The sequence below is a fragment of the Undibacterium sp. GW821-FHT11B02 genome, assembly GCF_058808955.1.
Genome location: NZ_JBXASD010000006.1, coordinates 288,358 through 344,839, shown reverse-complemented (window position 1 = coordinate 344,839; position 56,482 = coordinate 288,358). Strand labels below are relative to the sequence as shown.

The window sequence follows — 56,482 nt, the reverse complement described above, 5'->3', positions numbered from 1 at the left end:
GGCTCCCGATAACCTTGATCAGCCCCATAGACATCCTTGAGCTTTTCGGCGACGAGCCGACTGTCATACAGGTGGGCATAGAGCGTGTGGCTCCAAACACGCTTCTTGGGCAATATCTGTTTGCTAACGACACTTTCAGGTACCCATGGAGGAACAGGACGCTGGATTGGCGTGTCGTGAATGAACGCACCATATGGATTGCTGCGTTTCTCTAGCTTGGGCGCCGATTGGGGTTGAAGCAATTCGACTGAATGCCAATACCGAACGATGTTCTCTTGCCCCATCAAGATCCCTTCCTTTTTATAGTCAATTTTGTTTTTCCTACTTTTTTTAAAGGCCAACTTTCAGTTCGTCCGTTTGAATTGGCATGGGTCTTTGCCCTTAGCAACTAGCTAACAATAACGCTCAATCCCTAAATGATGGCATGCCATTGCGATTCCCGGGGTGCTGTGTTTCGCCATTACTTGCTGGGCTGGGTTGTGCAAATGCGTTCCGCCCTCGAAACTGTTGGTTCAACACAACAATGTCATGAAGACGATTCTTTGACACATCGAGCGGTCTCGCCATGGAGCTTCCACACCACGCATCAACCCGTTTGCCGTCTGGTGCAGGAGGCATTCCCGCCAGTCGTTCCGGGCCAAACCTTACCAGCATCAAGGCGCATGCCGGCGCTGCCTGTTTGCGGGGATGCCGAGTTGACCATCGTTCCATTCGGGCCAGTTCGCCCCCTGCGTCCTTGGCTTGTCGTGAATCCTGGCGAGGGCACGGCTTGCGCCTCGGGCTTCATGGCTGCAACCGTCCAACCCAAACAATTTCCCCGGCGCTGTGCGCCTTCCTCGCGCAGCAAATTCTTTGGGCCTCCCGGTCCTCCACGCTGTTGCGGCCGCTGCGCGGTGCGGCCAGCCCGTCCCTCGCCGGGTGGATCACCGACAAGGACGCGATGGGCGCGAACTTGCAACCCCGAAAGGAAATTCATCATGGCTAACATCGGCACCTTCACCGCAGACAAAGACGGCTTCACCGGCACGCTGCGGACCCTGACGCTCAATGTCAAGGTCAAGTTCATCCAGAGCGACAAGACCAGCGAGAACGCTCCCGAATACCGCATCCAGGCCGCCAACGGGCTGGAAGTCGGCGCAGCGTGGAAAAAAATCAGCCAGGCCGAGCGGCCCTACCTGTCGGTGAGTCTGGACGATCCTTCGTTCCCGGCTACCGTCTACGCCCGCCTGATCGAAGGCGAAGACGGCACGCACAACCTGATCTGGTCGCGCAGCAAGGGCGACTGATCCCCGCCCAATGCCCCGTCCGCCGTGGCGGGGCATTCCCTGACGGCCAGTGCTACGACTCGGACGCCGCGAGCCGGCTTTCCGTCTCCGCCATCAAATCGGCCGCACTGCAACCCAACGCCCGCGCGATCTTGAAGATGATCGCCAGCGTGGGCATATGCTCGCCGCGCTCGATCTTGCCCATGTGCGAGCGCTCGATGCCGGCCAGGTTGGCCAGCGTCTCCTGGGCAACCCCTTGCTCCGTTCTCAGCGCGCGCACCGCCGCGCCGAAGGCTTGCGCCGGTTCGGCCTCGAAAGTGGTGGCGCCGGCCGGACGGCCACGCTGGATTGATCGCTTCTGCATGTACAGAAGGGTCAATTAACAGCACAATTAAAACCACGTTATCTTTAACTCATTGGCCATTTAGGGCTACCATATTGAGCGACGGTGGCTCGCTTTTATTGTGTTTTTACGCTTCCGCGTAAAACCGGGTTCGTGCTTCTGGGCTTTCGTGGATTCGTTGACTTCCGTCTGTACGCTTTTACGATCTTCCGTACATCCTGAATGGCGTATCCGAGGCTTTCCGTGCATCCAGCAATACGGTTTTGCGCATCGTCGGCTTTGTGGGCATTCTGGCCGCTCCGAGCTTCACCGCACGGCGGACAAGTGCGCGAGACTGGCGCACGCCGCTTGCCGTCACCCCCCGGCCCGCACCGGCCGTGTTGGGGGTTGACGGCTACGCTTGGCACGTGCGCCCCAGTCGCCTCGCTCCGCCGTGGAGCGAACCCTTTAAAGGAAGCGACCATGAACCACCCCCTCATCACCGACGAACAACGCGCCCAACTGCTCGCCAATGGCCGAGCCCGTGCCGAAGGCCGGGACATTGACCCGACACCCATCGTCAAGCTGTTCACCCCGGACGCGCACGCGACCTGGCTGCTCACCGAACTTGACCCCGAGGACGGCGATACGGCCTTCGGCCTGTGCGATGTCGGTATCGGCATGCCCGAGCTGGGCACTGTGCGGATTTCCGATCTGGCATCTATCGTCGGGCCACTGAAGCTGCCGGTTGCGAGCGACCTGTATTTCGTCGCGAAGCGCAGCTTGTCCGACTATGCGCGACTGGCTCGCATCAACGGTTCGATCATCGACTGATCGAACGATGGCCCACTGCTGCGGGCCATCCAGACACAGCCGCTTGCAGCGTACTGTGTCTATTTGGGTCTCAGTTCAGACCCAGTGTGCATCAATGCGCACTCCGCACCGGGGTGGTGCAATGGCAACCTAAATAGTCACGATGCATTGCGCACCTTGCTGCATCGTGTTTCGATGCTGCGCACCAATTCCGGTCGCGCAGTCGTCGCACTCGGATACATTTTGCAACATTTTGGAGTCAATTGGTCTTGACGCAGCCAAATTATCGAATTTCTTTGACGTTTTGGCGATGACTCTTTAGCGCCGAAAAATCGGCGCCCGTGGCGACTTTTCCTGCTATCCGACAGGAGGTTGCGCCATGGCAAAATCGAGTTCAGATCATTGGCATCCGGGTGCCGCGTATCTCTACGTCCTACATCTGGACGGACCGGCCTTGGCCTGGGAATACCTGCGGCGCGACCCCGACTATCGACGCGACTGGCTGCACCGTCGCCCCCATCCAGACGCGGCGCAGCGCTGGGGCCTGCGCCTGCTGGAAGATCCTGGTCAGGATGCACGAGACGCACACCCGGCCTGGTTCCCCGACCACGATACCGTGGTGCAGCTCTATCCCGATGCCGACCCGCCGCCCGACGCGGTGGCATTCGACTTCTGGCGCATCCTAGGCTACAAGCAACTGCTCCATGACGGCCGACGCCTGGTGCTGGTTGCCCGGCAGCCGGGCTGCTGTCTGCGTTTGGCACTCGCGCCAACGCTGGAGGATGGCATGGCCTACGTCCACGCCATCCGCGCCTGCCAGGCACCTTGCGCCAGCTATCGCGCGCTGGCCGGTGAACTTGAGAAGCTGCAGGAGGCCAGCGCCCCCGCGCCTGCGGGAGTGGTCAAACCGCGTCCATCCCCGTCGTCGCTGCTGGAACTGCACACCCTGCAGGCGCTCGACGGCACGCTCGCGGGCGCGTCCTTGCGCACGGTGGCCGACGTGCTGTTCGGCTCCGACGCCGTAGCCGCCGGCTGGCACGCCGACGGCGATCTGCGCGCCCGCGTGCGACGCCTGGTGCAGCGCGGCAAAAAGCTGATGCGAGGCGGCTATCGCCGCCTGGCACAGCTTCCGCCGCTTGAAGAGGGACGTTCGACACCTGATGCAGAACGTCCCTGAGCAGAACGCCGCGCTTTCTTGAGACTGCCTCCATCCGGTCGCGCTATTGCGGCCGGCGACCCTAAACGATGGAGGTTCACACCATGAGACCAGCTCCCTTGCGGCCCGCTGCCGCACCCGCTGCCACGCAGCAACCCGTGCAACCTGCACGCTACCTGACCAACGACGAGGCCGCCGCGTTTCTGCGGCTGTCGCCGCGCACGCTGGAAAAGCAACGCGTGATCGGCGGCGGGCCGCGCTTCCGCAAGTTCGGCCGGCGCGTCATGTACGCAGTGGCCGACCTCGAAACCTGGGCCGATGCCCGCAGCTTCGAAGCCACCTCCGATCCTGAATACGCCGAGCACCACTCTGGCGACAGCCGTGATGGTCAACATGGGCGCCGCTGAAGTTAGGCAGGCCAGGCGCGTCGGTGGCCCTCGCCATGTCCAGCCCATCACTGCTGAAGGTACGGGCGCAGACTATGCAGCAGCACGAGCAGCTCGACCTGTTCCGTGCGTTGCCGGGCGATATGGCGCCGCGCGACGCCCAGGACCTGATGGCCTATCCGTTCTTCTCGCTGGCCAAGTCGCGGCGTGTCACGCCGATCGACTTTCGTTCCGGTGGTGTGACCGTGCGGGTGGAGGGAACACAAGAGCACGGCATCGCCACGATTTGGGATGCCGACATTCTGATCTGGGCGGCCAGCCAGATCGTGGAAGCGCGGGATGCGGGCATCCGCAGTTCCCGCCGGATGCAGGCCACACCTTACGAGATCCTGCGCTTTATCGGGCGCGGCACGTCGCTGCACGACTACCAGCGTCTGAAGGCGGCGCTGGACCGCTTGCAGTCCACCAGCGTGGCGACTTCGATCCGGGAAACGACAGGCCGCCGCCTGCACCGCTTCTCCTGGATCAACGAATGGAAGGAGCGGGCCGACAGCAAAGGGGTTCCGCTGGGTCTCGAATTGATCCTGCCGGACTGGTTCTATGCCGGCGTGCTGGACGAAGCCCTGGTACTGACTATCGACCCGACGTATTTCAAGCTTACGGGCGGTATCGAACGCTGGCTGTACCGGCTGGTGCGCAAACACGGCGGCAAGCAGCCTGGCGGCTGGCAGTTCGATTTTCCGCACTTGCACCGCAAATCGGGCAGCTCGGCGCGCTTCTCGGACTTTGCCTACGACCTGCGCGCGCTGGTGGCACGCCAGTCTTTGCCGGGCTACACCTTGAGCATCGAGCAATTGCCGGGCGAGCCGGAAATCCTCGTCTTCCGTCCCGTGCCGCAGACGGCACGGGGATAACTACGGGAATGCCTGTGGATGGGCTCGTGCTATCAGGAGTAAGGGGTATCGTGCTATCGGGAGTACGACTCTCGTGCTATCAGGAGTACGAATCGGCCAGAAACCCAATAACGGCGCGGGTTCCAGCCTCTCCTAACTTACCTAACTTAAAACCTCTAACTTTTAGTAAAAGCGCGCCGGTTCGGTGGACAACTGCTGAAAACCAACAGCAACAGCAAAATCGAAGCCAAAACCAAAGACGTTTTGCAAGGCAAAAACAGGCAGGCTTTCCAAGCGGGAGGGCTGCATCATGATCATCGCCTTGCTCAACCAAAAAGGCGGGGTCGGCAAAACTACGCTAGCCACCCACATCGCCGGCGAGCTGGCGATGCAGGGGCAATCGGTCATCCTGCTGGATGCCGATCCGCAGGGATCATCGCTCGACTGGACGCAACGGCGCAGCCAGCAAGGTCTGCCCCGGTTATTCAGCGCTGTCGGCTTGGCAAGAGAAACCTTGCACCAGGAAGCGCCAGAACTCGCCAAGCGGGCCGATCACATCGTCATCGACGGCCCGCCCCGAATCGCCGCACTCGCGCGCTCCGCGCTGCTGGCGGCCGATTGCGTGCTCATCCCAGTGCAGCCCAGCCCTTACGACCTATGGGCCAGCGCCGAGATGGTGGCGCTGATCCGTGAGGCCCAGGTTTTCAGGCCTGCGCTGCGCGCGGCCTTTGTCATCAACCGGCGTGTCAGCACCACCGTGATTGGGCGCGAGGCGCGCAATTCGCTTGCTGATCAACCGCTGCCCGCGCTGCGTGCAGAGGTTCGTCAACGCATCGTCTTTGCCGACAGCGTGGCCGCTGGCCGGCTTGCACGCGAACTGGCCGAGGATGGCGCGGCCGCACGGGAAATCACCGCATTGGTGGACGAACTATTGCGGTGGTCGTCATGAGCAGCGGACGCGGCAAGCGCTTCACCATCGGTGCACGTCCCCCAGCGAATCCGCACGCGGAAGCATGGATTCGCCAGGGCGACGGCGGCGACATCAACAAGAGTGACCTCTACACCGCCCGATTGACTCTCGATGTAACACCCGCGCTGCGCGCTCGTATCAAGGTTTCGGCCTTCACCCAAAACACCACGGTGGCCGAACTACTGCGCGACTTACTGGAACGTGAGTTCCCGGAGAAGACACCATGAATATCAACATGCAGGTCCAACCAACAACAAGCGCGGCTACGCCGTCGCCATCGTCACGCACACTTGCCGGCCAGGTCGGCAACGTGCCGCTGACCCGCGTGGCGCTCGCTTACGTGGATAGGCGCATCAACCTCTATCTGCGCTTTGGCAACCCGGCGCGCACCATCCAGCTCGACCGCTGGCGGCGCAGCGCGGTGTTCCTGCCGGCATCCGTCTTTTGTCGCATCCGCTGGGAGTCCAACGACTACGGTACGACACGCTGGCAGCTGATGGTGATGCAGGCCTGCACGCCGCTGGACTCGGTGCAGCGCATCCCCGGCATACAACCCGGCGCGCGCCTCCTACTGCACGCCGAGGGCGAGCGGCAGGTGCAGGCTGTGCTGTCGTTGATCGACGCCATCGAGGCACTGGGCATCGCCTCCATCGACGTGTCACCCGCGTACTGGCGCACGCTGGGCAACCGTCTCTCCGCACACCTTTCGCTGCCTGAATACACCGCCGAGCGGCATGCTGCCTGGCTTGCCGGGAGGGAATTGCAATGACCGCGACAACGATCAAACCTCGCTCGCGCAAGCGCGCTCACCTCGTACTGGCCGTGCTGTCCGCTTGCGGCCTTGCTGCGCTGGCCTGGGCATCCTTCGTGACGCCTCCGGTGCACGTCGTCTACAACCCGTCCAATAGCGTGCCGGTCGGCTGGTATCGCATCCAGCCAATCAATCCGCCAGCGGACTCGCTGCACGTCGGCAGCATCGTGCTGGCCCGGCTTCCGGCAGAACCTGCCGCATTGGCTGCGCAGCGTGGTTACCTGCCGCCGCACGTTCCGCTGCTCAAACGTGTTGGCGCGGTTGCGCCTCAACACGTTTGCATCGTCAACGGTGTCGTGCGCATCGACGGCGTGCCGGTGGCCGTCGTGTTGCGGGCCGACAGGCTGGGCCGTCCGCTGCCGTTTTGGTCGCAGTGCCGGGCGCTTGCCAAGGATGAGCTGTTTCTGCTCAGTGTCACCAATCCGGCGTCCTTCGACAGCCGGTATTTCGGGCCGATTGCCGCATCTGCCGTGATCGGCACCGCACGGCAGATTTACCTGGAGAAGCAACCATGAGTTCAACCGACTTCATGCAGTCTGACCGGGTGGCTTTGTCGTCTCGTTTTTGCATTGACCTGCTATCGGAACTGTCGTTGCCGATACCATTACAACGCCATTGCGCACACAGCTTGAATGCATTCACGCCGCGCTTTGCCCTGCGTCCGCTATGGCATTCGATGGCCGGTTCTTCGCACTTTTATGCGCAAGTTTGCGTGCGCTCCAACGTGCAGATGGATTGCCCCGAGCGCGCCATGCTGCAGGCATGTCTGGCGCTCGTCGGCCGGCAGGCTGCGCAGTACGCAGCGCCGCCGGGGCACCGCAGACCCGTGCCGTTAGGCAGGGGGAAGGTGCAGGGCAAGATAAAAGGTCGCGGCACTCAGCCGCTTGAAAATCCTGTCTGCACGTGGGGGTGGCGCGGCACGCACCAAGAGACGGTAGCGTGCCGCAAGAGTGCGCAATGCCGCATCGGCATTGACGAAGGCGCGTGCTTGGCCCGCTTGGCTGCGCTGGCTTTAGATGGAGGCGCAGCATGAGCAAGCACTACGATGAGCGTTTCCGGGTACGGCCAGGCACGCCGAAGCAGCGCGATGACACCTTCATCAACAAGGTGCTGCGCCAGACCAACAAGGGCGGCGCCAAGCTCGGCAAGACAGTCGACAAAGCCGGTCATCGACCCGGTTCCCGGCTGGGGCGCGGCCACGTCGCGGCCCGTTTCGCCGGGGCCTCGCTTTCGTCAAACGCTCGTCGCGTGACAATCAAGGCGCGGCTCGTCAATCTGTCCAAGGCGGGGGTACGTTCGACCATTACGCACCTGCGTTACATCGAGCGCGAAGGCGTTGATCGCCAGGGCGGTCCGGGCCACGCCTACGGCCCGACAACCGATGTAGCGGATACTCCCGCTTTCGAGGGACGCGGACGCGGAGATCGGCACCAGTTCCGTTTCATCGTCTCGCCGGAAGATGCCGAACAGCTCGACGATCTACGCACCTATACTCGGCACCTGATGGCGCGCATGGAGGCCGACTTGGGCACGCGGCTGGACTGGGTGGCGGTGGACCACTGGAACACCGACAACCCACACACGCACGTCGTCCTGCGCGGGAAGGACGACACCGGCAAAGACCTCATCATCTCCCGCGACTACATCGCCGAGGGGATGCGCCACCGGGCGGCCGAACTTGCGACGGAATGGCTGGGGCCACGTACCGAGCTGGAGATCCAGCGGGCCATGCAGCGCGAAGTCAATCAGGAGCGTTGGACAGGCTTGGATCGCACCTTGCAGCGCGTGGCTGTGGACGGCCTGGTGCATCCGGAGACGCTGGCAGACCCCCGGCTGCAACGCCAGCGACAGATGCTGATCGGTCGTCTGCAGCGCTTGCAGCGCATGGGCCTGGCGAGTGAGCAGCAGCTCGGCACATGGGCCATCCATGCCGATGCCGAATCCACGCTGCGGGCCATGGGCGAGCGAGGCGACATCATCCGAACCATGCAGCGCGCCATGAACGGAAAGCAACGTGATCTGGCCGTGTTTCAGTTTGGCGAGAATGGCCGCACCATCGTAGGCCGCGTAGCTGCCAAGGGGCTGGCCGACGAGCTGCACGACAAGGGCTATCTGATCGTCGACGGCATGGACGGCAAGGCGCACTACGTCGCTCTGCCGCCGCGCTCGGAACTGGATCAGTACCCGACTGATGCCGTGGTGGAGGTGAAAGGCTCGGCCGACGTGCGCGTGGCCGACCGGAACATCGCTGCGCTGGCTGCCGACGGTATCTACCGCACGGACCACCATCGTGCCGTGGCCCAAGGCCAGGCCACGCCCGACCGTGACCCGCACGAGGTAGTGGCGGCGCATGTGCGTCGGCTCGAAGCCCTGCGCCGTGTCGGCATTGTGGAGCGCATGGCCGAAGGCGTCTGGCGCGTGCCCGAGGACCTGGCCGAGCAGGGCCGCCAGTACGACGCACAGCGTCTCGGCAGTGGCGTGACGGTCGAATTGAGGTCACACCTGCCTATCGAGCGGCAGGTCCGCGTAATCGGCGCAACCTGGCTGGATCAGCAGTTGATCGGCGGTGGCAAGGGTCTGGGAGATTTTGGCTTTGGGAGTGAGGTGAAAGACGCTCTGCGTGAGCGCGCCGACTTCCTAACCGAACAGGGACTGGCCGAGCAGCGCGGCCGGCGCGTGGTCCTGGCTCGCAATCTGTTGGCAACGCTAGGTGGCCGCGAGTTGGCAAAGGTTGGGCAGGACATTGCAGCGGAAACCGGCCTGGACCATCGGCCTGTGGCCGATGGTCAGCGCGTCGCCGGCATCTACCGGCGCAGCGTCATGCTCGCCAACGGGCGTTATGCGATGCTCGACAACGGCAAGAGCTTCAGTCTAGTGCCATGGAAGCCTGTGATCGAACAGCGCATCGGTCAGCAGATTGCCGCAACGGTGAGTGGTGGTGGAGTGTCATGGGAAGTTCCGCGGCAGCGTGGCATTTCCGTTGGTTAGCCAGTTCGCGCAGCTTCGCTGCCGTAACCAACCTCGATAGCAACATCTCCAACCGCTGACCTTGGCGCAATGGGCTGCTGTGCCAATCGGACACGCCAGCCTTGGAAATGGGCGATGAGTAGCCAGGGCACAAGCATTACCACGCCAAGCATCAAGGCCCCGACATCCATGACCGTTCAAATCCAGTGCGCAGGGGCTACGGTGTCCTGCCCGCCAATAGGCTACGCGCTGGTAGGGGGAGTACAAGCAAACTGAGCAGTGTTTGCCATGATAGGGCTCGGTGCGAAAAGACTTCTGGATTCGAAGTCCCCGGATCATCTCGTCGCTTTTTCCCCGGCCTTTTCTTGAAGCAACCCCAGCCTCGAACTCTTGGCAGCCCAAGCGCTAACGCCACTCTTGGCTTGTCTTCCCTTATGACTGACCGATTTCCTGAAGGTCACGCCACGTGAAATATGAGGTTCGTTTCGAGATCAGCCACCGATCACCCTCGCGAACGTACTCATCCTTGTAACTCACACCATTGGTGTTCCTGGTCTTCTTGCCATCCGCTGCACTGATTAGGACAACGAGGCAGTAGTGAACTGCCGTCGCGCGATCACCGTCCAGCTCGGCGGTATGCTGGCCATTGATGTGGTAGGAGGTCTCGAAGTTGGCCATGAAGCTTGAAAAGGTCTCCTCAATCTGCTTGCGTCCTTTGAGTGACGCAAAAAGTTGACCTTCGAAGTAAGTGTCGACGACGGCGTCCTCAGTGAAGAGCAGCGCCTGCGTAGCGTTGTCCTTTTGGTCTGCGAGGTTCGAAAATGCGTCGACGAGGGCTTTGAGAGCGACCTTGTCTTCAAGTGCCTGAATTCGCTGCTCCAGAGTGTTGCTATGCATGGATATTCCTGATGTGGTTCGGGGGGCAAGAGGATTCAATAATATCCAAAAGGCCGAGGTGGACGGCCGCAAATCATTGCAAGATCCTGGTCAAGATTTGCACGATCCTGCATCTTCAGCCCGAATCTGCGACTTCACTTCACGAGGAGCGGCGATCATCGGAGGGCATTCAAAATCGCACGACCTGCAACGGCACTTCCTTGTACGCCAACAGCGGATACCACGCCGGTATGGCTGCCAAGAATGGAGCTTGTCAAAGAGGCGATGCGACGATCCCATCGTCACCTCATCGTCTGTGGACACGCTGGCATCGAACAAGCTGCGTCCAGCCCGTGCAGAAGCTGCGTTAGTGTCACCTCGGAGGCCGGATGCTGATCTCGGGTGCCTCATGGCGGCACAACGCGAGCAGCGTTGCAAGACGTGTGCGACCGATGTCGCACGCCAGCCCGTTGCGTAGCGTTCCGCAATGGCCTGATGCCGTTGCTCGCCCGGGCCTGCGCATGCGCGCTGGCCAACGCGACACGACACGACGGGTATCTTCCAAGAATGCCCGACCAGGCATGGTCAAGCGCACGCCGCGACCGGTTCGGTGAAGCAGCGTCACGCCCCTTCTGCCTCCAACTTGCGGATCGTCCGCGACAGCGGCGATTGTTCGATGTACGAGCTTCTTGTATCTTGGTGTCTCCCGGCGAACGGCTTCGGTGGTGGAATCACGGCGGGGCTTCATTGAGCGAACTAGGACCGGCGATGCTTAACTCGCGCAGAGGCCGCCGCCAGTTCCTTCGTGGTCAGTACGTAAGTCGGCGTCTCATGCAGCCGCTCAATCGCCAGATCGATAAATGAGCGCACCCGCCTCGGCTGCGCCGCGCGACTGCCGTAGTACAGGTGCACGTAGATATGGCTGCTCATGTGCTTGAGAAGCAACGGAACGAGACGGCCCGCCCGTATGTGTTCAGCAACCGACAGATTCGCAAGCTGGCCAATTACCTGTCCTGCCAGCGCGGCCTGCACTTCAAGCTCCGTGTCGTTGGTGGCGAATGTGGGCGATACGTGCCGGTGCACGATTTCGCCATCTACGGTGAGATACCACGGGAGTATCTGACCCGTAGCTGGATGACGAAAAGCACTGCAACGATGTGCCGCCAAGTCGTCCAAAGACTTCGGCGCACCGTAACGTTCCAAGTAGGACGGCGCGGCACAGATCATGAGCTGGACGGGGAAAAGCCGGCGCGCGATCACACCTTCATCCAGCGACTGACCGATCCTGAACCCGACGTCCACCCGCTCCGCGACCCAATTGCTCTTCCCGTCATCCAACTGCACATCGGGCTGCACGTCCGGATGGGACCTGCAGAACTCGTCGATGACCGGCATCAGGATTGGCGCGAACGAGGACTTCGGCCCCACGATCCGAAGCGGCCCTGCGATTTCGTCCTTCGACGCACGCGCTTGGCTCAGGGCGCGGTCGAGCGCAGCCAGCGCAGGCTGCGTGGTCTCCAGGAAGCGCTGACCTTCCTCCGTCAGGGACAGGCTCCGCGTCGTCCGGTGCAGCAGCCGAACGCCCAGATGGCGCTCCAGTTGCGCAAGCGCCTGGCTTGCCGCCTGCGGTGATACATCCTGGGCAATAGCCGCCCGTCGGATGCTGCCAAGCTCGACAGCCTTGGCAAACGTGGCGATGGCCCGCAACTCGTTGATCGGCATGAATATCTTCCATTTTTTTGGATTCACAGTATATCAAGCAAAAATTGATTGTGGAGCAAGTCTTTGTAACCTAGTGGATTGATAGACAACAGCCTACACTGATGTGAGTCGAAGAGGGCACAGCGTCGCCATTGCCCCCTTCTAGCGTCGGCTTGCGCACGAGCCTCCGTCACCGTTGGTACTGACACCTAACGCTCGCATTGAAGGAGATGAACATGAAATACCGCCAACTCGGCCTCAGCGGCCTGGAGGTTTCAGCACTCAGCTTCGGATGCATGGGCCTGAGCTACGGCTATGGTCCCGGCCTGGATCGCGCGGCAGGCGTGCAACTCATTCGCCAGGCGTTCGACCGGGGCGTGACCTTCTTCGACACCGCCGAGGCCTACGGCGCGCTCAACGAGGAAATGGTCGGTGAGGCGCTCGCGCCCATGCGTGACCGAGTGGTCATTGCCACCAAGTTTGGCTTCAAGGAAGGCAAGCCATCGCTGGGGACCGACAGCCGGCCGGAGCGCATCTGCGCCGTAGTGGATGCCTCGCTGCAGCATTTGCGTACCGACTACATCGATCTGCTGTATCAGCACCGCGTCGATCCACAGGTTCCGGTAGAGGATGTGGCGGGGACGGTCAAGGCATTGATCGCCGAAGGCAAGGTTCGCCATTTCGGCATGTCGGAAGCCGGTGTCGAGTCGATCCGACGTGCTCATGCGGTACAGCCGGTGGCAGCACTGCAGAGCGAATACTCGTTGTGGTGGCGGGAACCCGAACAGGCCATCCTGCCGACGCTAGAAGAACTGGGTATTGGCTTCGTGCCCTTCAGCCCGTTGGGCAAAGGCTTCCTGACTGGAGCCATCAAAGCCGAGACGCAGTTCTCGAAGGACGACTTTCGCAACATCGTGCCGCGCTTCTCGGCTGAGGCACGGCAGGCCAACCAGGCACTGGTCGATGCAGTCAGCGCGATCGCCCGAGCCAAGGATGTTACGGCAGCCCAGGTGGCCCTGGCTTGGCTGCTGGCGCAGAAGCCCTGGATCGTTCCGATTCCCGGCACCACCAAGCTCCACCGCCTCGAAGAGAACCTCGGTGCCGCGGCCGTTGAATTGACTGCCGACGATCTGCAAGGCATCGCCGACGTTCTCTCCAGCATCACGGTTGAAGGCGCACGCTATCCCGCGCAGTTGGCTGGCCTCGTAGGTCGCTGACGGCGGCCAAATCACACACATCAACTATCGAAAGAACCCTCACCATGACCTATCACGTCAAAAGCTACGCCGCACATTCGCCCACTGGGCGGCTGAACCTGTTCGAGTTCGACCGCCGCAGCCTGCGGCCCGACGACGTCGTCATCGAGATCCTCTACTGCGGCGTCTGCCACTCCGACGTGCACAACGTGCGCAACGACTGGGGCAACGCACAATACCCGATGGTGCCCGGCCACGAGATCGTCGGTCGTGTGCTCGAAGTCGGCCCCAAAGTCGCTCGCTTCAAGGCAGGGGACCGCGTTGGAGTCGGCTGCCTGGTCGAATCGTGCCACCACTGCAAGGCCTGCGGCAAGGGCTGGGAGCAGTATTGCGAGAACGGCGCCACCTACACCTACAACGGCACCGACCCGATCGACGGTTCGCTGACCCAAGGCGGGTACAGCGAGAAGATAGTCGTCGCTGAGCACTTCGTGCTGAAGGTGCCTGACGCGCTGGAACTAGCCGGCGCTGCGCCGCTGTTGTGCGCCGGTATCACCACTTACTCGCCGCTGCGGCACTGGCAGATCGGCCCAGGCAGCAAAGTGGCCATCGTCGGCCTTGGTGGCCTGGGCCACATGGGCCTTAAGCTGGCGAATGCGATGGGTGCCGAGGTGACACTGTTCAGCCGCTCGCCGGGCAAGGAAGCAGACGCGCGGCGGCTCGGTGCCGACCGCATCGTCATTTCCACCGACTCCGATCAGATGACCGCGGTGGTGGGCCAGTTCGACTTGATCATCGACACGGTGCCCTATCAGCACGACATCAACCCGTATGTGCCAACGTTGGCTACGAACGGCACGATCGTGATGGTGGGCTACCTCGGCCCGCTGGAGCCGCCCTTCAACTCGGGGCCGCTGGTGTTCAACCGCAAGTCGCTTGCCGGCTCGCTGATCGGCGGTATCGCCGAGACCCAGGAGATGCTGGACTTTTGCGGCGAGCACGGCATCCATTCGGACATCGAAGTCGTCCGTATCCAGGACATCAATGAGGCCTACGAGCGCATGCTCAAGGCCGATGTGAAGTACCGCTTCGTGATCGACATGGCCTCGCTGAAACAGGGGGCATCGGCATGAGTCCCGTACCGCTCAAGGTGCTGGTTGTGGGAGCGACCGGCAGCATCGGCCGGCTCGTCGTCGCAGAGGCGCTGCGTCAAGGCCATACGGTGCGGGCGTTGGTGCGCGATCTGGCGCGGGCGGGCAGCCTGCCCTTGCAGGCGCAGCGTGTGGCGGGTGATCTAACCCGTTCTTCGACCTTGCTTCCCGCCGTCGAAGGCATCGACGCCATCGTGTTTACACACGGCTCTGACGAGGATGGGAAGACCGGTGCCGAGCAGGTTGACTACGGTGGCGTGCGCAACGTGCTGGCAGCACTCGCTGGTCGCAAGGTGCGCATCGCCCTGATGACTGCCATTGGCGTGACCGACCGCCAAGGTGCCTACAACCGCGCGACCGAAAGCCATGACTGGAAGCGCCGAGGTGAACGGCTGGTGCGTGCCAGCGGGCTGGCCTACACCATCGTGCGGCCGGGCTGGTTCGACTACAACGGCCGCGACCAACATCGGCTCTTGCTGCTGCAAGGTGACACCCGGCATGCCGGCAATCCGAGCGACGGCGTGGTCTCGCGCCAGCAGATCGCCGAAGTCCTCGTACAAAGTCTGAGTTCGCAAGTCGCCCTCTCGAAAACCTTCGAACTGGTCGCCGAGCGGGGTCCGGCAACCACGGACTTCGATGCGCTATTCGCCAAAATGCTGCCAGACGCAGCGGATGCCCTTGACGCCATTCGGGACACACCGAACATGCCACTTACCGCAGAGCCAGAACAAGTGCGAGAAGACCTCGCGCGAGTCGCAGCACGATAGCCCTCCCATGCTCGCTGGCAGCTCTGGATCATTCGTGAACGAACTCAGGAGAACCCCATGAAACCGCTCATCGCCGCCGCAGCCCGGGCTCTCTCGATGGTTGAACCTGGGATTGCCGCCGAGCCCGAGTTGCAGATCAAGCGCGCAGGCACGCGCGCGGTCAATGCCGCACCGGTGCAAAACTTCACTGGCACCGTGAAAGTAGAGATGCTGTATTCCCCAGCAGGTGCGGAGCGGGCATCGGCTGGCGCCGTCAGCTTCTCACCCGGTGCTCGCACCGCGTGGCACAGCCACCCGCTCGGCCAGACACTTGTGGTCACGGCTGGTATCGGCCGCGTCCAACGCTGGGGCAGCCCCGTCGAGGAAATTCGCGTTGGCGACGTGGTGCACATCCCAGCGAAGGTGAAGCACTGGCACGGTGCCGCGCCCGACAGCGCCATGACGCACATCGCGATCACGGAGGCGCTCGACGGCACCGCTGCCAATTGGATGGAACAGGTGAACGACGCACAGTACGCCACCGCGCCTGTCGCGGTGATGGGGGGGCGCGCAGTCCCGTCGCCGCAGGGGCAAAAGCTCTTCGGCGATGTCGCGCCGAAATTTGCGCAGTTGACGGACGAGGTGCTGTGCGGCGACGTGTGGGCGCGACCCGGCCTGTCGCCGCGTGATCGCAGCCTCATCACGGTCAGCGCATTGATCGCGATGAACCGCCCCGACCAGTTGCGCGGGCACCTGGCCCGGGCACGCGAGAACGGGCTGTCTGACGCCGAACTCATCGAGGCCACTACGCACCTGGCGTTCTATGCCGGCTGGCCCAACGCCGTCACGGCTCTCGGGGTAGCGCGCGAAGTTTTCATACAGCCGCGGCCCTGAGTGGCCCGCATCCACCAAACAGGAGATCAACATGAAAGAGATCGTCGTCGTTGTCGGTGCCGGTTTCATCGGACAGTCCATCGCCAGGCGCGTGGGTGCAGGCAAGCACCTGGTGCTGGCCAATCACAACCAAGAAAGCTCGAACGCGGCAGCGGAAGCGCTTGCCAATGCCGGGTTCGATGTGAGTACTACCGTGGCCGACATTTCGTCGCGCGATTCGGTTCAGGCGCTGGTGCAGAAAGCGCAGAGCCTGGGAGACATCACGGGTCTGATCCATGCGGCCGGCGTCTCTCCGTCGCAAGCACCCATCGAAACCATTCTCAAGGTTGACCTGTACGGCACGGCGCTGCTGCTGGATCTGTTTGGCGAGGTGATCGCGCGCGGCGGCTCGGGCGTGGTCATATCCTCGCAGTCCGGCCATCGGCTGCCTGCGCTGACGCCGGAGCAAGATAAAGCCCTCGCGATCACGCCGACCGAAGAACTACTGAAGCTGGACATGCTGCAGCCTGGCAAGGTGGCCGACAGCTTGCACGCTTACCAGTTGTCCAAGCGTGGCAACTCGCTGCGCGTGATGGCCGAAGCAGTGCGCTGGGGACGACGCGGCGCGCGGATCAACACTATCAGTCCCGGCATCATCATCACGCCGCTGGCCCGCGATGAACTGACGGGACCACGGGGCGACGGCTACCGCCGGATGATCGAGACCTGTGCGGTCGGCCGCGCCGGCACCCCGGACGAGGTGGGTAACGTGGCCGCGCTTCTCATGGGGCCGGACGGCGGCTTCATCACCGGCAGTGACTTCCTGATGGACGGCGGCGTGACCGCCGCGTACTGGTTCGGCGAGCCCGCACCTCATTGAGCAGCATCATGAAAACGCAACTCGCCCGACGCAGATTCTTCCAGCGCGCGCTCCTTCTAGGCTCCGTGGGCAGTGTCACCGGTGCTGCACGAAGCGCTTCAGCGCGCGTGCCCCCGGGCACTGGCCAAATTCTCGTCGCGTACCTGTCTCGCTCGGGAAACACACGTGTGGTCGCCGGCCAGATAGCGCGAGCCCAGAAGGCCAACGTCTTCGAGATCCAGACTGCGCAGCCCTACCCCGTGGACTACCGGCAGGCGGTGGAGCAGGCCGCGCGCGAGACTGAGGCTGGTTTCGCGCCGCCATTGAAGGCGGCGGTCCTCGGCATGGAGCTCTACCAGATGGTGTTCCTGGGCTTCCCGATCTGGGGCATGACGGCGCCGCCGCCGATTCGATCGTTCCTGAGCCGGCACGACCTGGCGGGCAAGACAATTGTTCCCTTCATCACGCACGGCGGCTACGGGACAGGGCGCAGCCTCTCCGTCCTCTCCCAACTCGCACCGCACGCACGCATTGCGGACGCCTTCGTGATGCAGGCGGATCAGGAGCGCGACACGCTGGAACGCGTGACGCGCTGGCTGGAACGAAGGCCCGCCGGTCGGTAAAGCGCGGCATAGCGATCACACGGAGTTCCTGATATGCAATCACACAACCGCTCGAAGCCATTCGCTGCCGCGCTGATCGCGTTCGCACTGCTGTCCTACACCTTCTCGGTCAATGCGCAGGTCGGACAAGCCGGGGCCGCGAATTTCGCTCAGGCCACGCCGGCTCAGCTTACCAACAGCATCGGCGTCTGCTTTGTGCGGATACTCGCCGGCAGCTTCATGATGGGCGCGGGCGACGACGACCGCGAGGCCGGAGCGGCGGAGAAGCCCCGCCATCGGGTGGCGGTCACGCGACCGTTCTACCTGGCCCGGCACGAGGTTACGCTGGCGCAGTGGGAAGTGGTGATGGGCGCCAGCCCCTACACGTCGCAGCGCTCTAATCCCTACTACGACCTGCCGGGCATGGCTGAGCGTCTGCGTAAGCCATCGAACCCTGCCACCGTGTCCTGGAACGACGCGCAGGCGTTCATCAAGCGCGTGAACGAGAGCGAAGGCCATGACCGCTACCGGTTGCCGACGGAAGCCGAGTGGGAGTACGCGGCCCGCGCCGGCACGACGACGGTCTACTCGTTTGGCAACGACGTAGGGCAGCTAGGCCGATACGCCTGGTATGGCGAGGACTTTGCGTCCGGGTCCACGCATTTGGTCGGGCAGAAACTGCCTAACCCCTGGGGCCTGTACGACATGCACGGCAACGTCTGGGAATGGGTGCAGGACTGGTACAGCGAGGCTTATTACGCCAACAGCCCGGCCAGCGACCCGCTGGGACCCGAGGCTGGCGCGAGCCGCACGGTGCGCGGCGGAAGCTGGCACGTTACCTCCGGGAGCTGGCGCTCCTCGTTTCGCAAGCCCTACGCCCCAGACTACCGCGGCATCAGCATCGGCTTTCGGCTCCTTTTGGAGGAAGAAGCTACCCCATCTATAAGGAGTCAGAGCCCCATGTCCCAAGCACCTACTGAGCAACAAGCCATCCACGCTCTCTACAGCCGCATGCACCGCGCTATGGTGGCCTCCGATACACGCGTGTTGGCGTCTATGCTGACCGGCGATTTTCACCTCGTCCACATGACCGGGTATGACCAGCCCCGCGCGGAATGGCTCGCGCACATCGAGTCGGGCCGGATGCGTTATCACAGCTCCGTGGAAGAGGACGTCGTCGTGAGAGTCGATGGCAACAAGGCCACGGTGCGAGGCCGCAACCGTGTCAACGCCAACATCTGGGGAGCACAGGGAACCTGGCCACTTCAGCTTGACATTGACCTGTCTCAGCACGACGGGCACTGGCTCATGTCCGCCGCACGGGCCACCACCTATTGAGCTGGCATTGCGGGATTCATTTCATTCTTTGCACGATCCTGCAAGGATGAGCGCCAAAGCGAGACAAGCTGCGCCAAAAAACCTATGCTGACCAGCATGTTCAATTCCACAGCCCACCCCTCGAACGCGAATCTCCGTACGTCGGACGATGCGCTGCGGGTGACGGTTTTGAAAGCCGAACTGGCGGCCAGCGTTGCACGTCTCACGCAAGGAGAAGGCGCCTTCGAGACGGCGATCCCCCGTCTGACCCTCGGCAAGGTCTCGCGCATCCTGCATCCCGTGCACACCGTCTACGAACCGGCGCTATGCGTGATCGCGCAAGGCAGCAAGCGGGTGCTGCTCGGAGAGGACGTCTACGTCTACGACCCGAGCCAGTACCTCGTCTTCGCACAAAACTTACCCGTCGTCGGCCAGGTGATCGATGCGTCTCCCGAATGTCCGCATCTGGCGATGCGACTGAACCTGGACGTGAGGGAGATCACGGCCCTGGCGCTGGAGTTGGGGCTGACGGGCAAGCCGTCTGGCCGCGATGTCGGACGAGGCATTTACACCAGCGACAACACGGTGGCCCTGTTAGAGCCGTTGTTGCGTCTGGTGGCGTTGCTGGATATCCCTGAAGACATTCCCACCCTCGCGCCTCTGATCACGCGAGAAATCGTGTACCGACTGCTCAAATCCCCGGATGGCTGGCGGCTTGCACAATTGGCCCTTGTCGAGAGCCACAGCCAGCGAATCGCGCAAGTCATTGAGGTGCTGCGAAAGCGCTACGCCGAGCCGCTGCGCATGGATGACCTCGCGCGACAAGTGCATTGGAGTGTCTCTGCGCTACACCACCACTTCAAGACCATCACAGCCATGAGCCCACTGCAATACCAGAAGCAGTTGCGCCTGCAGGAAGCCCGGCGGGTGATGCTCAGCGAAAACATCGACGCTGCCGCCGCAGGGCACCGCGTGGGCTACGAAAGCCAATTCCAGTTCAACCGCGAGTACAGCCGTTTCTTCGGTGCGCCGCCCGCACGCGACATCAAGCGATTGCGCGAACAGCAGGCGACCGGCGGCATGAGCGACTGACGAACGATTGATCTGCAGGGCAGGCCGCGCGGCCCCTCTGCTTGTACTGCCCAGAGCCGACGCCAGGGCGCCTCCAACGGCGGCCATGGAAAAGCTCGTGCCGTCGCCGGGACGCGTACAGACGAAATGACCATCAACACGAGGAGTTTTGATCATGCAGAAACATCGCCCGAACCAAACGCAGATGAACCTCATCGACCGCTGACCCCAGTCCTCCCACACCGACGACGCAGAGACAATCCATGACACGCGTGTTGATCCTCGGCGCCAACGGGCAGATCGCCCGTGTGGCCACCGACCTTTTCCTGGCCCATCCCGAGGTCTGCCTGACCCTGTTCGCGCGCCAGGCCAACCGTAGGCTCAAATTCGGAAGTAATCCGCATGTGAACGTCGTCGAGGGGGATGTGCTCGACGCCCAGGACTTGGACGCAGCAATGCCGGGCCACGACGTCGTGTATGCCAACCTGGCCGGTCCGCTGGAGCAGCAGGCGCGCGCCATCGTGAAGGCCATGCAGAGCGCTGGCGTCCACCGCCTGATCTTCATCAGTTCAATGGGAATCTACGACGAAGTACCTAGCGAGCGGCACGGCAGCATCCTCGATCCCTACCGCAAGGCCGCTGCCGCTATCGAAGCCTCGTCGCTCGAATACACCCTGCTGCGCCCAGCCTGGCTGAACAACCGCGACGAGATAGCCTACGGAACGACGCAGAAGGGAGAGACTTTCCGGGCCGCCGGTGAGTCGGTATCGCGCAAGAGCGTGGCCGACTTGGTGGTCCGTCTGGCGACCACGCCAGGGATGGAGATCCGCCACAGCCTGGGCGTTCACAAGGAGGTGCCTGGTGCGCGCTGACCAAGCATCGGCCCGCCCGGCGCATCGCGGATTGCTGGTGGCGATCGTGCTCGCCAGCTACGCGATGATCGTGATCGACAACTCCATCGTAATCACCGGGCTGCCCTCCATCCGCGACGGCCTGGGGTTCTCTGCGAGCGGCCTGTCGTGGGTTCAGAACGCGTATGCACTGGCATTCGGCGGCCTCATGCTGCTGGGAGCACGCGCCGGTGATCTGCTGGGCCGTCGGCGCGTCTTCGTGGTCGGCCTGGGGATTTTCAGTGTGGCGTCATTGGGCATCGGGCTGGCCAATTCGCCGGCCTGGCTGGTGGGCGCGCGCGTCGTGCAAGGTGTCGGCGCGGCCATCCTCGCGCCTTCCACGCTCGCCCTGTTGTCAACGAGCTTCGCGGAAGGACCCGAGCGCAACCGGGTCCTGGGCTGGTACGGCGCAGTCGGCGGCATCACCGCCAGTCTGGGCTTGGTCGTGGGTGGCATCGTGGCGGACCTGGTGTCCTGGCGAGCCGGTTTCTTTATCAACGTCCCGATCGGGGTTTTGCTGATGTGGGGGGCTGACCGGTACATCGTGGAGACGCCGCGGCAGTCCGGCCGATTCGATATTGCGGGCGCGATCCTGTCCGCACTGGGCGTCGTCGCACTGGTCTATGGCCTGGTCCATGCGGCTGAGGAAAGCTGGCTGCATTGGGGAACGGCCGGGCCACTGCTGGCCGGAGGTGGGCTGGTCGCGCTGTTCCTGCAGACCGAGCGCCGCGCCGGCCAGCCAATCCTGCCGTTGAGGCTGTTCGCCAGCCGTGAACGTTCGGGCGCAAACCTAGCACGCGTGTTGTTCATCGGCGCGGCGATGGGCTTCTTCTTCTACACCACGCAGTACCTACAGGGCGTGCTCGGCATGCGTCCGATGTGGGCCGGCATCGCGTTCTTTCCGTCGATGCTGGTCAACTTCCTTGGCGCCTTGGCTGCGCCAGCACTCGTCAAACGTTATGGACACAACGCCGTGCTGGTGGGCGTGCTCACGATATCTCTCGTGGGCATGTTGTGGATGGGACAGATCGAAGCGGGCACACCTTTCCTGCTCGGTGTGGCTCTGCCGATGGTGCTGGTTGGCGCCGGTATGGGGGCCACGCTGGCTCTGCTCACGATCAATGGCGTGGCCGGTGTTGAGCCACAGGATGCCGGCTCGGCATCTGGTCTCGTGGGGGTGGCACATCAACTTGGTGGCGCCCTGGGGCTGGCGATCCTCGTGGTGGTGTTTGCGACTCCCGTCCTGCCGTCGGGCACTGCGTCAAACGTCGAACTGGCACATCGAATCGGCGTGGCGCTCTCTGTGGCCGCCGTCTTGCTGGCCATCGCGCTGCTTCTCGTTCTTTGGTATGTGGTGCGTCGCCCCACGCTGGCCATGACCGAAATTGACGGCACAGCTGAATAGGAGTGGATCCGATATGACAACGCTGAGCGTCAACCGTCGCCACCGCAATACTTATGTCGGTCACAGCGCGCGTGTCGACCAGGAAAGCCACCGCGCTGCCTGGTCTCTGTCGTCGCCGTGGGACTCGACAGACCTTAGCCCGGTCGCCGGGATTTTTTTAACCACCATAGAGGAAAGTGAAGACCATGAAGTACATCAAACTTGGAAACACAGGCATCGACGTCTCGAAGATCTGCCTGGGGATGATGAGTTTCGGCAAGCCGGGCAGTGAACACGGCCTGTTCCCGTGGGCCGTTGACTTCGAAGACGCCAAGCCGATCTTCAAGAAGGCTATTGAGCTGGGCATCAACTACTTCGACACAGCCAACGTGTACCAACTCGGCACCAGCGAGGAAGTCACGGGCAAGCTCATCAAGGAATTCAATCTCGACAGGGACGACATCGTTGTCGCCACCAAGGTACGCATGGAGATGCGCCCCGGCAAGCCGAACGGCAGTGGTTTGTCGCGCAAGGCCATCCTCAGCGAAATCGACAAGAGCCTGAAGCGGCTGGGTCTGGACTACGTCGACCTCTACACCATCCATCGCCTGGACCCGCTAACCCCCATGGAAGAAATCATGGAGGCGTTGCACGATGTCGTGAAGAGCGGCAAGGTCCGGTACATCGGCGCTTCGACCATGTATGCCTGGGAGTTCGCGAGACTGCAAAACATCGCGGAGAAGAACGGCTGGACCAAGTTCGTCGCGATGCAGAACCACTACAACCTCATCTACCGCGAGGAGGAGCGCGAGATGATCCCGCTGTGCCGCGACAGCAAGATCGCACTGACGCCGTGGAGCCCGCTGGCTGGTGGCCGTTTGTCCCACCCTTGGGGAACAGTGACGCCCCGCGTGAAGATCGACGAGGTGTCCAAATGGGTCTGGGACGGCACCAACGACCTGGACAAGATCGTCATCGACAACGTGCAGTCTCTGGCCCAGGCGCGTGGCATCCCGATGGCCCAGATGTCACTGGCGTGGATGCTGAGCAAGCCCTACATCACCGCACCCATTGTCGGAACGACTGCGATCAAGCACGTTGAGGAGGCAGTTGCTGCGCTGGATATTCAACTCTCGGATGAGGAAATCAAAGCGCTTGAAATGCCATATGTCCCGCATCCCGTGCTGGGAATGATGTGAAGACCATCGACGACTCATCACAACCGATCATCGCCCGATGATCGGATAACGCAAGTGCTTACATGAACCAAAGAAACCTAAAATCAATGACTAAAGAATTCGCTAGAAATATCACCCCCTCGGTGGCCGTTGTTGCTGCCAGCCTACTTGGGGCGATACCTGTGCACGCGCAAATGCCGACGGTGCCTCAGCAGGGAGTCGAAGCAATCACCTTCCACGTGGACCAAGCCTACCCAGAGAGCGTTGCGTGGTCGTTTCGGCAGAAGACGTTCTTCGTTGGGTCGCTTCGGAATGGAACCGTTGGCAAGGTCACGCCCACAGGCAAGTACAAACCCTTCGCCTCTGACAAGCTGATGTTCGGCTCGGCTGGAGTCAAGTACGACACAAGGCGCAATTGGGTGTGGGCGGCGTTGTGCGATATCGGTCTGTCGGCCCGGAGTTCGCCAAGTACGCAAGGAAAAATCGCAGCGATCATCGCATTCGATGCCACGACGGGCAGAAAGAGGAAGCACATCGACTTGGCTCCACTGGCTGAAGGTGCTCACTGCGCCAATGATCTCGCCTTCGATCCCGACGGAAACATCTTTGTGACCGACAGCTTCTCACCAGTCGTCTACATCATCGATCGCAAGTTCAAGGCGCGTGTGCTCGTTCGCAGCGATAAGTTCCAAGGCGACAACTTCAACCTCAACGGAATCGCCTATCACCCGGACGGCTATCTACTGGTGGGCAAACACAACTCGGGCGAGTTCTTCCGAATCACGCTGAAACCGCAAGTTGATGTTCAGCCCATTGCTCTGTCTAGCAACCTGCCGGGTGCAGACGGCATCGAGCTGGTCGGCAAGAACTCGCTGATGGTTGCGCAGAACGCTGGTCTTGATCGCGCTGTTCAATTGACGACAGCAGATGGCTGGAAGTCGGCGCAAGTACAGGAGATGGGCAAGAGTACGGTTTCGTTCCCCACTGCGGTCACCTCTAAGGGGGCGGACGTGTACATGCTGAGCACCCGACTTGACACACTTATCGACGCTTCGGCGCAGAAGGTCAGCGACTATGTCCTGCAGCACGTACCGGTTAGCGGCGGTAAATGATTGGGCCTCAAACCGTGCAGTCTGCGCAAGTCAATGAGTCAGCAGGAATAGGCCGTGGAAACCTTTGAATGGATCATCGCGCTCCTGATCGCAGCGGCATCGATAGCTGAACTGGCTCGAAGATTGGGAGTCCCGTACCCCACGCTACTCGCGGTCGGCGGCGTTGGCTTGGCGTTCTTGCCGGCTGCCCCCCAGTGGACGCTTGATCCACAGTTGGCGCTGACCTTGTTCGTGGCACCTGTGCTATTGGACGCGGCCTATGACACGTCTCTTCGGGATCTTCGCGCGAATTGGCGGCCCGTCGCGGGGCTCGTGATTGCCGCTGTCGGTACTACGGTGGTTGGCGTGGCATTGGTCTGTCACTGGCTAGTGCCAGACATGCCGTGGTCTGTCGCAATCGCTCTAGGTGCTATCGTGGCCCCACCGGATGCGGCGGCAGCGACCGCCGTGATGCGCCAAGTCGGACTGCCACATCGGGTGCTGAGTATCCTGGAGGGCGAGAGCCTGCTGAATGACGCCAGCGCGCTGTTTGTGTACCGCTTGGCTTTGATGGCCGTGATTGCAGGGCCTCTCGGGTTCCACGACTACCTACCGGTGTTCTTGCTCACGGTGTTCGGAAGCATCGTGGCCGGGATTGGGCTGGCATTTGTCCTGCGGCCAGTGATGAGTGGTCTCTGCCACGTACCCACGTCACTGATCGTGCAGTTTTCCGTTACGTTTGGCGTCTGGATACTCGCCGAGAAGATTGGCTTGTCCGGCATCCTGACCATGGTGGCCTTTGCCATGACCATGGCCCGTGGAGGAGGCCCGCGCATCCCGGCGCGAATGCGTGTACCGATCTTCGCTGTCTGGGAGACGGTGGTCTTCGTGTTGAACGCGCTCGCCTTCGTACTGATCGGCATGCAGTTGCGACCGATCTGGGAGCGCTTGGGCAGTGGTGGTACCCGCGTCGATGCCGTCGTGGTAGCTGCTGTCGTGCTTGGCGTGGCCATCGTAACGCGGTTCTTGTGGGTAATGGGTTACAGCGCGCTCGTGATGCACCACAACAAAAAAATTGAGCCAGCGAAGCGCCCGAAGCGATCATGGGGAGGCGGGCTCGTGGTCTCCTGGGCAGGCATGCGAGGCATCGTGACCCTTGCTGCAGCCTTCGCGGTTCCCGAGACGCTACCGGATGGTTCGCCGTTTCCTTTCCGCGACCTCATCCTCCTGTGCGCGTTCACCGTCGTGTTCGGCACCTTGGTCATCCAGGGACTGACAATGAAGACGATTATTGGCTGGTTGAAGCTGTCCGACGACAATCCGGTCGCCGTGGAAGTGCGGGCCGGCCGGTCGCTGATATACAGGGCGCTTCTTGATGCGATCGACTCCGACGAATCTCCGCACGCAAGTCTGCTAAGGAAGGAGTACCTGGCAGTCGTCGAACTGAACGCAAGCGAGGATCGGGCGCGGGCGCTGAACGAAGTTCCCGGTGGTCCCTTGCGGAGACTGGCCATCCACGCCGCACGGCACAAAGCGGTCGAGCTTCGCAACCAGGAAGTCATCGGCGAGCAGGCTTACCGCGCACTGGTGCAAGAACTCGACTGGGCTGAGCTGGCCGCTGGTGGAAATGCATCCGAATAGGCTTACCGGAAAATGCCAGGGAGTCTCGCCTGTCGAGTTTTCGTTCATTTTTCGATGATGAGTCGGATTCGAAATCTTCGTAGGCCTATTCTCTAATGGAGCTTCGCCATCTTCGATGCTTCCTGGCCGTTGCCGAAGAGCTTCATTTCGCCCGCGCGGCTGAGAAGTTGCATATCGAGCAGTCACCGCTTTCACGTGCCATCAGGGAACTCGAAGAAGAGTTGGGTACTCAGCTATTCGCCCGCACAACCCGCAGTACCCGACTGACGCACGCGGGTAGGATGTTCTTGGAACACGTGCCCCGCGTATTCGCAACTTTGCAGCAGGCTCGGGACAGCGTAAAAGCCGCCGCCAACGGCTTCCACGGGCAATTGCGAGTCGCCTTGTCTGATGGCATCTCGCCGACTTGCTTCTCAACCCTATTGGCCCTTTGCCGACAGGAAGAGCCTGAGACTGAGATTCGCTTGACTGAGGTCCCCTTGTCGCAGCAGATCAAGGGGCTGCACGACGATCTCTACGACATAGGGTTTGCTCAGTTGGATGAAGCTGGTGATGGGCTTGTTGCTGAACCCATTTGGCACGATCCGTTGATGGTGGCGGTTCCTGCGCGCCACCCCTTGCTTGCCTACAAGCGTGTACCTTTGGACGAGGTGTTGCGTTATCCCCTAGCGCTCGGTGACGCGCAGGCATGCGAAGGACACGCCCGTCAAGTCGATCGCGCATTGCGGCAGTCGAGCCTGGAGCCGTTGACCGTCGAACGAGTCGCATCTTTCGATCTGATGATGACCCTGGTGTCGGCAGGTTTTGTGTTGGGGCTGGCGGGTGCATCGCAGATTGCCGCCAGTCGCGAGCCCAGCGTGGTCGCCCGGCCGTTGGCCGGTCGTTCGCACAGGCTCACGACTTTCTTGTTGCGTGCGGATAGCGAGCCGTCAGATCCTTTGGTTCGTTTCATCGAGCGAGTCCTTGCCATTGATCCCCCAAAAGGAAAGACCTCTGCCGCACTTGAACGGCCGAATCCACCGGAGGAAATCGAACCATGAAGAAGATCATTTCGCTTCTGCTTGCTGCAATATTGGTGGCTTGCAGCAAATCCGAACCGCCCGGGACAACTGGTACGTCCAGTCCTACCGAAACAGTCGATTCGCTCGCAGCCTATCCCGAGCGCTTAAAAGAACTGCGCCAGCAATGCAAGACAGATCGCGCAAAGCTCGGCGATGAACTTTGCAACCGCGTGGCCGAGGCTACGCGCAAGCGCTTTTATGGCGATGGCAACACGCCCTATACCCCGCCGAAGGAGCAACCCAAGTTCTGATCGACGGCGATTCGCCACGAAAACTGCATTTATTTTCTCGATACGCCGCAATGCGCCAACGCTTGCGGCGTTTTTACATGCCAAGCCCTTACATGAATTGATGCTTTATCAGGTTCCTTTGTCCCGATAACGGTCTTTGACCGACGCTGAACCAACACCGAACCTCACGTCTGCGGCATGTCTTTGTGCACGCGATGTGCAGAAGAAATTCGGAGGTCGGGATGCAAGGGACCAGTGTGTTGTTCGGTCAGGTGTTGACGGTGTTTGGCATCGTCATAGCCGGCGTGTGGGGTGCCACACAATGGACCGCCGCTGCTCTGGGCTACCAGCTACGCCTTGGCACTCCCTGGTTCGATTTCTTCGGCACACCGGTCTATCACCCTTGGCGTTTGTTCGAGTGGTGGTTCCTATTCGACGCTTACGCACCGCACATCTTCAACACGGGTGGCGCCATCGCCGGTGCCAGCGGTATGGTCGCCGTGGTGGTCGCGATTGGCATGTCAATCTGGCGCTCGCGCCAGTCCAAACTGGTCACGACCTACGGCTCCGCACGCTGGGCCGATACCGAGGAAATCCGCAAGGCCGGGCTGACAGGCCCGTCCGGTGTCTTCCTCGGCCTGCATGACCGCCAATATCTGCGCCATGAAGGACCGGAACACGTCCTGACCTTCGCGCCTACACGCTCGGGTAAAGGTGTGGGTCTGGTGGTGCCGACGCTGTTGTCATGGCCTGCATCCGCAGTCATCCACGACATCAAGGGCGAGAACTGGAACATCACGGCCGGCTGGCGCTCGCGCTTCTCGCACTGCCTGCTGTTCAACCCCACCGATCCCAAGTCTGCCGCATACAACCCGCTGCTGGAAGTTCGGCGTGGCGCACATGAAGTGCGCGATGTACAGAACATCGCCGACATCCTGGTTGATCCCGAAGGTGCGCTGGAGCGGCGCAACCACTGGGAGAAAACATCGCACGCGCTGCTGGTCGGTGCGATCCTGCATGTGCTCTATGCAGGCGAAGACAAGACACTGCGCGGCGTTGCCAACTTCCTGTCCGATCCGGCATGCCCGTTCGAGGTGACCTTGCACCGGATGATGACGACGCGGCATCTGGGCACGAGCACCCATCCTGTTGTCGCATCGGCCGCGCGAGAAGTACTCAACAAGAGCGACAACGAGCGCTCGGGTGTGCTGTCCACAGCCATGAGTTTTCTGGGGCTGTACCGCGACCCTACTGTGGCCGAAGTGACCTCGCGCTGCGACTGGCGCATCGCTGACCTGATCTCTGCCGAACACCCAGTGTCGTTGTACCTGGTGGTGCCGCCTTCAGACATCAGCCGCACCAAGCCGCTGATCCGCTTGATCCTCAACCAGATCGGTCGCCGCCTCACCGAATCGATAGACGGTTCCGATGGCATTGCGCGCCGCCACAAACTGCTGTTGATGCTCGACGAGTTTCCCGCGCTGGGCCGCCTCGACTTCTTCGAGACGGCGCTGGCGTTCATGGCCGGCTATGGCATTCGCAGCTTCTTGATCGCGCAGTCGCTCAACCAGATCGACAAAGCTTACGGCCAGAACCATTCGATCCTGGACAACTGCCATGTGCGCGTGACCTTCGCCACCAACGACGAACGCACCGCCAAGCGTATCTCCGAAACGCTGGGCACGGCTACCGAGCTGCGCGCCCAGCGCAACTATGCCGGCCATCGCCTGGCCCCGTGGCTGGGCCACCTGATGGTGTCGCGCCAGGAGACAGCGCGGCCACTGCTGACTCCCGGCGAAGTCATGCAATTGCCGCCTGATGAATCGGTGGTGATGGTCTCCGGCCATGCGCCGATCAAAGCCAAGAAGCTGCGCTACTACCTTGATGCCAATTTCAAGCGGCGCGTACTGCCGCCGCCCACGCTGACCTTGGGCCGTTATACCGACGTGCCAGCGACACGCGCCGACGACTGGAGCGCCTTGGCTGTACCCACTGTGCCAGCCACTTCGGCGACGGTTGGGCTTGGCGAGCAGGCCGATGACGGCGGCCCACGCCAACAGCCGGAGCTATCCGAGATTGCCACCTACAGCCGCGAACCCGAACAACCAGCCAGCGATCTGTCGCTGCTCGATGACGACGATTTCTCGCTTCCTCTCCCATCCCAGCTCGACCCTCGCTTGCAGCGCACGGCACGGCTGGCCGCTCTCGACCCTGACGACGGAATCCAGCTATGACACAAGCCCGCCTGAACCTCTTCATACAACCCGACCATGCCAAGCGCCTGGACGAACTGGCCGCCAAGAAAGGCGTGTCCAAGTCCTCCATCGTCGCGGCGGCACTCGCGTCCTGGCTGTCGCCGGACGCGGGTGACCAGCGCGAGGCCGCGACGGCCAAACGGCTGGATCGGTTATCGCGCCAATTCGAGCGTCTGGAGCGTGACCAGAACATCCTGATCGAGACGATGGCGCTGTACGTGCGCTACTACCTCACCGTCAGCACGCCGGTACCAGAGGCCCATCAGGAAGCCGCAAAAGCCCAAGGCAAGGCGCGCTTCGAGCAGTTCATCGAACAGCTTGGCCGCCATGTGCTGCGCGGGCGCAGCCTGGTCAAGGAGGTCTACGAAGAAATCCAGCCTGATGCTACGCGGCTGGCAGAAGCGGCCATGCAGGAGGACGGAGCATGAGCGCCGTCCCGAAGTTGCCACCCGAGTTGCAGTTGAAGCCACCGTCATCCGCCGCCACCTCGCTGGACCGGCGTATCCGCATGCTGCGCACGGCGATGGGACCGCTGATCGCCGCCGCGCTGGAAGATCCGGACGTGGTGGAGATCATGCTCAACCCGGACGGCTCTTTGTGGATTGACCGGCTGTCGTCGGGCCGCTCGCCTACAGGCGTCAAGCTGTCCGAAGCCGATGGCGAACGCATCATCCGGCTGGTTGCCGCGCATGTCGGCACCGAGGTGCATCGCGGCCAGCCACTGCTGACCGCCGAGCTACCGGAAACCGGTGAGCGCTTTGAGGGTGTCTTGCCGCCCGCAGCACCGGGGCCGGCCTTTGCCTTGCGCAAGCGCGCCGTGAGCATCATCGGCCTAGAGCGCTATGTCACCGACGGCATCCTGACCGAGGAACAAGCCGAGTTCCTGCGCCGCGCGGTGCGCGAGCGGCAGAACATCCTGATCGCTGGGGGCACGAGTACCGGCAAGACCACGCTGGCCAACGCGCTGCTGGCCGAAATCGCCGCCACCGGCGACCGGGTGCTGGTGCTTGAAGACACCGTGGAGTTGCAGTGTGCCGCCCGCGACCACGTATCGCTACGCACACGCGCTGGCGTGGTGTCGATGGCCGAACTGGTGCGGGCCACGATGCGGCTGCGGCCTGATCGCGTCATCGTCGGTGAGGTGCGCGGTGGCGAAGCACTGGACCTCATCAAGGTCTGGGGCACTGGACATCCCGGCGGTATCGCCACCATCCACGCCAGTTCCGCCCACGGCGCACTGCTGCGCCTGGAACAACTGATCCTTGAAGTCGCTTTGACACCGCCGCGCGCGCTGATCGCCGAGGCGGTGAATGTCATCGTCTTCATCGCCGGGCGCGGCCGCGCCCGCCATGTCCAGACCATCGCCCGCGTCGTCGGCTTCGACGGCCACGGTTACCAACTCGACGACGCGCTCGCGCCGCCGCTTCCGATTCTCTCGCTCCCTTCCTCAACCACCCCTGGAGAACTGCCATGACGTACACCGTACACACCACTTTTTCGACTTCCCGCTTTTCTGTAAATCCGCATCTGCGGCTGGCGTTGCATCTTGCCATGCTCGCCGCGCTGTTGCTGTGTCTGGCAACGACGGCCCACGCTGCCGGCTCCAGCATGCCCTGGGAAGGGCCGCTGCAATCCATCCTTGAATCGATCCAAGGGCCGGTGGCCCGGATCGTCGCGGTCATCATCATTATTTCCACCGGCCTGGCGCTGGCCTTCGGCGATACATCGGGAGGCTTTCGCAAGCTGATCCAGATCGTGTTCGGGCTATCTATCGCGTTCGCCGCGTCCTCCTTCTTCCTGTCGTTCTTCTCGTTCTCGGGCGGGGCGGTGGTCGCATGAGCGCCGCCAATGAATTCTCTGCGAGTTTCGCCAGTGGTTTCGAGATTCCGCTGCATCGCTCTCTGACCGAGCCGATCCTGCTGGGCGGCGCGCCGCGCACCGTGGCGATCGCCAACGGCACGCTGGCTGCCGCCGTTGGCTTGGGTCTGCAACTGTGGATTCCCGGTCTGGTGCTGTGGATCGTCGGCCATTCGCTGGCGGTCTGGGGTGCGCGGCTCGATCCGCAGTTCATGGCCGTGTTCGCCCGGCACATCAAGCACCGCCCGCTGCTGGACGTGTGAGGAGAACACACCATGCTGAATCTCGCTGAATACCGCAAGCGTCCCGCGCTGCTGGCCGACTGGTTGCCCTGGGCCGGGCTGGTCGCGCCGGGCGTTGTGCTCAACAAGGATGGCTCGTTCCAGCGCACGGCGCGCTTTCGGGGGCCGGACCTGGACAGCGCCACGCAGGGCGAACTGATCGCCACGTCGGCGCGTTTGAACAACGCGCTGCGCCGGTTGGGGTCAGGCTGGGCCTTGTTTGTGGAAGCCGAGCGGCGCGCCGCCGCCGACTACCCGCACTCGGAGTTTCCCGAACCGCTGTCTTGGCTGGTGGATGAAGAACGCCGGGCTTCGTTCGAGGAAGACCACAGCCACTTCGAGAGCAGCTACCGCCTGACGCTGGCATACCTGCCCGCCGAGGAATCGCGCGCTCGCGCAGCCAAGCTGCTGTACGAGAACACGCCGCAGGGCGGCGTGGACTGGCGCGAGCGCCTGGAATCGTTTGCCTCGGAGACAGATCGCTTCTTCGACCTGCTCGATGGCGTTATGCCGGAGATCAATTGGCTGGACGACAGCAAGACCTTGACCTACCTGCATGCGACCGTCTCGACCCGGCGCTACCGGGTGGCCGTGCCAGAGCATTCGTTCTACCTCGATGCCTTGCTGGCCGATTCCGCCCTGGTCGGAGGTTTGGCACCCATGCTGGGTGACCAGCACCTGCGTGTGGCGTCAGTACGCGGTTTCCCCACCTCGACCTGGCCGGGGCTGTTGGACGACCTCAACCGCCTGGGCTTCGCCTACCGCTGGTCCACACGCTTTCTCTGCATGGACAAGGCCGAGGCGGAAACGGAGTTGGGCCGACTGCGCCGCCAGTGGTTCGCCAAGCGCAAGAATGTGGTGGCACTGCTGCGCGAAACCATCTTCCAGCAGGAAAGCCCGCTGGTCGATACCGATGCTTCCAACAAATCGGCGGATGCCGATGCCGCCCTGCAGGAACTGGGAAGCGATCAAGTCGCCTTCGGCTATGTCACCGCGACGGTGACGGTGCTCGATTCGGACGCCAGCGCGGCCGACGAAAAACTACGTCGGATTGAACGCGTGATCCAGGGCCGTGGCTTTGTCACGATCCCGGAAACACTCAATGCCGTGGACGCCTGGCTGTCCTCGATTCCGGGCAATGCCTACGCTAATGTGCGGCAACCCATCATTTCGACCCTGAACCTGGCGCACCTGATGCCCGTGTCGGCTGTATGGGCCGGGCCGGAACGCAATGACCACCTGGACGGGCCGCCGTTGATCGTGACGCGCACCGACGGTGCCACGCCGTTCCGGCTGGTGACGCACATCGGCGATGTGGGCCACACGCTGGTGGTGGGGCCGACTGGCATGGGTAAGTCGGTTCTGCTGGCGACCTTGGCGATGCAGTTCCGACGCTATCCCGGTTCGCGCATCTTTGCCTTCGACATGGGGCGCTCCATGCGCGCCACCATCCTGGGACTGGGCGGAGAACACTATGACCTGGGCAAAGGATGGGAGGAAGGTGGCGAGATCGCCTTCCAGCCGCTGGCCCGCATCGACCAGGAAGGTTACCGCACCTGGGCGTCCGAGTGGCTGGAAGGTCGCTTGCTGCATGAAGGCGTAACCGTCGGACCGGAAGAAAAGGCCGCCATCTGGTCGGCTCTGGGGAGCCTGGCGGGTGCGCCGGTGGAGCAGCGCTCCTTGACGGGACTGTCTGTGCTACTGCAATCGAATGCCTTGCGCCAGGCGCTCGCGCCCTATGTGCTCGGCGGCGCCCACGGCAAGCTGCTGGACGCGGATTCGGATCGCCTGGGTTCGGGTTCCGTGCAGTGCTTCGAGATGGAAGAGCTGATGCACAGCAAGGCAGCAGTACTGGCCGTGCTGGGCTATCTGTTCGCGCGCTTCGATGAACGCTTCGACGGTGCGCCGACCTTGCTGATTCTGGACGAGGCCTGGCTGTTCCTCGATGACCCGGTGTTTGCCGCGCGTATCCGCCAGTGGCTCAAGACGCTGCGCAAGAAGAACGTCAGCGTGATCTTCGCCACGCAGTCGCTGGCGGACATCCAGAACTCGTCCATCGCCCCGGCCATCGTGGAGAGTTGCGCCAGCCGCATCTTCCTGCCCAACCCACAGGCAACCGAACCGCAGATTCGCACGATCTACGAAGGCTTCGGGTTGAACCGTCGCCAGATCGACATCGTGGCCGAGGCAGTGCCTAAACGCGACTACTACTACCAGTCCCGGCTAGGCAATCGCTTGTTCGACCTGGACCTGGGGCCGGTCACGCTGGCCTTTGCCGGTGCCTCGACGCCGCAGGACCAGCGCGACATTGACCGCGTGTTGCTCGATGCCGGCATGCCCGGCTTTACCGGGGCTTGGCTGCGCCATCGCGGTCTCGGCTGGGCCGCCGACCTTGTCCCGTCCTTTCCGTCCCATTCATCCACCCCACAGGAGTACCCGTCATGAAAAAACACATCCTTGCCATTGCCGCCGCAACGCTGGTGACCCTGATGCCCGCCGCGCACGCGCAGTGGGTCGTGATCGATCCGTCCAACCTGGCCCAGAACATCATGACGGCCGCGCGTTCGCTGGAGCAGATCAACAACCAGATCAGGCAGCTCCAGAACCAGGCGCTGTCGCTGATGAACGAGGCGAAGAACCTCACCGGCCTGGACTTCAGCGCATTGAATGAATTGCGCGCGTCGCTGTCAGCGACGAACCAGCTCATCCAGCAGGCCCAAGGCCTGGCGTTCAACGTGTTGCAGATGGAGACCGAATTCCAGCGACTCTACCCCGATGCGTATTCCGCCTCCATCTCGGGAACCCAGATGGCGACCGATGCGCGTTCGCGCTGGCGCAATTCACTCGAAGCGCTACGCACCGCGACCAAGGTGCAGTCGCAGGCAGTACAGAACTTCGCGTCCGACGAGCAGACGCTGACGGACTTGGTGAACCGCAGCCAGTCTGCCGTGGGTGCGCTGCAAGCCACGCAGGCGACGAACCAGTTGCTGGCCTTGCAGGCGCGGCAATCCATCCAGGCGCAGCAGTTGCAAATCACGCAAGACCGTGCCACAGCTCTTGAGCAGGCCCGCATCGTTGCCGTGCAGGAGCGTGCCCGCGAAGTGCGGCGTCGTTTTGTCGGGGACGGCACGCCGTACACGCCGCAGACCGTCGATTTTTACGGTCGTTGAGGGGACGCCATGAACGACGTTTCCATCATCGATCATTTCCTCAACGTCTTCTCGCGCTACATCGACTCCGGCTTCGGTTTGCTGCGTGGAGAAGTCGCCTATCTGACCGCCACGCTGGTGGTGATCGACATGACGCTGGCCGGGCTGTTCTGGGCCATGAGCCATGCCAGCGGTGGCGGCGACGACATCATGGGCAAGCTCATCAAGAAGGTGCTGTACGTGGGCACCTTCGCCTACATCATCGGTAACTTCAATCTGCTGGCCGGCATCGTGTTCCGGTCTTTCGCGGGCTTGGGGTTGGTGGCGTCGGGTTCGACGATCACGCAAGCCGAGTTCCTGCAACCGGGGCGGCTGGCAAAGGTCGGCATCGACGCCGGCGCGCCGATCCTGAAGCAGATCAGCGACGTGGCGGGATTCCCTGAAGTGTTTGTGAACATTGACGTGGTCGTCGTGTTGTTCCTGGCCTGGCTGGTGTTGATTGTGAGTTTCTTCGTGCTCGCGGTGCAGCTCTTCGTCACCTTGATCGAGTTCAAACTGACCACGCTTGCAGGCTTCGTGCTGGTGCCGTTTGCACTGTGGAACAAGACTTCGTTTCTCGCTGAAAAGGTGTTGGGTAACGTGGTGTCGTCGGGCATCAAGGTGCTGGTGCTGGCGGTCATCGTGGGGATAGGTACGGGTCTGTTCGCCGAATTTCGGACGCCGCCGGGCGCAGACCCGTCCATCGACTACGCGCTGACCATCATGCTGGCCGCACTGGCGATGCTGGGCTTGGGGATTTTCGGGCCAGGCATCGCGACTGGGCTGGTATCTGGGGCACCGCAATTGGGTGCCGGCGCCGTTGCGGGAACGGCCTTGGGTGCCGCTGGCGCAGCGGTCGCAGTGGGAGCAGCCGCCACGGGTGTCGGTAGCGCCGTTGCTGCCGGTGCGCGCATGGCGCCGGGTGCCGCAAAGATGGCCGCGAGCGGTGCCCGCTCGATGGCCTCGACCGCCAGCAGCGCGAAGTCCGCATACCAGGCCGGCTCTGCCGACGCAGGTGGCGGACTCAAGGGTGCGGCAGCAGGCCTGGGCAACGTCGCCAAGACGGGTGCGCAATCGGTCGGGCAAAAGGTCGCTGCAGGAGCCAAGTCGATGAAGGACCGGGCTGCAGCGGCCATCCGGCCGGATGCACCGGCGTCCAGTGCTGGTGCCGGGGCTTCCGGTTCAGCGAATGGCCCGGCCGCTCAAGGCGGTGCCGATGCCGCACCTGCCGATACCCAACAACCCGCCTGGGCCAAGCGCCTGCACCGTCGCCAGCAGATCAGCCATGCCGCCTCGACCGTCGCCCACACGTTGCGTGGTGGAGACGGCGGCGGCTCGGGCAGCAGCCCCAGCCTGCGCGACCCCTCGGATTCATAAGGAGAACATCTCATGCGATTCAAACGTCCACTGGTGCGCTATGCGGATACGCCGCAGCCAGCCACCCCGTATCAATCCGCTGAACAAGTCTGGGATGACCGTATCGGCTCGGCCCGCGTGCAGGCGAAAAACTGGCGGCTGATGGCCTTTGGTTGTTTGGTGCTGGCCTTGTTGATGGCGGGCGGCCTGGTCTGGCGCTCTGCGCAGTCCATCGTCACGCCCTTTGTGGTGGAGGTGGACAGCGGCGGTCAGGTGCGCGCTGTCGGTGAAGCTGCCACGCCGTACAAGCCCAACGACGCGCAGACGGCCCACCACTTGGGGCGCTTCGTCACGCTGGTGCGATCGCTCTCCATTGACCCCATCGTCGTGCGGCAGAACTGGCTGGATGCCTACGACTACACCACCGACCGGGGCGCGGCGGTGCTCAACGACTACGCGCGCACCAACGATCCTTTCGCTCGCATCGGCAAAGAATCAGTGACGGTGCAGATCACCAGCATCGTGCGTGCCAGCGATGCGTCGTTCAACGTGCGCTGGACCGAGCGCCGCTATGTCAACGGCGCAGCCGCTGGACTGGAGCGCTGGACGGCGGTTGTGTCCGTCGTCCTGCAAACGCCGCGCACCGAAGAACGGTTGCGCCGCAATCCGCTGGGCATCTACGTCAATGGGTTGTCGTGGAGCCGTGAACTCGATTCTTCCGAAGGAGCCAAACCATGAAACCGTCTTTGCGCATTTACGTATTTCTGTCCCTACTGGTCGCCACATCCATGACGCTCTCGGGCTGCGCCACGCAGGGCAAGCCGCCGCCGACCATCACGCTCGATGAGCCGGTTGCGGCGCAGCCGCTACCGGAGTTGCCCAAGCCCATCGAAGTGGTTGCGGTTCCGCAGCCTTTGCCATTGCCCGAGCAGTTGAAGCCGTTGCCGGACGAACTAGAGGCCAAGACAGCACCTGAATCGGCCGACGAGAAGGTGCGGGTCACGCGGGCCAACCAAGAGGCCCGAATCGCGCCCACCCGTGAGGGCTACGTCAATGCGATCCAGGTCTGGCCGTTCACCGATGGTGCGCTGTACCAGGTCTATGCCAGTCCAGGCCGGGTGACAGTCGTGTCGCTCCAACCGGGCGAGGAACTGGTGACGGTCGCTGCTGGCGATACCGTGCGCTGGATCGTGGGCGACACGTCCAGCGGCGCGGGAGCCAGTCTGCGCGTGAGCGTGCTGGTCAAGCCCACGCGCAGCGGTCTCAAGACCAATCTGGTCGTGACCACCAATCGGCGCACCTATCTGCTTGAGTTGACCTCGACCGAAAAGGCCTGGATGGCATCCGTGTCCTGGGACTACCCGAAAGACCGCATGTTGGCCTTGCAGCGCCAGTCGCAGGCGGCGCAGATCGCTGCGCCGGTGGATGCAGGCTTGTCGCTGGAAAAAATCCGTTTCCGCTACGCCATCACGGGTAGTAATCCACCGTGGAAACCGTTGCGCGCGTTTGACGATGGCGAGAAGGTCTATATCCAGTTTCCCGGCGGCATAGCGCAGGGCGAGCTGCCGCCGCTGTTCGTCATCGGCGCGCAAGGTGATGGGCAACTGGTGAACTACCGCTTCCGTTCGCCGTATTACATCGTGGACCGGCTATTCGGCGCCGCTGAACTGCGTCTGGGCGCAGATAAGGGCGACGTGGTGCGGATTGAGCGCACAGATGGGGTTGCGAGCGGGACGCGGAGGAACTGACCATGAGTCAAGCGAACGATACCCCTGATACCCCAGATTCCGCGGTGCCAGACGTGCGGCCCAAGGTGGCCCCGGAAAACGTGACACTGCGCTCCCAGCCGCGTCCGGTCACGCGCCTGAACCGGCGCATGCTGGCCGTCCTCGTTGGCGGGCTGGCGACCGCCGTGCTCGGCGGCACCATCTGGTCGCTGCAATCGACGCAGCGCAAAGGTGCTGGCGACCAGAAAGAGCTGTTCAACGTCGATCGCGTATCGCGCTCTGAGGGGCTAGACCAACTGCCAGCCGACTATTCCAAACTGCCGCCGACTTTGCCTGCCGCAGTACCGCAGCTCGGCGCGCCGTTGCCCGGCGATCTGGGCGGGCCGATCCACAGAGCCGAGCAGCAGGCGCAGGGCTACAGTGCCCAGCCATCTGGCCGCGATCCGGCCGAAGCCGAACGCCTGGCGCGCTTGAAGCAGGCCGAGGAAGCGGCGGCTTCGTCGGTGTTCTTCCGCTCAAGTGGTCAGAAGGCTGGCGCTTCCGCGTCAGCGCAGGCCGTACCTGCCGCCACCGTGCAGGTGAACGCTGCCTTCGATCCGATGGCGGCCGGACCGGCTTCAACCGCCGCGCAGTCGGCTGACCCCACCGCTGTGCAGAATCGGCAAGAGCAGAAGGAAGGATTTTTGAACAAAACCGGTTCTACGGAAACCCGTAATTCCGGCAACCTGCAAATGCCCGCATCGCCGTACCAGGTCATGGCAGGCACGGTGATCGCCGCCGCGCTGGTGACGGGCATCAAGTCCGACCTGCCGGGCGATGTCATTGCCACGGTAACGGAGCCGGTCTATGACACGGCCACCGGCAAGTACATGCTGATCCCGCAAGGCTCGCGCTTGCTGGGCAAATACAACAGCCAGGTGAGCTATGGACAAAGCCGCGTGCAGGTGGTGTGGAATCGGGTCATCCTGCCGGATACGTCCTCGTTCCAACTCGATAAACTGGTCGGCACCGATCCTGCGGGCTATGCGGGTCTGGAAGACGGTGTGGACTGGCATTGGGATCGCGTCTTTGCCGGTGCTGCGCTGACCACCTTGCTGGGCGTCGGCGCCGAGTTGGCTGCACCGGAGAATCGTAATGGGGGCGATCGCGTGGTCATCGCCGGACGCGACAGCCTGAAGGACTCGGTGAATCAGGTGGGTCAGGAGATGACCCGGCGCAACATGAATATCCAACCGACGTTGACTGAGCGGCCTGGCCTGCCGGTGCGCGTCATCGTCAATCGGGATCTGGTGTTGCGGCCGTACCAGCCGCTGTTCTTCAATCGGGGGGCTCCACAATGAACGCATCCACCGCAAAACTTCGCCTCGGTCCGCTTCCAAAGACTGAGAGCGTCAAGCTGACCTTCGCCTGCCCAGCCAGTCTCAAGGCCGACCTCGACCGCTATGCGGCGCTGCATGCTCAAGCCTATGGTGAATCTGTGGATGCGGTGACCTTGATTCCGCACATGCTGGATGCCTTCATGACTGGGGATCGGGGATTCAGGAAAAGAGAGACATCAAAGCCGGTGGCGCAGAAACTATCCCAGCGAGAAGCAGCATCACCGTAGACGCAATTGCATCCCCAGGCTTCCTCGAACGCGCAGTCTCTGCACTGCGCGTTCCCATTTGGGGAGCAGTTTCTCGTACTAGTGGGCTTATGATTTAGGAGAACGAGCCCAAGCTGACCAGAAAGAGCTGTTCAACAGCGATCGCGTGTCGCGCTCTGAGGGGCTGGAAGGGGGCGTGGTGGATGTCGCTGGAATCCAAATCGGATTTTTACGCGATTCTGGCTCGGAGTTTCTTGCCGAGACTTCAGAGGTTCTTGCCGTAGAACGGCGTAAGTTTGGCTACCACGGTCTCCACGTACTTGGGTACCCAGTAGGTCTCGATATGAGTGGCGCCTTCGATCTTGAATAGTTCCTTGTCCTTGGCGCCGGTCGCTTTGGCGAACGCCTCCTCTGTCATGTAGAGGCTGTCGGCCTTGCTGCCGGCGATCATGAGTAGCGGCTGTTCGATCAGCGCGATCTGGTCCGTGGCGTCCCATCGCATCAAGTCGAGCAGGCTGCTTGTCGTGTACTTGAAGGTCGAGTTGGGATGCGCGTGAGTGCGCCAGTAGTATTCATAGCCCTGTCGATACATCTCGAACGGCAACGCCGCAATCTGCGCATCTGTCATATCGGCATCACCCGAGTAGAGAATCTTGCCACCGGCGCTCTGCTGGGCTCTTGCATCCGAAGCTTGTTTCAGACGTTGCTGAATCGTAGCAAGCTGCGAGTCCGCGAATCCGTTGCGTCGGACGCGACCTGAATTGAACATGCTGAGCGTGGCTAGCGCCTTGAAGCGCTTGTCGGTTTTGGCCGCCGCCAGCGAATAGCCTCCGCCGCCACAGATGCCGAGCAAGCCAAGGCGCTCGGCATCCACACCAGCGTACGTGGTGATGAAGTCCGCCATCCCGTGGATATCCTCGATGCGGTTCGTTGGCGTGTCCACCGAACGCGGCAGTCCGCCGCTGCCTCCCTGGAAGGCCGCATCGGCAACAATCGCGACATAGCCATGTTCGGCCAGGCGCTGCGCGTACAGGCCGGCCGTTTGCTCCTTGACCCCACCATTGGGATGTGCGACGGCGACCGCGGGGTATTTCTTCGCCGGGTCGAAGTTCGCCGGCGTGTAGACGTTGGCTACGATGTCCAGGCCGTTGAGCTGGTACTTCACAGGGTGGATATTGACTGCACCCGGCGCATTGGCGGTGATCGCATCACCGTACACCAATGTAAACGGGTTCTTCCTGTAGTCGGCGGCAGCCGCGGGCGTAGTATGGGTCATTACTGGCACTCCAAGAGTTAGTGAGGAAATGGCGAGCGCGGAGGTCCCGAGGAATTCGCGACGCTTCACGTTGATGGCGTTATGGGTCATATGCAATCCGATGTTGTGGAACCTTGACCGCGAAAGGGCGGCTCAGGCGTCAGAACTCAATCGAGCTTCTTGTGGTTGAGGAAGGAGGACACCAGATCGGCGATCTGCACGTTGTTCAGGTCGGACATGATGAAGTGTGTGTTTCCACGGATACCCAACTCGGGAAGATGCACCAGCCGGGCGTCGCCGCCATGCTTGTTGATGGCGTCCACCCAGAGGCGGGCCATGGCAAGCCGCACGCGCCAGTTGTCCTGGCCCCGCTCGGTAGTCGGCGCTGTCGGGAAGTTGTCGCCGTAGTAGATGACGATAGGGATGCGCGTTAGCTTCTCGAAGTCCTCCGTTGACACAGCCTCCGGCGCCAGGATCCCTGCGGCACTGGGCATGGCAGGGGGAAGTTCTCCCTGCGGGAAGATGAAGCCGCTGCCTGGCTCGAATGCGATGATGGCTCTGACGTTCGGCGTCTTGATGGCCGTCAGCCACCCCGGGCCGCCACCCTGCGAGTGCGTGAAGAGGATCGCTGGTCCCGTCTTCGTGAGCAGTGCTGCCATCGCATCCGAGATGACGCCGGCGTCATAAGGGCCGGTGTTGGGCGTGACCGAGCGGAAGAACTGATCCAAGGTCTCCGGCTTGCGGTCGAACTGCACGTTATCGAAGTAGTTCGGCCATTTACCAATGCGAAACTGGTCAAAGAACAGTTGGTCGTTGGGTGCCGGGGCGACTGATGCCGCCACAGTGCTATTGCCTGCGCGACCACGGCGCGGCTGGTCGACCAAATAGACCGGGAAGCCGCGGCGCAGGAACAAGGTCTGGAAACCCTCGCGGCCATCCGAAGTGGTCTCCCAGCTGCGCGCCGACTGGAAGGCGCCATGCAGCATGACGATGGGCAACCGCCTGGGGTGTAGCGGCACTTGATAGAAGGCGTACAGGTGGTCGCCGTGGAAGCTTTGCCCCGAAGCCGTCGGGTTGTTGTTGTTGTAATTGCCTGGGGCCTTTGATACCGTGCCGCCGACAGCGAAGCTCCCTTGCGCTTGGATCTCCAGGGGAGCAGAGGCTTTTGCGGCGACGTCGGGCTGGGTCGCACAGCCCGTGACGAAAGTTGTCATAGCGGTGACGGTGGCCATCAGGGTTCGAGTGAAGTTCATGTTCAGCCTTTCGTTGCAGCGGCCAAAGCCTGTGTGAATGCTTCGTTCGTGCGGGCGGCAGCTTCGGAGCCGACCTCGTCCGCCAAGGCGCGTATCAGCTGATGCAACTGCGCTGCGGTCAAGCCCACGCGCAGGCTCGCCCGCAGGTGGGAGCGCAACTGAGGCTCAGCCCCTGGGGTTGCTGCGAGCGCGCCCACGGTCGCCAGCTCGCGGCTTTGCCAATCGAGGTTGTCACGCTCGAAGATATCGCCGAACAGGTGGGCCTGCAGGAACTGATTGATAATGGGTGCGAAGTCGAACACGGCTCCTTGTACCGGTCCGCCGGAAATCTCCGTCTGGTTCGCCCTGCCCACCGTCACCAGCTCTTCGCCCGTGGCAATCGTCCGGTCAGGCTCACGCCCTTGCGTGTCGTTGATACCACGTTGCTTGCGTGCTGCCACAACCTTCAGCAATTCTCCGAGCGAGTTAAGACTTCTCGGGAAACCCGCATAGGCATACAGCTGCACCAGGATCTCCTTGGCCTCGCTGAGGGTCAGGCCGGCATCGAGCCCTTGATTCAGCGCGGCGTTGAGTCTTGGCATGTCACTGCTCGCCACGAAGGCCGCGATCAGTGGAATGGCGCGCTGCCGGGCCGACAAGGTTTCGGACGAGGGGTACGCATGGGATTTGGTACCTACAGTGATACCGAGGTCCGCACTGCTCACGGCGGCCAGATACTCTTGATCGGTGACCTTGTCTTGCCAAGTCACCGAGATACCATTTTCCTTTTCCGCGATGGCGACATGCGTCATTGGGCCGTTGGGATCGGCACCATGCCAGTGGAGCACGTTCGCGGGAATGGTGACCACATCGCCGGGTCGGATCGCCCGTGGCGGCTGCCCCTTCTGCTGCACCAGGCCTGCTCCCGCCGTGACGATCAGAGTCTGTCCCAGAGGATGGCTGTGCCAGGCCGTCCTGGCACGCGGCCCGAAGGTCACCGTGGCGCCGCCAGCCTTGCCCGGCGCCAGTGCCTGGAAGGGAGCGTTGATGCGCACATTGCCGGTAAAGTTGTCGGCCGTTCCTGTGGCGACAGGCTGGGTCGATGCCGGGCGTACTTCGACGACCGGGGCAACTGCGGTGGCACCGACGGACTGCGCGTCGGCAGCAGCCACCGCTCCGGTCAGCGCGATGCAAAGGAGTGATTTCACGAGAGAGCCGTCCGCTGTTGAGCCTGCCGGTTACGGTGCGGCATGACGATGAAAAACCAAGAAACGAGCAGCGCCAGTCCGAGGAGCAGCGCGGCAACATCCATCACGACTGCAATACGGTGTGCGAGGCTGGGTGCATCTTGTGCAGCTGCAGGCGCTGCGCCGGCAAACACCAGCACAAGCAGTGCAAGCCCCAAGGCGCCACCGAGCTGGTGCGCTACATTGACCAAGCCCGATGCGGCCCCGGCATCTTTCTGAGCGACACCGGACACGCCTGCAGCCGTCAGCGGGGCCAGCAAAAGGCCTTGGCCAAGGCCAATCAGTACCATGGGCAATGCGACGCCCGCCCAATAGGTGGAATCGGCGTCCGCCTGGCCAAGCCAGGCGAGGCCAATCACGCCGAGAACCAGGCCAACGATAAGCAAAGCCTCATTGCCGAAACGGCGACCCAGTTTTGGTACTGCCATCGCCGACGCGAAGTTGGGTAGCGTGACAGGTAGAAAAGCCAGGCCAGCCTGAATCGGACGCAGATGGAGCACGCCCTGTAAAAACTGGGTGGAGAAGAACCAGAATCCCACGGCGCCGCCAAGGAAAAGCATGCGGGCGATGTAGGCACCAGTCCGCTCTCGGCTAGTCAACAGGCGCAGCGGCAGGATGGGATAGCTGACATTGCGCTCAATGAAGATGAACGCTGCGATCATCAGCACACCGCCAGCCAGGGCAGCCTGCACAAGGCCGTCCCCCCAGCCGGCGTCGGCCGCTCGCACTAGGCTGTAGACCAGCGCGGCCATTCCCATGGTCGAGCTGACGGCGCCGCCCACATCGAACTTTCCAGACTGCTTCTGCGTTTCGTCAATGTGGCGACGTGCAGCGACGATGAGGCATGCACCGATGGGCAGGTTGATGAAAAAGCCGGCGCGCCAGGAGACCAGGTCAGCGAAAAATCCGCCCAACACCAAGCCCAGGGTCGCACCTACCCCGGCAGCAGCGGCATACAGAGAAAGCGCGCGGGTTCGTTGAGGCCCCTCGGCGAAGTGAGTGGAAAGAAGCGCTAACGTCGACGGCGCCAGCACAGCGGCGCCGGCCCCCTGGATGGCTCGGGAGGTCAGCAGCCAGGTGACGGAAGGCGCGCAGCCAATCGCCACCGAGGCCAGCGTGAACAACGACAGTCCGAGAATGAACATGCGCCTGCGGCCCAGGATGTCGCCGGCCCGGGCCCCCAGCAGCAGCAAACCGCCAAAGGTCAGGGTGTAGGCATTGGTCACCCAGGACAACTGGGCAGCCGTAAAGCCCAGGCTTTCCTGGATACGCGGGAGACCGGTGATGACGATGGAAATGTCCACCACGATCATCAGGTAGCTGGCCACGATGATGGCCAGCACCGTGCCCGCATGGCGGGCCGGCGAGCTTGACGGGACGACGCTCATGCCGTCCTCAGATGTCGAGCTTGCGCTCGGACATCCATTTGACCATGGCAGGATCACGATGCGAGAAGAAGCTGCTGGTGTTGGTGTCGAGTGTCGCAATACGGGCCATGTCGGCGTCGTCGAGTTCAAAGTCGAAGATGGCGAGGTTTTCGGCCATGCGTTCTTTGCGCACGGACTTGGCAAGGGCGACGATCCCGCGTTGCACCAGCCAGCGCAGCACCACCTGGCCGACCGACTTGCCGTGTCGTGCAGCGATGCCCAGCAGCGCTTCGTTCTGGAAGAGACCGTTGCGGCCTTCGGCGAACGGCGCCCACGCTTCAACCTGCACACCGATTTCAGCCATGAACGGTGCCGCTTCCAGCTGCTGCTGGAACGGGTTAACCTCGACCTGATTGACCGCCGGCGCAATCTCGTTGAACGCCTTGATGTCCATCAGGCGGTCCGGATGGAAATTGCTGACGCCGATGGCGCGCAGCTTGCCGGCGCGGTAGGCATCTTCCATGGCGCGCCACGATCCGTGGACGTCACCGAACGGCTGATGTATCAGGTAAAGGTCAAGGTAGTCGAGTTGTAATCGCCGCAGGGACTTCTCGATTGCCTGCTGGGTGCGCTCGTAACCGGTTTCCTGGACCCACAGCTTGCTGGTGACAAACAGCTGATCGCGCGTAACACCGCTGGAGCGCAGCCCTTTGCCGACGGCTTCTTCGTTCATGTATGACGCGGCCGTGTCAATCAAGCGGTAACCGGATTCGATGGCGTCGACCACGCTGCGTTGACACTCATTGGCGTCGGCAATCTGGAAGACGCCGTAGCCGACGATGGGCATGTGAAGGCCATTGTTCAAGACGACATGTTGCACGTGCAGCTCCTCATGGGAAGTTCGATGAGAAGAAGTTTAGGCGGCGAACTGACATCTGAATAGTGACATTTAGGTTGATGAATTGGCATACAATTGATGATAATTTCGGTTACAGGAGGCCCTCATGGCAATCAACGAGCTTCGCTCCATCACGACCTTCATTAAGGCGGCGGAGCTGGGAAGCCTGCGCAAGGCGGCCCTGGCGCTAGGCATCAGTCCGCAGGCGGCAAGCAAGGCATTGGCCCAGTTGGAGGCGCATCTGGATGCCCGCCTGTTCCATCGCACCACGCGCGTGATGTCGCTGACGGATGCGGGGCAACGGCTGTTCGAGGACGTCCAGCCGTCCGCGCTGGCGATGCAGCGCGCGCTGCAAACGGCAAAATCTGCCAGGGACGAGTTTGCCGGGCCCCTTCGCATCACGGGGCCCCGAACGACGTTCCAGCCCATCCTCTGGCGCTTGGTCGAGGAGTTTTGCGACATGCACCCTGGTATCCAGCCTGACGTGCTGCTGGATGACCGTATCGGCAACTGGGTGGAGGATCGAGTGGATGTGGGCTTTCGCCTCGGGCCATCGCCCCATGAAGGGGTTATCGCGCGACGGCTGTTCCCGGTGCAGATGCCCATTTGTGGCTCACCTGCGTATTTCGAGCAGCACGGTGTGCCTGATTCCGTGGCGGCCCTTGCCGCGCATCGTTGCAGCGCCTATCGGCATCCAAGCACGGGGAAGGTGGTTCCCTGGCGTGTAAAGTTGGGCGACCAGATGGTCGACCAGCCGGTCGTACCGGCGATGTACAGCAACGACGAGCTATTTGAACTGCAAGCAGTCTTGGCCGGCAAAGTGATCGGACAGCTCGCTGGTGTAACGGCGGCGCCCTACATCCGGTCGGGCCACCTGGTTCCCATCCTTGTCAATCACATGCCGGACTATGCCAGCTACTTCGTCTATTTCGGCAGCAGGTCTTCGCAGCCGGTCCGCGCACGCGCATTCATTGATCTTGCCGTTCAGCGACTCAACGACAATTCGGAGTACGTGCTCACTGAAAGAGATTTACGGACCAATAGATAATGGAGAGCAAATAGGCGAAGTGCAGTCAACATGGCATGGCGTGACTATTCTCCGCGTGTCGCTTTCGGAGGTAGTGCTTGGGCGCTAGCGGTACTGAACAATGATGCCGTGCATGCTGAAGCAGTAGTTCAGTCACACGGGATCATTGAATTCTGATCGAACGCGCAGTCTCTGAACTGAGAGTTCGCATTTGGCGAGCAGTTTCACGTACTGATGAGCATATGATTGTGGAGGACGCAACCGTCGACTCCATCAGTTGCCCGCTGTGGCACGCCGAAACCCGCAACCGCGAGGCTCCTATGTGGCCCCCAGTCTACAAATTGGACATAGCCTAAATCTGCTCAGAAGCAGTCTAAACTGTTGGTTTATATGGGATTTCCGCCTCATGTCCGTTATCAAAAAAGACTTGACAGCGGACATTTTTTATTGCCTGGGCTGGTCGAAGTGCACACCGACAATCTGGAAAAACATCTGATGCCACGTCCGAAAGTCAGCTGGCCAGTCATGCCGGCGATTTTGGCACATGATGCGCAGATTGCTGCGGCAGGTATTACCACTGTGCTGGATGCCATATCCGTTGGCGATATTGACCCAGACAGCATACGCATGCAAAGCCTGCTGCCTTGCGTAGAGGGCCTGCGCGTAGCAGCAGATGGTGGTTTTCTGCGTGCCGAACATTTCCTGCACATGCGCCTGGAATTGGCAGAACCCGAATTGTTGTCCATGTTCACTCCCTTTATGCGGGATGAACGCCTCAAACTGGTATCGCTGATGGACCATACGCCAGGGCAGCGACAATGGACGGACCTGAGTCACTATCGCGTCTATGTGACTGGCAAACGAGGCTGGAGTGAACATAAAGTGGATCAGATGCTGGGCCTTTTGCGGGAGCGACAAGAGCGTCATGTTGCAGAAAACCGTCAACAAGTAGTGCAGTTGTGTCGTCAGCACACCCATCCCATACCGCTGGCGTCACATGACGACACCACGGCGGAGCATGTACACGAAGGGGTGGCAGAGGGTATCAGTATTTCCGAATTCCCGACCAGCCTGCTGGCTGCGCAAACGGCGCGGCAGCAAGGCTTGTCCATCGTCATGGGGGCGCCTAACCGCGTGCGTGGCGGCTCGCATTCAGGCAATGTATCTGCTGCCGAACTGGCCAGGCATGATTTGCTGGATATCCTGTCTTCTGATTATGTGCCCGCCAGTCTGTTGCAGGCGGCCTTCATGTTGCAGCAGGATGGATACAGTTTGCCCAAGGCGATTGCCACCATCAGCCATGCGCCGGCTCAGGCACTGGATTTGCATGACAGAGGGGCAATTGCTCCTGGCTTGCGTGCCGATTTTATCCGTGTGCGGATGTTGCAGGATATCCCGGTCGTTATGGGTGTCTGGCGGGCCGGCCAGCAGATAGCCTGAGTGGGATAAAAGCTTAGAACCTGTTCACGATCTGTAGTGAGCGGGCGTCAGCGGGATGAAGAGCAGCGCAAAAAGCGGAATGCACTCTAGTACATGAGCATTTTTGAGCAGCGCATGAACCCCGCGTGGCCTCTGATTGCGCCCGCGCAGTAAGATCGTGAACAGGTTCTTAGGCAGCTTCCATCAGCGCCTGAATGGCTGTCAGCGCCTCCAGCGCACCCATGGCTAAACCTACATCCTGGGTGAAAGTGACTTGTGGTTCGCGTGCATTAATGCGCAACAAGCGGCCACCGTGCTGCGACACCACACGCTGGCTGAAATTGCGCACCGTAGGGATAGTCGTGCCAGCACCCAGTTCGATCACCAGCGGGCGGGATACTTTGCCCAGCCAGCTTTCTTGCTGTGCATATTGTTGCCTTTGGCGCTGATCATTCCAGTCCCAGTCATCAAACATCAGAATATTCGGTCTGGCTATACCACCGCAATGGGGGCAGGTTGGCGGCGTATTTATTAGCTGACACTGAACGGTGTCGACTTCCGGCCGGAAATCTGCCGCTGGCCAGATACTGTCGCGACAGGGTAACAGGCATTGCAGATAATGGATGGATCCATGGCATTCATAGACATTGTTCACCGGTATCCCAGCCGACTGGAAATGTCCGTCTACATTGCTGGTGAAAACCGATAGCCCGTGGGGCATGGCCTGTGCCCACTGCTGCAAAATATGGAAGCCGGTATGGGGGCGCGTTTGCCGGTATAGCGCCAACCTGTGACCATAAAACCCCCATGCCTGGCTAGGGCGACGCCTGAAAGCAGATGGACTGGCGATTTCGTGAAAGGGAATGGCCTGCTGACCAAGTGCAGGATAGGCTTTCCAGAAACCCTCAGTGCCACGGAAATCCGGCAGGCCGGAATCAACACCCATGCCAGCACCGGCGGCAATCACCAGCGCATCTGCCTGCGTAATAAGATCAACTGCCTGATGAAGGAGATGAACTGGGTGCATGGGTTACTTGTACGATGACTATCACTATGCTTTGCCGTGCCTGTCTGTTTGAGCTAGCACAGCTAAATTGTAAGTAAGAGTGAAATATATCCAATTGACAGTATATCCTGAGGCAAACTATCTTTTAAGTATTCATTTTGTAACCATGCGTGAAATGTGTGTGCACTTTGTATGTGGACTGTCATACATTTTGTATGGCCTTGTTCTTATTCGAGGCCTCCGCATGAAACAAATACTATAAAAAACATAACACTCTGGAGACACTATGTTGCGCAAATCATCCCTTTGGACTGGCTTACTGATGTTGCTATCAATGTCCGTGCAGGCGCAAGAGCCACCAATACGCATCGGTATCATTGGCCCGTTTACCGGTAAATCATCCACCGACATGGGGGAAAGCATCCGGGGTGGTGCCCATGTGTTTCTGGCCGATATCAACCAGATAGGCGGCGTCATGGGGCGACGTATAGAACTGGTCGAGCGTGACGACCAGGCCAAACCGGATGTGGGTGTGGCACTGGCGAAGGAATTGATTACAAAAGAAAAGGTCGTGGCAGTAGTCGGTTTTGCCAATACTGGTGTTGCACTGCCTTCGGCCAAGATATTTCAGGATGCGAAAATCCCGCTGATCATTAGTGCAGCCACTGGTGCGGCAGTGACCAAGCAATACATGCCCCCTGCTGTTCCAAGTAGTTATATTTTCCGGCTGGCGGCCAGTGATAATCTGCAGCCTGCAGTGATACTGAATGATGTCATAGACAAGCGCAAGCTGACACAGGTCGCAGTATTGCATGACGACACGCCTTACGGCCAGTTTGGCAAGGATAATCTGCTGGCGGAAATGCAGCGCCGCAAAATAACGCCAGTCGCCATAGAAAGCTTCAAGATCGGCGATCAGGACATGACGGCGCAATTGACACGCGCCAAACAGGCCGGTGCACAGATCGTCATTCTGTATTGCCTCAGTACGGAAGCGGCGATGGTGGCCAATAGTGTCAGCAAGGCCAGGTTGAATCTGCCGCTGGTGGGATCCTGGACGTTGTCGCAACGCAGTTTTGTAGAACTGGCTGGTAATAATGCTGAGGGTGCACGCATGTCAGTCACCTTCATAGAAAATGAAGCCAGCAATCGCAGCAGCAGTTTTTCAGCCAGTTACCTACACGTTAATAATGTCAAATCCATTCCGTCAGCTGTAGCTGCTGCACAAACCTATGATGCCCTGAGAATACTGACGCTGGCGCTGATGCAGGCGAATTCCACAGAAGGGGACCAAATCAAAGCAGCGCTGGAAGATATGAAATACGATGCTACCTCCACAGTGATTTCGCGCTACAAGAAACCTTTTTCCAAAAACGATCATGAGGCCATTTCCCAGAACATGATTTTTATCGGGGAAATTCGCAAGGGCCATGTTGGCTATGCCTATCGCGAAGATGCCAATAGTAGCCTCATCGTACGCACCAAATAAATCCTCCCCCTGATCTTTTGTGGAGACTGATTTGCAGATGCAGATCAGTCTCTTCTTCGCTTTGCTGCTTCTGTTGCCGCCTCAATATTTCCTGTGTGCACGACAAGAAAACTTAACTAAATTTAACTTCAGCTTAGTTAGCATTCGGCTATCCTATTCACTTTCAGGCATGCATGGCCATGCATGCCCAGTCCCTGATTGAGTGCTGCTTGCATATGTCGTCACGCGTGTCAGGATGAGGGGCATCTTTAGAATAAGGAAGCTTGCATATGAGTAAGGAAACAATCCGTCAGGTACTGAAGGACCATGGCAAATTTTCTGCCGGCATAGATACCCTGGCTGACGATGCCGATCTTTACGAAGCTGGAATGACTTCACATGCGAGTGTGAATGTCATGCTGGCACTGGAAGATGCATTTGATCTTGAATTTCCAGATCGCATGCTTAAGCGTAGCGTGTTTGAAAGCATCAATGCGATACACACAGCCGTACAAGAATTGACTGCCTGATATGGATACTTTATCCCCACTGCGGCAGGCAGCAAGGCTGGTGGCAAAAGAATTTGCGACACCTCATGCGGATGTTGTGGACCAGGAAGCCCGTTTTCCAACCGAAGCCGTTAATGCGCTGAAACGTGAAAAATTGTTGAGTGCCTACGTGCCAGTTGAACTGGGTGGTGCAGGCATTGGCCTGACAGAGCTGGTAGATATTGTCGAAATTCTGGCGCGTGAATGTGCGGCGACGGCAATGATTTTTGCCATGCATCAGATACAGGTCATCAGCATCGTGCGGCATGCCATGCATAGTGACTGGTATAGAAATTATCTGCGTGAGCTGGTCGCGCATCAATACCTGATTGCCTCGGTGACTTCGGAAGTCGGCGTCGGTGGTGAAATGCGACGCAGCAACTGTGCGGTGGAAATCAGTGGCGAACGTTTTAAACTGATCAAGGATGCGACCACCATTTCATATGGTGCGCAAGCCGACGATTTGCTGGTGACCGCCAGACGTAACCCTGATGCAGCAAACAGCGACCAGTCACTGATACTGGTACGCAAAGCTGATTACACACTGGAACAAAAAGGTGGCTGGGATACCATGGGCATGCGCGGTACCTGCAGCCCACCTTTCCTGATGAGTTCGACCGGTGATGTCGCGCAGATCATCGATGTACCCTTTGGTGACATGTCGGCACAGACCATCGTGCCGGTGTCCCACTTATTATGGGGTGGTTGCTGGATGGGTTGTGCTGCGGCAGCGGTCAACAAGGCCAGGGCTTTTGTCCGTGGTCAGGCCCGCGCCAATCCCGGCACCGTGCCACCGACGGCTTTACGTCTGGCGGAACTGGTCAGCATGATGCAAAGCTTGCGTACGTCGGTACAAGCCTGCCTGACCGAATATGAAGCCCTGTCAGTCGCAGACGATGCCGCAGTGGGTACTTTGACTTCGATGGGCTATTCGCTGAAGATGAATAATCTGAAGATAGATGCGACCCAGGCGCTGCCGCTGATCGTCACCAAGGCCTTATCCATCTGCGGCATACTCGGCTATAAAAACGACAGTAAATTCAGTATGAGCCGTCACCTGCGTGATGCACATTCGGCTGCCATCATGGTTGGTAACGACCGCATTCTGGCGACTAATGCCAATTTGCTGCTGGTACTGAAAGACGATTAGGAGAGGTGCACGATGTCTATCGATTTTTCTCCCGAAGGGCTGACCGATGATCTGGTTGCCGCCGGTCATATCATCCCCGTCGGTGTGCAAGGCATTTTCGGTCGCGGCCCGGTGTTTGAAGATGTGTTGCGCCGCTTCGATGATTATGTCAGTCGCGTGGCTGCGGATGATGGTGCAGTCAAAATGTCGTTTCCCCCCTGTCTTGATCGCAAGGTGCTGGAGCGTAGTGAATACCTGGATTCTTTCCCGCAACTGGCCGGTACCATATTCAGTTTTACCGGTACCGAAGCGCAGCACAAGGAACTGATAGAAAACGTGCATGAAGGCCGCCCCTGGACGCATTTGCAAACCATGACGGCTGTCTGCCTGACGCCGGCTGCATGCTATCCGGTGTATCCCAGTTTTAGCGGTACCGTCCCTGCAGAAGGGCGCTTGGTGGATATGCAAAACTGGGTATTCAGAAATGAGCCATCGCCAGAACCGACCCGCATGCAATCTTTCCGCGTGCGTGAATTCGTGCGGGTAGGTACACCAGAAATGGTGGTTACCTGGCGTGATATCTGGTTGCAGCGTGGTCTGGATATTTTAAAGTCTTTGGGTTTGCCAGCGCATTCGGATGTGGCTTCTGACCCTTTCTTTGGCCGTGGTGGGCGCATGCTGGCCGCCAATCAGCGTGAACAGCAATTGAAATTTGAAGTGCTGGTACCTGTGATATCAGAAGCTAAGCCAACCGCTGTCTGCTCCTTCAATTATCACCAGGACCATTTCGGCAAGCTGTTTGAGATTTATCAGCAAAATGGTGAACTGGCCCACACCGCCTGTCTGGGCTTTGGCCTGGAACGTATCGTCATGGCCTTGTTCAAGACCCATGGCATGCAGCCGGCAAGCTGGCCGCAGGCTACCCGCGACTTATTGTGGTCATGATGTGACCATGACTCTGCACGCCTTACCAAAAATTCTTGCCAGTAATTATCAAGCGCATGCCTTGCACGGCGCTGATCGCGCCTGGGCGGAAACCAATTGTTATATCGATGTCTGGATAGAAGTCTTGCATGCGCAAGGCTTGAATCCGCTGGCTTGTCTGTCCATGGTCTTCGCCAATGATTTTGATGGCGACCAGTGGACCTTTTACAAGCCACCGCATGAAGACCTGTTTGCGCTGTACGGTATTGATGTGCAGGAACTGAATGTCTGGCGTGGCTTGCTCAGCAATGCCAGTGCACAGCTTGGCCTTGGCCGTCTGGTATTGACCGAAACGGATTCTTTTTACCTGCCGGATACTGCAGGTACTGATTACCGCAGCAATCACGTCAAGACCACCATCGCGATACAGGAAATCGATCTGGAAAACCGCAAGCTCGGCTATTTCCATAACAGCAGCTACCATGAATTGCAGGGTGAGGATTTTGTCGAAACCTTTCGTGTGGACAAACCGCATGACCCGGCCTTCATGCCCTTGTTTGCGGAATTCGTGCGCCTCGATCATGTGCAGCAAAGGACGGATGCAGAACTGGCAGCCATCTCCTTACCGCTCTTGTGTAAATACCTGGCCAGACGCCCGCGCAATAATCCTGTCAGCCTTTTCCAGCCTGTGTTTTTGCACGACGTAGAGCAATTGAAAGAAGAAGGCATGACTGCCTATCATGCCTATGCTTTCGCCTGCCTGCGTCAACTGGGGGCCGGTTTTAGCCTGGGTGCCCATTACCTGCACTGGCTGCAACAACATCAGCCCTTGCAGTTTGACGCGGCAGCAACCGAATTTGAAGCCATATCCGAGCTCACCAAAACCTTGTTGCTGAAAACCGCCAGAGCCGTCATGGGGAAAAAAGCGGTGGATCTGGCCCCGTTGCTGGAACAACTGGCGACACACTGGCAACAAGGCATGGATGCGCTGGACCGTAGTCTGGCCAAGGGATGATCATACGGATATGACCAGGCAGACACGCATTCCCCTGACTGAAAACTGGCAAGCGATACAGCTTGCCAGTGGTAGTCAGGTTTTGCCTTCGACCTTGCCTTCAGTCTTGCAGGCAGCCGGGTTGACCTGTTTGCCGGCGCAGGTGCCGGGCACCATTGCCGGTGCGCTGCGTGCGGCTGGACAGTTTGTGTATGACAAAGACAATTTCGATGAAGTCGATGTCTGGTATTTCTGCGATCTTGATTTGCCTGAGCATGCAGCCTGCCTGCATTTTGAAGGCCTGGCCACCCATGCCGAAGTGTATTGGAACGACAGTCTGATTTTGCGCAGCGATAATATGTTCATCACCCACAGCGTTGATCTGGCTGCGCATACGCTGAGTGGAAAAGGACGTTTGAGCATACGTTTTGTAGCTTTGAAAACTCAGCTTGCGCAGCGTCGCCCACGTCCACGCTGGAAAACCCGCCTGGTGGAACAACAGCAATTGCGCTGGATACGTACCAGCCTGCTGGGACGCATGCCAGGCTGGTCACCATCTGTCGCGCCAGTAGGGCCATATCGACCGGTTGTGCTGGAATTGCAAAGCCCGGTGCAAGTTGTCGACCAACAACTGACCAGCAAGCTTGACGGTGAAGACGGTGTGCTGGAAATTGAATTGACAGTGCATAGCCTGCAAGCGATTTCTGCCTGTTTCATCAAGATAGGCGGGCAGACAGAAGCCTTGAAGTGGCAAAGCCTGGGTGAAAATCGTTATCGCATTCTCGGTCTGTGTCGCATACCGGCAGTCAAAAAATGGTGGCCACATACCCATGGTGATGCAGCGCTGTATGCGCTGGAATTGCATATCCAGACGGTTGCACATAGCCAGATTCTGGACCTTGGACGCGCCGGTTTCAGGCAGATCAGGCTTGATCAGGGTGATGGTGATTTTCATTTGTATGTGAACGATGTCTCAGTTTTTTGTCGTGGTGTCTGCTGGACACCGGTAGATGTTATCTCACTGCAAAATGAAGCCGCCGGTCTGCGGCAGATGTTGTGCCTGGCCCGTGACGCCGGCATGAATATGCTGCGTGTGGTTGGCACCATGGTGTACGAGACAGCCGAGTTTTACCAGTTGTGTGATGAACTGGGTATCCTGGTCTGGCAAGATTGTATGTTTGCGAATATGGATTACCCGGTGCACGATGCGGAATTTTCCGCCAGCATTAGCCTGGAAGTACAACAGTTCCTGCAGCGTACTCAGGTTTCACCCTGTATCGCCGTTGTCTGTGGCAATAGCGAAGTGGAACAACAGGCGGCCATGCTGGGGCAGCCAGCAGAACTGTGGCGCAATGATTTCTTTGCGCAGACTTTGCCGAACCTGTGTCAACAGATACGCCCAGACGTACAGTACTGGCCATCCAGCCCCAGTGGCGGTGTCATGCCTTTCCAGCTTGATAGCGGTGTTGCCCATTATTTTGGCGTCGGCGCATATTTGCGCCCGCTGGAAGATGCACGTCGCAGTGGCGTGCGCTTCACTTCGGAATGCCTGGGTTTTTCCAATATGCCTGATGATGATTTGCTGGACAGCATGTTGAAAAATGGTGAGACAGTGGGACCACATCCGGCCTGGAAACTGGGCATACCACGCGACAATGGCACAGCCTGGGATTTTGAAGATGTGCGCGATCATTATATGGCCGACTTGTACAAGGTCGATCCTGCCAGCTTGCGCTATGCCGATCCGCAACGTTATCTGGCCTTGGCACGTACCACCACCGGTGAAGTCATGGCCAGGACAATTGCTGAATGGCGGCGTGCAGGCTCAGGCTGCCATGGTGCCCTGATCTGGTTCTGGCGTGACTTGAGGCCAGGTGCGGGTTGGGGCATGATAGACGCACATGGCAAGCCCAAGGCTGCCTATTATTATTTGAAGCGAGCCATGGCACCGCTGACCGTGTTCATGACCGATGAGGGCTTGAATGGCCTGGCCTTGCATGTCGTGAATGATACGGCACAGGTATTTGAAGGTGAGCTGGAACTTGACCTGTACCGCCATGCAACAAACCGCATCGCGCATGGCCGCATCAACGTGCAGGTCGCAGCACATGCGTCGGTCAAGGTGCGGGATTACGCGCTGCTGCCACACTTCATGGATACCACCTGTGCCTATCGTTTTGGCCCGGCCGGACATGATGTGGCGGTAGCACAGCTGTATCGTGCTGGTGACGCACAGGCGTGTGCCAGTGATTTTCATTTTCCTGGTGGA

Annotated in this window: 58 protein-coding genes (2 of these 58 running past the window's edge); 47 read left to right on the top strand and 11 right to left on the bottom strand. The window is 60.7% G+C overall.

The window, feature by feature from the left end:
- Positions 1-341, bottom strand: partial view of a DEAD/DEAH box helicase gene (locus tag AC1RVX_RS15100; protein WP_493217412.1) — the start only. The gene continues 3,004 nt to the left of window position 1, outside the view; 341 of the gene's 3,345 nt are visible here — the first part of the coding sequence; its start codon is at positions 339-341; its stop codon lies off the left edge, out of view.
- Positions 342-977: 636 nt separating this feature from the next.
- Here AC1RVX_RS15100 and AC1RVX_RS15095 point away from each other — a divergent pair.
- On the top strand, positions 978-1,286 hold the full coding sequence (locus AC1RVX_RS15095; protein WP_493217411.1) for a DUF736 domain-containing protein: 309 nt from the start codon (positions 978-980) through the stop codon (positions 1,284-1,286).
- Between the two features lie 52 nt (positions 1,287-1,338).
- Here the strand turns inward: AC1RVX_RS15095 and AC1RVX_RS15090 are convergent, their stop codons facing one another.
- Positions 1,339-1,629, bottom strand: coding sequence for a helix-turn-helix domain-containing protein (locus tag AC1RVX_RS15090; RefSeq protein WP_168230368.1), 291 nt, complete (start codon positions 1,627-1,629; stop codon positions 1,339-1,341).
- A 441-nt stretch (positions 1,630-2,070) separates the two neighbouring features.
- Between AC1RVX_RS15090 and AC1RVX_RS15085 the strand changes: the two genes are divergently transcribed.
- From AC1RVX_RS15085 to AC1RVX_RS15070, 4 genes are all read left to right on the top strand, one after another.
- Entirely contained in the window at positions 2,071-2,421 is a 351-nt protein-coding gene (locus AC1RVX_RS15085; protein WP_493217410.1) for a DUF2958 domain-containing protein, read from the top strand.
- 358 nt (positions 2,422-2,779) lie between these two features.
- Entirely contained in the window at positions 2,780-3,577 is a 798-nt protein-coding gene (locus AC1RVX_RS15080) for a DUF2285 domain-containing protein (protein WP_493217409.1), read from the top strand.
- An 83-nt stretch (positions 3,578-3,660) separates the two neighbouring features.
- A complete protein-coding gene (locus tag AC1RVX_RS15075) occupies positions 3,661-3,963 on the top strand; it encodes a helix-turn-helix transcriptional regulator (RefSeq protein WP_493217408.1) in 303 nt (100 codons plus the stop codon).
- A gap of 35 nt (positions 3,964-3,998) precedes the next feature.
- Positions 3,999-4,856, top strand: coding sequence for a replication initiator protein A (locus tag AC1RVX_RS15070; RefSeq protein WP_493217407.1), 858 nt, complete (start codon positions 3,999-4,001; stop codon positions 4,854-4,856).
- 162 nt (positions 4,857-5,018) lie between these two features.
- Here the strand turns inward: AC1RVX_RS15070 and AC1RVX_RS15065 are convergent, their stop codons facing one another.
- Positions 5,019-5,147 carry a hypothetical protein gene (locus AC1RVX_RS15065; protein ID WP_493217406.1) on the bottom strand — a complete coding sequence of 43 codons (129 nt, stop codon included), beginning with the start codon at positions 5,145-5,147 and terminating at the stop codon, positions 5,019-5,021.
- On the opposite strand from AC1RVX_RS15065, the gene parA reads away from it, so the two are divergent.
- Genes parA through AC1RVX_RS15035 form a run of 6 tightly spaced genes read left to right on the top strand, consistent with a single transcriptional unit; the run spans position 5,146 to position 9,604 of the window.
- Positions 5,146-5,784, top strand: coding sequence for a ParA family partition ATPase (gene parA, locus AC1RVX_RS15060; RefSeq protein WP_493217405.1), 639 nt, complete (start codon positions 5,146-5,148; stop codon positions 5,782-5,784). The two genes, AC1RVX_RS15065 and parA, sit on opposite strands and share 2 nt — an antisense overlap.
- Positions 5,781-6,032: a chromosome partitioning protein ParB gene (locus AC1RVX_RS15055; RefSeq protein WP_493217404.1), complete on the top strand. Its 252-nt coding sequence runs from the start codon at positions 5,781-5,783 to the stop codon at positions 6,030-6,032. Before parA ends, AC1RVX_RS15055 begins: the two co-directional genes overlap by 4 nt.
- Positions 6,029-6,574: a DUF2840 domain-containing protein gene (locus AC1RVX_RS15050; protein ID WP_168230361.1), complete on the top strand. Its 546-nt coding sequence runs from the start codon at positions 6,029-6,031 to the stop codon at positions 6,572-6,574. Before AC1RVX_RS15055 ends, AC1RVX_RS15050 begins: the two co-directional genes overlap by 4 nt.
- Positions 6,571-7,131 (top strand): S26 family signal peptidase, encoded by a 561-nt coding sequence (locus tag AC1RVX_RS15045; RefSeq protein ID WP_493217403.1) that lies wholly within the window; start codon positions 6,571-6,573, stop codon positions 7,129-7,131. Before AC1RVX_RS15050 ends, AC1RVX_RS15045 begins: the two co-directional genes overlap by 4 nt.
- A complete protein-coding gene (locus tag AC1RVX_RS15040) occupies positions 7,128-7,649 on the top strand; it encodes a hypothetical protein (protein WP_493217402.1) in 522 nt (173 codons plus the stop codon). The genes AC1RVX_RS15045 and AC1RVX_RS15040 overlap by 4 nt, the downstream gene beginning before the upstream one ends.
- Positions 7,646-9,604 (top strand): DUF3363 domain-containing protein, encoded by a 1,959-nt coding sequence (locus tag AC1RVX_RS15035; protein WP_493217401.1) that lies wholly within the window; start codon positions 7,646-7,648, stop codon positions 9,602-9,604. The genes AC1RVX_RS15040 and AC1RVX_RS15035 overlap by 4 nt, the downstream gene beginning before the upstream one ends.
- A gap of 411 nt (positions 9,605-10,015) precedes the next feature.
- Here AC1RVX_RS15035 and AC1RVX_RS15030 read toward each other — a convergent pair whose 3' ends face one another.
- Positions 10,016-10,480: a nuclear transport factor 2 family protein gene (locus AC1RVX_RS15030; protein ID WP_493217400.1), complete on the bottom strand. Its 465-nt coding sequence runs from the start codon at positions 10,478-10,480 to the stop codon at positions 10,016-10,018.
- Between the two features lie 431 nt (positions 10,481-10,911).
- Here AC1RVX_RS15030 and AC1RVX_RS15025 point away from each other — a divergent pair, with 431 nt between their 5' ends.
- Positions 10,912-11,073: a hypothetical protein gene (locus AC1RVX_RS15025; protein WP_493217399.1), complete on the top strand. Its 162-nt coding sequence runs from the start codon at positions 10,912-10,914 to the stop codon at positions 11,071-11,073.
- A 142-nt stretch (positions 11,074-11,215) separates the two neighbouring features.
- On the opposite strand, the gene AC1RVX_RS15020 is transcribed toward AC1RVX_RS15025, so the two are convergent.
- On the bottom strand, positions 11,216-12,181 hold the full coding sequence (locus AC1RVX_RS15020; RefSeq protein WP_493217398.1) for a LysR family transcriptional regulator: 966 nt from the start codon (positions 12,179-12,181) through the stop codon (positions 11,216-11,218).
- A gap of 215 nt (positions 12,182-12,396) precedes the next feature.
- Here AC1RVX_RS15020 and AC1RVX_RS15015 point away from each other — a divergent pair, with 215 nt between their 5' ends.
- From AC1RVX_RS15015 to AC1RVX_RS14885, 27 genes are all read left to right on the top strand, one after another.
- Positions 12,397-13,377 (top strand): aldo/keto reductase, encoded by a 981-nt coding sequence (locus AC1RVX_RS15015; protein ID WP_493217397.1) that lies wholly within the window; start codon positions 12,397-12,399, stop codon positions 13,375-13,377.
- Positions 13,378-13,421: 44 nt separating this feature from the next.
- Positions 13,422-14,489 (top strand): NAD(P)-dependent alcohol dehydrogenase, encoded by a 1,068-nt coding sequence (locus tag AC1RVX_RS15010; protein WP_493217396.1) that lies wholly within the window; start codon positions 13,422-13,424, stop codon positions 14,487-14,489.
- Complete coding sequence (locus tag AC1RVX_RS15005) at positions 14,486-15,274, top strand: SDR family oxidoreductase (protein ID WP_493217395.1); 789 nt, start codon at positions 14,486-14,488, stop codon at positions 15,272-15,274. The genes AC1RVX_RS15010 and AC1RVX_RS15005 overlap by 4 nt, the downstream gene beginning before the upstream one ends.
- Positions 15,275-15,331: 57 nt before the next feature.
- On the top strand, positions 15,332-16,147 hold the full coding sequence (locus tag AC1RVX_RS15000) for a (R)-mandelonitrile lyase (protein WP_493217394.1): 816 nt from the start codon (positions 15,332-15,334) through the stop codon (positions 16,145-16,147).
- 31 nt (positions 16,148-16,178) lie between these two features.
- Positions 16,179-17,006, top strand: a complete 828-nt coding sequence (locus AC1RVX_RS14995; RefSeq protein ID WP_493217393.1) for an SDR family oxidoreductase — start codon at positions 16,179-16,181, stop codon at positions 17,004-17,006.
- An 8-nt stretch (positions 17,007-17,014) separates the two neighbouring features.
- The gene (locus tag AC1RVX_RS14990) at positions 17,015-17,608 is read left to right on the top strand and encodes a flavodoxin (protein WP_493217392.1); all 594 of its coding nucleotides are present in this window, start codon (positions 17,015-17,017) and stop codon (positions 17,606-17,608) included.
- A 33-nt stretch (positions 17,609-17,641) separates the two neighbouring features.
- Positions 17,642-18,925, top strand: coding sequence for an SUMF1/EgtB/PvdO family nonheme iron enzyme (locus AC1RVX_RS14985; RefSeq protein ID WP_493217391.1), 1,284 nt, complete (start codon positions 17,642-17,644; stop codon positions 18,923-18,925).
- Positions 18,926-19,021: 96 nt separating this feature from the next.
- On the top strand, positions 19,022-19,996 hold the full coding sequence (locus tag AC1RVX_RS14980; protein ID WP_493217390.1) for an AraC family transcriptional regulator: 975 nt from the start codon (positions 19,022-19,024) through the stop codon (positions 19,994-19,996).
- Between the two features lie 242 nt (positions 19,997-20,238).
- Positions 20,239-20,847: an NAD(P)H-binding protein gene (locus AC1RVX_RS14975; RefSeq protein WP_493217389.1), complete on the top strand. Its 609-nt coding sequence runs from the start codon at positions 20,239-20,241 to the stop codon at positions 20,845-20,847.
- The gene (locus AC1RVX_RS14970) at positions 20,837-22,270 is read left to right on the top strand and encodes an MFS transporter (RefSeq protein WP_493217388.1); all 1,434 of its coding nucleotides are present in this window, start codon (positions 20,837-20,839) and stop codon (positions 22,268-22,270) included. Before AC1RVX_RS14975 ends, AC1RVX_RS14970 begins: the two co-directional genes overlap by 11 nt.
- Before the next feature lie 185 nt (positions 22,271-22,455).
- Positions 22,456-23,448 carry an aldo/keto reductase gene (locus AC1RVX_RS14965; protein WP_493217387.1) on the top strand — a complete coding sequence of 331 codons (993 nt, stop codon included), beginning with the start codon at positions 22,456-22,458 and terminating at the stop codon, positions 23,446-23,448.
- Positions 23,449-23,510: 62 nt separating this feature from the next.
- Positions 23,511-24,539, top strand: a complete 1,029-nt coding sequence (locus AC1RVX_RS14960; protein ID WP_315425861.1) for a hypothetical protein — start codon at positions 23,511-23,513, stop codon at positions 24,537-24,539.
- A gap of 54 nt (positions 24,540-24,593) precedes the next feature.
- Positions 24,594-26,159 carry a cation:proton antiporter gene (locus AC1RVX_RS14955; RefSeq protein WP_493217386.1) on the top strand — a complete coding sequence of 522 codons (1,566 nt, stop codon included), beginning with the start codon at positions 24,594-24,596 and terminating at the stop codon, positions 26,157-26,159.
- A 95-nt stretch (positions 26,160-26,254) separates the two neighbouring features.
- Positions 26,255-27,199 (top strand): LysR family transcriptional regulator, encoded by a 945-nt coding sequence (locus AC1RVX_RS14950; RefSeq protein ID WP_493217385.1) that lies wholly within the window; start codon positions 26,255-26,257, stop codon positions 27,197-27,199.
- A complete protein-coding gene (locus AC1RVX_RS14945) occupies positions 27,196-27,471 on the top strand; it encodes an EexN family lipoprotein (RefSeq protein ID WP_493217384.1) in 276 nt (91 codons plus the stop codon). Before AC1RVX_RS14950 ends, AC1RVX_RS14945 begins: the two co-directional genes overlap by 4 nt.
- A gap of 221 nt (positions 27,472-27,692) precedes the next feature.
- Entirely contained in the window at positions 27,693-29,684 is a 1,992-nt protein-coding gene (locus AC1RVX_RS14940) for a conjugal transfer protein TraG (RefSeq protein WP_493217383.1), read from the top strand.
- Entirely contained in the window at positions 29,681-30,133 is a 453-nt protein-coding gene (locus tag AC1RVX_RS14935; protein WP_493217382.1) for a CopG family transcriptional regulator, read from the top strand. Before AC1RVX_RS14940 ends, AC1RVX_RS14935 begins: the two co-directional genes overlap by 4 nt.
- A complete protein-coding gene (gene trbB, locus AC1RVX_RS14930) occupies positions 30,130-31,179 on the top strand; it encodes a P-type conjugative transfer ATPase TrbB (protein WP_493217381.1) in 1,050 nt (349 codons plus the stop codon). The genes AC1RVX_RS14935 and trbB overlap by 4 nt, the downstream gene beginning before the upstream one ends.
- Entirely contained in the window at positions 31,176-31,544 is a 369-nt protein-coding gene (locus tag AC1RVX_RS14925) for a TrbC/VirB2 family type IV secretion system protein (protein ID WP_493217380.1), read from the top strand. The genes trbB and AC1RVX_RS14925 overlap by 4 nt, the downstream gene beginning before the upstream one ends.
- Complete coding sequence (locus tag AC1RVX_RS14920; RefSeq protein WP_493217379.1) at positions 31,541-31,825, top strand: VirB3 family type IV secretion system protein; 285 nt, start codon at positions 31,541-31,543, stop codon at positions 31,823-31,825. Before AC1RVX_RS14925 ends, AC1RVX_RS14920 begins: the two co-directional genes overlap by 4 nt.
- Before the next feature lie 12 nt (positions 31,826-31,837).
- Positions 31,838-34,288: a conjugal transfer protein TrbE gene (gene trbE / locus AC1RVX_RS14915; protein ID WP_493217378.1), complete on the top strand. Its 2,451-nt coding sequence runs from the start codon at positions 31,838-31,840 to the stop codon at positions 34,286-34,288.
- Complete coding sequence (trbJ, locus tag AC1RVX_RS14910) at positions 34,285-35,013, top strand: P-type conjugative transfer protein TrbJ (RefSeq protein ID WP_493217377.1); 729 nt, start codon at positions 34,285-34,287, stop codon at positions 35,011-35,013. Before trbE ends, trbJ begins: the two co-directional genes overlap by 4 nt.
- 9 nt (positions 35,014-35,022) lie before the next feature.
- Positions 35,023-36,408, top strand: coding sequence for a P-type conjugative transfer protein TrbL (trbL, locus tag AC1RVX_RS14905; RefSeq protein ID WP_493217376.1), 1,386 nt, complete (start codon positions 35,023-35,025; stop codon positions 36,406-36,408).
- A gap of 12 nt (positions 36,409-36,420) precedes the next feature.
- On the top strand, positions 36,421-37,125 hold the full coding sequence (trbF, locus tag AC1RVX_RS14900; protein WP_493217375.1) for a conjugal transfer protein TrbF: 705 nt from the start codon (positions 36,421-36,423) through the stop codon (positions 37,123-37,125).
- 50 nt (positions 37,126-37,175) lie between these two features.
- A complete protein-coding gene (gene trbG / locus AC1RVX_RS14895; protein ID WP_493217546.1) occupies positions 37,176-38,135 on the top strand; it encodes a P-type conjugative transfer protein TrbG in 960 nt (319 codons plus the stop codon).
- 2 nt (positions 38,136-38,137) lie between these two features.
- Complete coding sequence (locus tag AC1RVX_RS14890) at positions 38,138-39,454, top strand: TraB/TrbI/VirB10 family type IV secretion system protein (RefSeq protein WP_493217374.1); 1,317 nt, start codon at positions 38,138-38,140, stop codon at positions 39,452-39,454.
- A complete protein-coding gene (locus tag AC1RVX_RS14885) occupies positions 39,451-39,720 on the top strand; it encodes a DUF2274 domain-containing protein (protein WP_493217373.1) in 270 nt (89 codons plus the stop codon). The genes AC1RVX_RS14890 and AC1RVX_RS14885 overlap by 4 nt, the downstream gene beginning before the upstream one ends.
- Positions 39,721-39,964: 244 nt before the next feature.
- Here the strand turns inward: AC1RVX_RS14885 and AC1RVX_RS14880 are convergent, their stop codons facing one another.
- Genes AC1RVX_RS14880 through AC1RVX_RS14860 form a run of 5 tightly spaced genes read right to left on the bottom strand, consistent with a single transcriptional unit; the run spans position 39,965 to position 45,680 of the window.
- Positions 39,965-41,065, bottom strand: a complete 1,101-nt coding sequence (locus AC1RVX_RS14880; protein ID WP_493217372.1) for an alpha/beta hydrolase — start codon at positions 41,063-41,065, stop codon at positions 39,965-39,967.
- 56 nt (positions 41,066-41,121) lie between these two features.
- Positions 41,122-42,207, bottom strand: coding sequence for an alpha/beta hydrolase (locus AC1RVX_RS14875; RefSeq protein WP_493217371.1), 1,086 nt, complete (start codon positions 42,205-42,207; stop codon positions 41,122-41,124).
- A gap of 2 nt (positions 42,208-42,209) precedes the next feature.
- Positions 42,210-43,394, bottom strand: coding sequence for a (R)-mandelonitrile lyase (locus AC1RVX_RS14870; RefSeq protein WP_493217370.1), 1,185 nt, complete (start codon positions 43,392-43,394; stop codon positions 42,210-42,212).
- Positions 43,391-44,821 carry an MFS transporter gene (locus AC1RVX_RS14865; RefSeq protein WP_493217369.1) on the bottom strand — a complete coding sequence of 477 codons (1,431 nt, stop codon included), beginning with the start codon at positions 44,819-44,821 and terminating at the stop codon, positions 43,391-43,393. Before AC1RVX_RS14865 ends, AC1RVX_RS14870 begins: the two co-directional genes overlap by 4 nt.
- Positions 44,822-44,828: 7 nt before the next feature.
- Entirely contained in the window at positions 44,829-45,680 is an 852-nt protein-coding gene (locus AC1RVX_RS14860) for an aldo/keto reductase (protein ID WP_493217368.1), read from the bottom strand.
- 124 nt (positions 45,681-45,804) lie between these two features.
- Between AC1RVX_RS14860 and AC1RVX_RS14855 the strand changes: the two genes are divergently transcribed.
- Positions 45,805-46,746, top strand: coding sequence for a LysR family transcriptional regulator (locus AC1RVX_RS14855; RefSeq protein ID WP_493217367.1), 942 nt, complete (start codon positions 45,805-45,807; stop codon positions 46,744-46,746).
- A 369-nt stretch (positions 46,747-47,115) separates the two neighbouring features.
- Positions 47,116-48,165, top strand: coding sequence for an alpha-D-ribose 1-methylphosphonate 5-triphosphate diphosphatase (locus AC1RVX_RS14850; RefSeq protein ID WP_493217366.1), 1,050 nt, complete (start codon positions 47,116-47,118; stop codon positions 48,163-48,165).
- A gap of 169 nt (positions 48,166-48,334) precedes the next feature.
- Here the strand turns inward: AC1RVX_RS14850 and AC1RVX_RS14845 are convergent, their stop codons facing one another.
- Positions 48,335-49,171: an SIR2 family NAD-dependent protein deacylase gene (locus tag AC1RVX_RS14845; RefSeq protein ID WP_493217365.1), complete on the bottom strand. Its 837-nt coding sequence runs from the start codon at positions 49,169-49,171 to the stop codon at positions 48,335-48,337.
- Between the two features lie 265 nt (positions 49,172-49,436).
- On the opposite strand from AC1RVX_RS14845, the gene AC1RVX_RS14840 reads away from it, so the two are divergent.
- From AC1RVX_RS14840 to AC1RVX_RS14815, 6 genes are all read left to right on the top strand, one after another.
- Positions 49,437-50,639 carry an ABC transporter substrate-binding protein gene (locus tag AC1RVX_RS14840; RefSeq protein WP_493217364.1) on the top strand — a complete coding sequence of 401 codons (1,203 nt, stop codon included), beginning with the start codon at positions 49,437-49,439 and terminating at the stop codon, positions 50,637-50,639.
- A gap of 269 nt (positions 50,640-50,908) precedes the next feature.
- Positions 50,909-51,148, top strand: coding sequence for an acyl carrier protein (locus tag AC1RVX_RS14835; protein ID WP_493217363.1), 240 nt, complete (start codon positions 50,909-50,911; stop codon positions 51,146-51,148).
- Position 51,149: 1 nt separating this feature from the next.
- A complete protein-coding gene (locus AC1RVX_RS14830; protein WP_493217362.1) occupies positions 51,150-52,316 on the top strand; it encodes an acyl-CoA dehydrogenase family protein in 1,167 nt (388 codons plus the stop codon).
- 12 nt (positions 52,317-52,328) lie between these two features.
- Entirely contained in the window at positions 52,329-53,240 is a 912-nt protein-coding gene (locus AC1RVX_RS14825; protein ID WP_493217361.1) for an amino acid--[acyl-carrier-protein] ligase, read from the top strand.
- A 7-nt stretch (positions 53,241-53,247) separates the two neighbouring features.
- A complete protein-coding gene (locus AC1RVX_RS14820; protein WP_493217360.1) occupies positions 53,248-54,234 on the top strand; it encodes a DUF1839 family protein in 987 nt (328 codons plus the stop codon).
- A protein-coding gene (locus tag AC1RVX_RS14815) for a glycoside hydrolase family 2 protein (protein ID WP_493217359.1) crosses the window boundary here: on the top strand, positions 54,203-56,482 show its 5' portion. The gene runs 273 nt beyond the window's last position; only the first 2,280 of its 2,553 coding nucleotides appear in the window; its start codon is at positions 54,203-54,205; the stop codon falls past the right edge of the window. The genes AC1RVX_RS14820 and AC1RVX_RS14815 overlap by 32 nt, the downstream gene beginning before the upstream one ends.

Coding starts and splice junctions, on each gene's coding strand:
- AC1RVX_RS15095 (WP_493217411.1), top strand. CDS start 978: ATGGCTAACATCGGCACCTTCACCGCAGACAAAGACGGCTTCACCGGC.
- AC1RVX_RS15090 (WP_168230368.1), bottom strand. CDS start 1,629: ATGCAGAAGCGATCAATCCAGCGTGGCCGTCCGGCCGGCGCCACCACT.
- AC1RVX_RS15085 (WP_493217410.1), top strand. CDS start 2,071: ATGAACCACCCCCTCATCACCGACGAACAACGCGCCCAACTGCTCGCC.
- AC1RVX_RS15080 (WP_493217409.1), top strand. CDS start 2,780: ATGGCAAAATCGAGTTCAGATCATTGGCATCCGGGTGCCGCGTATCTC.
- AC1RVX_RS15075 (WP_493217408.1), top strand. CDS start 3,661: ATGAGACCAGCTCCCTTGCGGCCCGCTGCCGCACCCGCTGCCACGCAG.
- AC1RVX_RS15070 (WP_493217407.1), top strand. CDS start 3,999: ATGTCCAGCCCATCACTGCTGAAGGTACGGGCGCAGACTATGCAGCAG.
- parA (WP_493217405.1), top strand. CDS start 5,146: ATGATCATCGCCTTGCTCAACCAAAAAGGCGGGGTCGGCAAAACTACG.
- AC1RVX_RS15065 (WP_493217406.1), bottom strand. CDS start 5,147: ATGATGCAGCCCTCCCGCTTGGAAAGCCTGCCTGTTTTTGCCTTGCAA.
- AC1RVX_RS15055 (WP_493217404.1), top strand. CDS start 5,781: ATGAGCAGCGGACGCGGCAAGCGCTTCACCATCGGTGCACGTCCCCCA.
- AC1RVX_RS15050 (WP_168230361.1), top strand. CDS start 6,029: ATGAATATCAACATGCAGGTCCAACCAACAACAAGCGCGGCTACGCCG.
- AC1RVX_RS15045 (WP_493217403.1), top strand. CDS start 6,571: ATGACCGCGACAACGATCAAACCTCGCTCGCGCAAGCGCGCTCACCTC.
- AC1RVX_RS15040 (WP_493217402.1), top strand. CDS start 7,128: ATGAGTTCAACCGACTTCATGCAGTCTGACCGGGTGGCTTTGTCGTCT.
- AC1RVX_RS15035 (WP_493217401.1), top strand. CDS start 7,646: ATGAGCAAGCACTACGATGAGCGTTTCCGGGTACGGCCAGGCACGCCG.
- AC1RVX_RS15030 (WP_493217400.1), bottom strand. CDS start 10,480: ATGCATAGCAACACTCTGGAGCAGCGAATTCAGGCACTTGAAGACAAG.
- AC1RVX_RS15025 (WP_493217399.1), top strand. CDS start 10,912: ATGTCGCACGCCAGCCCGTTGCGTAGCGTTCCGCAATGGCCTGATGCC.
- AC1RVX_RS15020 (WP_493217398.1), bottom strand. CDS start 12,181: ATGCCGATCAACGAGTTGCGGGCCATCGCCACGTTTGCCAAGGCTGTC.
- AC1RVX_RS15015 (WP_493217397.1), top strand. CDS start 12,397: ATGAAATACCGCCAACTCGGCCTCAGCGGCCTGGAGGTTTCAGCACTC.
- AC1RVX_RS15010 (WP_493217396.1), top strand. CDS start 13,422: ATGACCTATCACGTCAAAAGCTACGCCGCACATTCGCCCACTGGGCGG.
- AC1RVX_RS15005 (WP_493217395.1), top strand. CDS start 14,486: ATGAGTCCCGTACCGCTCAAGGTGCTGGTTGTGGGAGCGACCGGCAGC.
- AC1RVX_RS15000 (WP_493217394.1), top strand. CDS start 15,332: ATGAAACCGCTCATCGCCGCCGCAGCCCGGGCTCTCTCGATGGTTGAA.
- AC1RVX_RS14995 (WP_493217393.1), top strand. CDS start 16,179: ATGAAAGAGATCGTCGTCGTTGTCGGTGCCGGTTTCATCGGACAGTCC.
- AC1RVX_RS14990 (WP_493217392.1), top strand. CDS start 17,015: ATGAAAACGCAACTCGCCCGACGCAGATTCTTCCAGCGCGCGCTCCTT.
- AC1RVX_RS14985 (WP_493217391.1), top strand. CDS start 17,642: ATGCAATCACACAACCGCTCGAAGCCATTCGCTGCCGCGCTGATCGCG.
- AC1RVX_RS14980 (WP_493217390.1), top strand. CDS start 19,022: ATGTTCAATTCCACAGCCCACCCCTCGAACGCGAATCTCCGTACGTCG.
- AC1RVX_RS14975 (WP_493217389.1), top strand. CDS start 20,239: ATGACACGCGTGTTGATCCTCGGCGCCAACGGGCAGATCGCCCGTGTG.
- AC1RVX_RS14965 (WP_493217387.1), top strand. CDS start 22,456: ATGAAGTACATCAAACTTGGAAACACAGGCATCGACGTCTCGAAGATC.
- AC1RVX_RS14960 (WP_315425861.1), top strand. CDS start 23,511: ATGAACCAAAGAAACCTAAAATCAATGACTAAAGAATTCGCTAGAAAT.
- AC1RVX_RS14950 (WP_493217385.1), top strand. CDS start 26,255: ATGGAGCTTCGCCATCTTCGATGCTTCCTGGCCGTTGCCGAAGAGCTT.
- AC1RVX_RS14945 (WP_493217384.1), top strand. CDS start 27,196: ATGAAGAAGATCATTTCGCTTCTGCTTGCTGCAATATTGGTGGCTTGC.
- AC1RVX_RS14940 (WP_493217383.1), top strand. CDS start 27,693: ATGCAAGGGACCAGTGTGTTGTTCGGTCAGGTGTTGACGGTGTTTGGC.
- AC1RVX_RS14935 (WP_493217382.1), top strand. CDS start 29,681: ATGACACAAGCCCGCCTGAACCTCTTCATACAACCCGACCATGCCAAG.
- trbB (WP_493217381.1), top strand. CDS start 30,130: ATGAGCGCCGTCCCGAAGTTGCCACCCGAGTTGCAGTTGAAGCCACCG.
- AC1RVX_RS14925 (WP_493217380.1), top strand. CDS start 31,176: ATGACGTACACCGTACACACCACTTTTTCGACTTCCCGCTTTTCTGTA.
- AC1RVX_RS14920 (WP_493217379.1), top strand. CDS start 31,541: ATGAGCGCCGCCAATGAATTCTCTGCGAGTTTCGCCAGTGGTTTCGAG.
- trbE (WP_493217378.1), top strand. CDS start 31,838: ATGCTGAATCTCGCTGAATACCGCAAGCGTCCCGCGCTGCTGGCCGAC.
- trbJ (WP_493217377.1), top strand. CDS start 34,285: ATGAAAAAACACATCCTTGCCATTGCCGCCGCAACGCTGGTGACCCTG.
- trbL (WP_493217376.1), top strand. CDS start 35,023: ATGAACGACGTTTCCATCATCGATCATTTCCTCAACGTCTTCTCGCGC.
- trbF (WP_493217375.1), top strand. CDS start 36,421: ATGCGATTCAAACGTCCACTGGTGCGCTATGCGGATACGCCGCAGCCA.
- trbG (WP_493217546.1), top strand. CDS start 37,176: ATGACGCTCTCGGGCTGCGCCACGCAGGGCAAGCCGCCGCCGACCATC.
- AC1RVX_RS14890 (WP_493217374.1), top strand. CDS start 38,138: ATGAGTCAAGCGAACGATACCCCTGATACCCCAGATTCCGCGGTGCCA.
- AC1RVX_RS14885 (WP_493217373.1), top strand. CDS start 39,451: ATGAACGCATCCACCGCAAAACTTCGCCTCGGTCCGCTTCCAAAGACT.
- AC1RVX_RS14880 (WP_493217372.1), bottom strand. CDS start 41,065: ATGACCCATAACGCCATCAACGTGAAGCGTCGCGAATTCCTCGGGACC.
- AC1RVX_RS14875 (WP_493217371.1), bottom strand. CDS start 42,207: ATGAACTTCACTCGAACCCTGATGGCCACCGTCACCGCTATGACAACT.
- AC1RVX_RS14865 (WP_493217369.1), bottom strand. CDS start 44,821: ATGAGCGTCGTCCCGTCAAGCTCGCCGGCCCGCCATGCGGGCACGGTG.
- AC1RVX_RS14855 (WP_493217367.1), top strand. CDS start 45,805: ATGGCAATCAACGAGCTTCGCTCCATCACGACCTTCATTAAGGCGGCG.
- AC1RVX_RS14850 (WP_493217366.1), top strand. CDS start 47,116: ATGGGATTTCCGCCTCATGTCCGTTATCAAAAAAGACTTGACAGCGGA.
- AC1RVX_RS14845 (WP_493217365.1), bottom strand. CDS start 49,171: ATGCACCCAGTTCATCTCCTTCATCAGGCAGTTGATCTTATTACGCAG.
- AC1RVX_RS14840 (WP_493217364.1), top strand. CDS start 49,437: ATGTTGCGCAAATCATCCCTTTGGACTGGCTTACTGATGTTGCTATCA.
- AC1RVX_RS14835 (WP_493217363.1), top strand. CDS start 50,909: ATGAGTAAGGAAACAATCCGTCAGGTACTGAAGGACCATGGCAAATTT.
- AC1RVX_RS14830 (WP_493217362.1), top strand. CDS start 51,150: ATGGATACTTTATCCCCACTGCGGCAGGCAGCAAGGCTGGTGGCAAAA.
- AC1RVX_RS14825 (WP_493217361.1), top strand. CDS start 52,329: ATGTCTATCGATTTTTCTCCCGAAGGGCTGACCGATGATCTGGTTGCC.
- AC1RVX_RS14820 (WP_493217360.1), top strand. CDS start 53,248: ATGACTCTGCACGCCTTACCAAAAATTCTTGCCAGTAATTATCAAGCG.